Consider the following 57,253-nt stretch of genomic DNA (forward strand, 5'->3'; position numbering starts at 1 on the left):
CATTGAGTTCATTGAGTTAGCGAATCGTTTTTAAGTGCATCGACCACTTCATTTCGAGGGTGTCCCTCTTCCCAATAACCAGCATTTATTCTGGGAGGTATGAGAGGTTTGCAACCCTTGTTTTGCAATACTTCATGGCACTTTTTTGTGTCGTAAGCACCATCTGCTGATACGGAATGAACTTTCCTACGCAGCGGATTCAATAATGTTGGGAGAGCTTCGCTATCACCAACATTGACGAGGCTGACTTCTGCACTAATCACATCATGGGTATCGACATCAACGGCCAGGTGCAGTTTACGCCAAGTTCTACRCTTCTCGGCTCCATGCTTCTTAACTTTCCATTCGCCTTCACCGAAGACTTTCAGRCCTGTTGAATCAATGGCGATATGGCGAACTGAGCCTTTAGATTTGTTCTTGTATTTTACCTGAACAGTCTTTGAACGCTTGCTAATACTGGTGTAGTTAGGAGAGCGCAAAGGGACGTTCATCAAAGCAAATATAGAATCGATAAAGCCTTGAAGCGCACGTAACGGGAGAGAGAATATCCCTTTAACCATCAAAGCTGTTTCAATAGCAGTATCAGAAAATTGAAAGCCTCTACCTCGTTTACCATGGTGACTTTTACATTGCCATGCTTCAACGGCTGAGTCGTCAATCCAAAACGTTACTGAGCCTCGCTTGCACAAGGCTTCATTATACTCACTCCAGTTCGCTATCTTCTTCTTCGACTTACCCATAACAACACCATGCTTCTACTACATGGGATCAGATCGCAGGATCTGAGAAAAGGTTCCAACTGATTTAGTCAACAACGCCCTAAAGAGACCTCTTATAAACCAATACAAATAAATTTAATGGAGAGTATTCGCGCGCTATTGGAAAGAGAAGTACATACTGCGGAACGAGTGCGGAAATTGAAGTATACGTCTAATCACGACGAATTGACTCAAGTATTTAATCGTAGAGCGATATTAAGCGAGTCACCCAAATTCATCGATAACACTATAGAAAATGGCGTCAGTATTGGAGCTGTTTATTTTGATATCGACGGGCTTAAGTATGTTAATGATAACTTCGGACATAATATTGGCGACCAATATATAAAGTCCTTCTCTCATTCACTTCAACGTAACACTCGTAAGGATGATATTTGTGGAAGGCTTGGAGGAGATGAGTTTCTCTTATTGTGTAGAGACATCACAAAAGATTCCCTAAACAAAATAATAAGCCGAGTACAATCTGACTTTAATAAACACTCCCAAAAGCTGGGAATAGATTGCCATGCCACTTTTAGCCATGGTTCACTTATTTACTCGTCAAATATTCCACCTATCGAAGAGTTAATTCGACTAACGGATGAGCAAATGTACGAAAACAAAATGAGTAAACGTTACGCCCAACTAAAATAAAAAAAGCGAGCACTATGCTCGCTTTTCTACCACTTAAAATTCGTTTCAGTTACGCTCGGTTACCGATTTTCACCGTACCATTAGTCGCAAACCAAAGCGCTTCAGAGCGACGACGACCTAATAGAATTGGACCATCATCGTAGAACAAAAAGTTCTTCCAATGCTTCTTAAAAACGGCCCATTTGGTTTCAAGAACATTATATTTTTCATAACAAAAATAAACAGTTACGTCATCTTGCCAATCAATAAAGTTAAGAATCTCTCCTGGCATTTCCGGCTCATCGGCTTCCCAATGTGCCATCCAGCTGATCTCTTCTTTCCAGTTCGATGCTTTGCTAGGCCAGTCTTGCGAGCTTAATCGCTCAGCATCTGGGCTTTGAGGGCTCACGTTCTCTTTCCAAAACTGAGACGCTCTTGCCTGTGTCATTGGCTTAATTTTTTCCAAATCCTCAGCCGGAAGTGGCATCGACTGGTGAGTAAAAATCCATTTTCTTTGGTATTCGTCCAAAGTTGTGTATGACATCAAAATTCCTCAAATATCTTCTCAGGCCGATGGTTCAACCATGGCTCTATGTTCTTTTAGTAAAGACAGCAACGCTACACCGCTTAATATTCGCTGCCTTTTTTAATCGCTGCTCGTTTGTGAGCCTATAGACTGCGTTGTCTAAATGTTGCGTCTATCTTCCCAATTAGGATTGACGAGCGCTGTCAGTATGTGGTCTTCCCATTTACCGTTAATTTGTAGGTAATCTTTGGCAAAACCTTCACGTACAAAACCGAGGTGCTCAAGTACACCCGCACTTCGTTCATTGTGAGGCATATAACCCGCCATTAGGCGATGCATGTTCTGCACGTCAAACATGTAGTCTTTCGCCATGCCGAGGCCTCTGCGCATGTAGCCATGGCCCTGGGCTTGCTCTGCGAGTGAATAACCTACGTTGCACGCATAGAACGGGAAACGAGACAAATTACTGAACGAGATAGTCCCTAACATTTCGTTAGTATCGGCATTAATCAATAAACAGTAGTAGCCGAGCCCCATTTTATGAAGCTCGTTTAACTTAATTAGGCGCTGTGCCCAGCCTGTTCTCTCAAAAAATGCATCTTCACGAATCGGTTCCCAAGGCTTGAGATACTCTCGATTCACTTGGAAGTACTCACTGATCATAGTCGCATCGTCTATCTCAGCGGTACGTAGAATCAGATTTCCATCTCGCTTGTAAATGCGTTCTGGTGTGCTCAAATCTTCCATAATTTAGGTCTTATTCGATCAGTTCTTTCTAATACCGTAATCACGAAGTTTATTCGCAATAGAGGTATGAGACACGTTCAAACGCTTGGCTAACTTGCGACTTGATGGGAATGACTGGTAAAGCTTCTCCAAAATCTGAGACTCATAGTCTTTCATGATCTCATCCAGAGAGCCATCTAAGCTCAAGTTCGCCATGCCTGTTGTCATGGTTTCTAACTGAGGTAAGTGGAACTGCTCAACCGTTAGCGTATCTGAATCCAGTTCAGTAAGCGCACGTAATACCATGTTGTCTAGTTGACGAATGTTGCCCGGCCATTGGTAGCTACCAAGTTGGTCGATTAGCTCTTGAGTAAGCTTAGGCTTAAGCATACCAAGCTGTTGTGCGTATTTAGCTACGAACAGTTCCAGTAATGGCGCAACGTCGTTAGAACGTTCACGCAATGCTGGAATAGAGAGAGTCAGTACATTCAAGCGGTAGAACAAGTCTTCACGGAACGAGCCTGAATCAGCAAGTTCAGAAAGACGGTGACGCGTTGACGCAATAATACGAACATCAGCGTGCATCTCTTCCTCTTCACCCACACGACGGAATGAACCATCTTGTAGGAAGCGAAGCAGTTTGATTTGTAGATGCGGGCTCATTTCGCCAATCTCATCTAAAAATACGGTACCGCCATTTGCTTGTTCGAAAATGCCTTTATGACCTTGTTCATGGTTGAATGAACCCGGGGCGTGACCAAACAGCTCAGTTTCTGCTACGTCATCAGGCATCGATGCACAGCTCAGAATCAAGAATGGGAAAGATGAGCGGTTCGAGCGGTTATGACACGCTTTCGCCAACATCTCTTTACCTGTACCTGTATCACCTTCAATCAGCAGAGGCTGATCTAGCATCGCCAGTTTTTTTGCTTGGCTGATTAACGCTTTATGACGATTAGAAACACCAACAAAATGCTCAAAGCCTAAGTTGTTCTGTTCAGGAATCGCATCAGGGGTATTCATCTCTTGGTTGCAAGAACGAATCGTCATAACCGCGCTCGCAAGCACAGGTTCGTTGACGTCACCACCCAGATAGATAGGTAGGATTTCAATAGAGAAGTCTAAACCGTCCAACACAACAACTTCACGATGGCGTGTGACTTCACCTTCGATCCAACGACCAAAGTTAAAGCTAGGTACGAAGGATGCGAGTGGTTCGCCAATCACTTCGTCTTCTTGTTTGCCAAATAGGTTGAGTGCAGCGTGGTTTGCCATATCGACTGAACCTTTAAGGTCAATCGCAATCACGGGATCAGGTAGGTTAGCCAACAAAGCGATCAGCTCAGTGTTGTGCCTTTCGCTCGGCATGAATTGTATTTTTCGTACATCCTTTACACCTGAAATTCGACGAATTTCAGCCATAAGTTCACTAAAAGCATCAAAATCAATATCAGGGCAGTTCAGGTAAATAATGCCTTTAACATCGATTTCAATTCCTCGTAAATCAATGCTTTTTGAGGCCAAGATATCGAGCAACTCACGCGTTAAGCCGAGTCGGTCTTCACACAATACTTCAAGACGCACAAATAGTCCTATTATAGGTGTCAGGATAAGTTGACAGTAGTGTGAATTAAGGTCTGAGTTCAGTCAAGAAGAAGAGTAAACATATGTTTACTCTTCGCTCGCAAACCACTCAATGTCATACATTTTGTTTCAAAGACGTACGTTTTATTTGAGGGTGATACGCTTTATTTCAGAAAGGACAGCTTTGCGCATGTCGGCCAGTTTTACTTTACGTTCATTATACCAAGGCATAGGGCGAAGTAATGTCATGGCTTTTAGACCCAATCGTGCAGTCAGGATACCAACACCCAAGCCCTGCCCCGCTCTCGCTGAGACTTTACCAGCCAGATCCATGGAAACTAAATCCATACTTGCATCAATCGCGAGTTCACTGGCACCCGCTGCTGCCATGTTGATTAATACCAACTTGAAAAGCTTAATGCGAGACCAGTATCCAAGTTCAATGCCGTACACATCAGCTAGCTTGTCTATCATGGTGAAATTACGCCACGCCACCAGCAACATGTCTGCCGCTGCTAATGGACTCACCGCAACCAAGGCTGCCGATTCAGTCGAAAACTTAGTAACGATTTGAGTCGCCACTTTGTCTTGCTGAGCAACAACTAATGCATCGTACATATCCAACACTTCGGCATCACTATGTGCAGGGTTGATGCTGTTTCTCCACTTATCGAACGCCGGAGACTCCGCAATAATGCCGCCCTGCTTAGCGATGTTTTCACAGAACGCTTTGCCTTTACCGACACTTTGGCTCTGTAGTAGCCCTTCACTCTGCTCTTGTACGCTAAAGTGATCTTTCAATGAGCGTAGCTTCCACAGCTCTTTGCCAATTGCACCTAAGCCCAATGAAGCGATTGCCGCGATAAAACCAGCCCAACCGAGCGCGAGCCAATCTGCTGATTGAACCGCCGTGACGACAGAATCAATCGCTTGCCAGCCCACTAAGCCTGCGAAAGCAACCATTAAGCCAGAGCCCAACCACTTTCTCTTTTTACTTGGACGAATGATCTGTTCCAGTTGTTGCTCGGCTTCGCCATCTAGCTCGCTCTCAACCTGTGGTGCAACGGGTACAAATTTCTCTTGTTCGGTAAACAACTGCTGAGCGCCTAATTCTGGGGTCGCTTCGCCCACGCCTTGTTTTCCAAAAGCATTATCATTGTCATCAAAAGAGGTCTTCAGCGGCTCATTAAAGACCTGCTTTGTTTTTAATTCACTCATCTTTTATTGCCTCAATTACTTCAACTTATCGCCAATGAGATACTCTAAAACCTTATCAATTCTTAGGTGTTGGCAAGGTTCATCCGAATGTTGCTCCATTGGCCTAAAGCTCGTGAAATCAAACTGGTTAGTTTCCCAGTACTGCTTGTTTGGCAGCTTGCGTGGCACCTCACCCGGATACATAGTCTGGGGAACGTTATCCAAAGTAACACCTTGCAGTGCTGGCACATTGTCCGAGCCCGATGAGATATAACCTGCACTGGTCGCTTGAATAGAAGCGATGCTCATGCAGCTCATATCGATATGCTCAAACGCCGCCTGTTGCCACGCTGGGTGTACCATCTGTTGCAGCAGTGACACCAAGTTTGGATGCTGATCTGGTGTTACATGGTCTGCCTTAGTCGCTGCAAACAGGATCTTGTCGATCTTCGGAGCAAACAAACGTCTCAGGATATTGCTTCGGCCATATTTAAAGCTCTTCAATAACTGTTCAAGTGCACCACGCATATCCATGAAAGAGTCGTAACCTGCATTGAGTGGCTGCAAACAATCCACCAGCACAATTTGTCTGTCGAAGGTTGAGAAATGATTCTTGTAGAACGCTTTAACAACCTTCTGTTGATACTCTTCATAGCGAGCTTTCAGCACCGCATAGTTACTTGTTTTCGAGAATTTACCTCCTGGTGCTGCGCATGGGAAAAACTGCAACACAGGCGCGCCTTCAAGCTCACCAGGTAATACAAATCGCCCCGGTTGCACCCAATGTAGTCCATTGCTCTTACAAGTGTGGAGATACTGAGTGTAGCTATCCGCAATGTTAACCAGTTTCTTCTCATCAGCTTCAGCCAACAGGTCAACGTCGCCAAGCATTGCGCTCCACTCTTGCGAATAGGTTTCTCGGTCACCTTTTAATGCGGCAAACTGAGATTGGCTCCACGTTTCAAAGTCCATATCCAATAACGGTAAATCAAGTAACCATTCACCCGGATAGTCAACAATGTCGAGATAAAGCGTACTGTTTTTACTCAGTAGCTTCTTCGCGCCTTTTGCCGGCTTGTATTTAATGGCCAAGCGAATTTCACTGACATCGCGCGTCGGTACTGGCCATTCTGGTGGCTGACCATTTAATGATTCCATCGCTTCGTCATAAGAGAACCGCGGAATCATCATGTTGTGTTGTGGGATGCGCTTTGCACCAATAATTCTTCCGTCTCGCGCTGATGCAAGAAGCGGTAAATTCTTATGAGTAGAGGTATGAAGAAGTTGGTTAACCAACGAGGTAATGAATGCTGTTTTACCTGCACGAGACAGACCCGTGACCGCTACTCTAATGTGAGAATCCGTTCCTCTGCTTATAAAGTCACTCATTTCTTGAGTTAGGTGTTTCATTTGAACGACTCCGTGATATTTAGGCAAGCTGGTTATGATGATAGAGAGGCAAGCCTATGTTCTTTCCCTATAGGGATAGTTTGTATGCTGTTACTTGTTCTTTTACTAATAGTGATTAGTATGCAATACACATTCTTAATGCTAGATGAATAAAAGCCCCTGACTACATTCATAATCAGGGGCTTTAAAATTTTTGCACGATATCCGACGTTTAATCGTCTTCAATCAACTTGTAGATAACAAACAGTGCAATCTCTGCAATTAGCCAAAGCGCACAAGTAATCGTCACGTATTTATTATCAAAGATACTAATCCCTTTCAAGATCAGGTCGTAGCCAACAAAAGCACCAATCACCACTGCCAAGATAATCTGTAGGATCTGAATAAAACGAGGCATTCCTCTCTCCTATGTTCTTATATCAAACTATGTGTTTATCACTATATCATTGATAATATGACAAAAGTGCAGATAATGCTGCACTTTTGTCTTCAACTTTCTGTCAAAAATTGCAATTCAAACGCTGAAGTTAGCGACAATTACGATTTTTGGGCTTCGGTTAATTACGCTTTCTCAGCTTCAGCAATCTTCACTTTCCACGTGTCAGGGCCGATCTGGTGTGCGTTCACGCCGTTAGAATCAACTGCTACCGTTACTGGCATATCTTCAACTTCAAACTCGTAAATCGCTTCCATACCGAGATCTTCAAACGCAACTACGCGTGCTTTTTTAATTGCTTTCGCGACTAAATAAGCTGCACCACCAACCGCCATTAGGTACACCGCTTTGTGTTCTTTGATTGATTCAACCGTTGCAGGACCACGTTCCGCTTTACCGATCATACCCATAATGCCAGTTTCGTTCAGCATCATGTCGGTAAACTTATCCATACGAGTAGACGTTGTTGGGCCAGCAGGACCTACCGCTTCATTACCTACAGCATCAACAGGACCCACGTAGTAAATGAACTTGCCTTTGAAATCAACGCCAGCAGGTAAGCCTTCGCCGCTTTCTAGCATGCCTTGAATACGTTTATGAGCAGCATCACGGCCCGTTAGGATTTTGCCTGATAGAAGAACTGTTTCACCAGTCTTCCACTCTTGAACATCTTCTTTGGTTACTTCATCAAGGTTAACACGGCGTGTGTTTGCACCCGCTTCCCAAGTGATGTCTGGCCACTCTTCCAGTTTAGGTGGCGTTAGCTCTGCTGGGCCGCTGCCGTCTAGTGTGAAGTGAACGTGACGTGTTGCTGCACAGTTCGGAATTAGGCAAACAGGCTTAGACGCTGCGTGTGTTGGTGCTGTTTTGATTTTCACATCAACAACGGTAGTTAGACCACCAAGACCTTGTGCGCCAATACCTAGCTTATTTACGCGGTTGAAGATGTCTAGACGAAGCTCTTCTTCTGCGTTCTCAGGACCTTTCTCGATAAGCTCTTGGATATCGATGTGTTCCATCAGAGACTCTTTCGCCAGTACCGCTGCTTTCTCAGCAGTACCGCCGATGCCTATACCTAGCATACCCGGTGGACACCAGCCCGCGCCCATCGTTGGTAGCGTCTTCTCTACCCACTCTGCAATGTCATCAGAAGGGTTAAGCATAACCATCTTAGTTTTGTTCTCTGAACCACCGCCTTTCGCCGCGATTTGAATTTCAACTTTGTTGCCTGGAACCATATTAACATGAACAACCGCAGGTGTGTTGTCTTTAGTATTAATACGCTTACCTGCAGGGTCCATTAGGACAGATGCACGCAGTGGGTTATCTGGGTTGTTGTAAGCTTGACGAACGCCTTCATCAACCATTTGTTGTACTGTTAGATCCGTTTCCCACTTCACATCCATACCGATGTTCACGAAACAAGTAACGATACCTGTATCCTGACAGATAGGACGGTGACCTTCCGCAGACATACGTGAGTTAATCAGAATCTGAGCGATCGCATCTTTAGCTGCTTGGCTCTCTTCTTTCTCGTACGCTTTTTCTAGGGCTTGGACAAAGTCTAAAGGGTGATAATAAGAAATGTACTGAAGTGCGTCAGCGACACTGCTGATCACATCTTGCTTACGAATAACCGTCATTGCATGCCTCTTTATTGTTCTGGTTCCATGTGGGTTCACAGCTTGGCTATATATGCCAAATCGAATTAGGTGGTTTAGCTTTTTATTGTGTTGAGCTGTATTTAGTTGCTTTAGCAATCGCTTGCATAGCTTTAAACTAAACCACTTGGATTACTCCGTTCTAATCAAGAACCCATTTTATTTTCAATTTATGATACTCTTGCTTCCTCTCACAAGCCATGCAGTGATCGAACTCTTTGTCACAAATTAAACAAATGAATAACAACGAATTTCGCGCCATCCATATCAAGCCGCTTGAATATCAATCAACTTTAGCTAAACAGCTGTTTTCTCATATCGAAAACCTGCCGTGGGCAATGCTATTACGCTCTGCTTCAGAAAGCCACGTTGATAGTCGATACGACATTTTAGTTGCTCAACCCATCGCCACCTTCGAAACAATCGGTGCAAAAACCACCATTAATGTTAAAGAGACGTGCGAGGTTTCAGATTCCGATCCTTTCGAACTGCTAAACCACTATCAGCAGCAATTGTTACCAGCCACGAATGAGCACTCTGAGTTGCCGTTCATCGGCGGTGCATTAGGCTACTTTAGCTACGATTTGGGTCGAAGAGTGGAAACACTTCCGGCTACTTCTACACGTGATATTGATGCACCCGATATGGCGGTAGGCCTTTACGAATGGGCGATTGTGGTTGACCACAAGTTGAAAACAGCTTGTGTGGTTGGGCAAAACATCGAAGCGCACTGGGATTGGTTATCTCAACAAGAAGCTCAACCTACGGTTGAAGAGTTTAGCCTAACAACACCGTGGCAATCGAACATGAGCGAGCAGAGCTACGCAGATAAGTTTGATAGCGTTCAAGAATATCTACTGTCCGGTGACTGCTATCAAATCAACTTGGCTCAGCGCTTCAATGCAAAATACCAAGGCAGCGAATGGTTGGCCTACGAAAAACTAGAGCAGTATAACTCGGCTCCGTTTTCTGGTTTCATCCGTCTGGCCAACAGTGCCATTATTAGTGTCTCACCAGAACGCTTCCTAGAGCTAAAAGATAACGTTATTGAAACGAAACCCATCAAAGGCACTCGTCCTCGTTCTGATGACCATGTGATTGATGACTCGAATGCACAAGAACTAGCAAGCGCGGATAAAGATCAGGCTGAAAACCTGATGATTGTAGATTTACTTCGTAACGATATCGGGCGAGTAGCAAAGCCAGGAACGGTTCATGTCCCTAAATTATTCGATATTGAAAGCTTTCCTGCGGTGCATCACTTGGTGAGCACCATCAGAGCTGACCTTGATTACCAATATTCTGCAACGGACCTGTTAAGAGCTTGTTTCCCGGGCGGCTCTATTACCGGCGCCCCTAAAGTTCGTGCGATGCAGATCATCGAGGAGCTGGAGCCACATCGACGCTCGGCTTATTGTGGCAGTATCGGTTACATCAGCAGAAATGGCAGAATGGACACCAGCATTACCATCCGAACTTTAGTGGCGGAGAACAATACGCTTTATGCTTGGGCTGGCGGTGGTGTGGTATTCGATAGTGATTGTGCGTCTGAATACCAAGAAACGCTGGATAAACTAAGTCGAATCCTCCCTGTACTGGAAGAGTGCTAAGTAACACCAGTTTACTGACCGCTTAGTACAAGTTCTAAGCCAAAACGAAAAGCAGAAAAAGCCGAAGTCATCGCGATGATCACTTCGGCTTTTTATTCCCAAACTTTTGCTATAGCTGTTATGCAGTCATCAACTATGACGTAGTGATAGGTCCAACACCCCACTTCTTAAGCATTTCTTTTAGGTCATTAGCCGTATATGGCTTACTCAGGATGTCGTTCATCCCACATTGAATACAGCGCTCGCGCTCCTCCAACGTAGTCCCTGCCGTCAGCGCGACAATAGACTTAGAATAACCTTTCTCTCTAAGTGTCTCAGTTGCTTCAAAGCCATCCATGAGTGGCATCCGGCAATCCATAAACACAATGTCATATTCTGTGTCTGACGCGAGCTCTACCCCTTCAACACCATTGCTGGCAATCGCAGGCTCTATCTCATGTTTACGTAGCATCTGCTGAATGATGATCTGGTTCATCTTAATATCATCAACCACCAACACTTTCAGCAGTGAAAGTTCAACTTCAGATTCAAACCCTTTAGAAATCGTATCGCTACCATCAGGAACATCGACAACTTGGAGGGGGACTGAAATGGTAAATGTCGTCCCTGAACCAACAATGCTGGTTACACCTATATCGCCATCCATCAGGCCGACTAGCTTACGGCAAATCGCTAAACCTAACCCAGTACCTTCATAATTACGGCTACTTGAGTTATCCGCTTGAGTAAAGGGTTCAAACAGCGTTTTATAAGCGGACTCAGCAATACCGACTCCGGTATCTTCTACAGAGAAAACGAAGTGCTGATCACGCCATTCGATATCAACGTTTACATGCCCTTCCTCGGTAAACTTAATCGCATTACCGATCAGGTTTACAAATAACTGAGTGATTCGCTCTAAATCACCTTTGAAGTGTGACGGGACGTCTGAAGCTACGCTAATGTTAAAGTCGAGTTGTTTCTCAATTGCTCGATTGGTAAAGATACTCTCAATAGTATTTCTTAAGTCATGCAAAGAGAACTTTTTAGGGATCAACTCCAGCATACCCGCATTAATTTTGCTGTAGTCCAATAAGTCATTGATAATGGTTCTTAAAAACTCACCTGATTGACTTAAGTTATTCAAGATTTCTCGTTGGGAACTATTGAGCTCGGTATCACTGATTAATTCCGCACTTCCCAATAAACCGTTGAGCGGCGTTCTTAGCTCATGGTTAATCATCGCGACAAAATCGCGCGTGGCTCGCTCAGATTCCTCTGCTCGCTTACGAGACTCAATATTTCGATTGATGGCTAACTGGTGAGTAATGGCACTACAGATAAGATCTGTAACCAGTAAGAGTTGGCTCTCGATAAAGTCGACATCTTGTTCAGATAGGTTGACCTTGACGATCAATGCTCCAACGATAACCTTCTCAACTTCAAGTGGTACTGTGAGCAGATCACCTTCCCATTGGGTTTCAACGATTTCTTGGTCAAAATCACCAACCGATGCATCACCATAATCGTAGGATTGAAGTTGTGGGAGCAGCTTCGATGGCAATATTAAGCGGCTAGCTTCAATAAGGTAACTGTTTGTCACGTTAGTGGTCAGTTGAGACAGCATCACATCATCTACGTCGCTTCGAAGAAACGCGCGACCAAAATCTATCAATAGATTATCGATTTGTTCTTGAAACTCGATACGACGAATGTTCGCATTAGAACGCTTTTCCAACTGGCGCAGGGCAAGCTCCAGCTGTTGGTTGGCTTCGAACAGTTCAAGACTTTTTTGCTCCAACAGAGCTTCAGCGGCTTTGCGGGCGGCTATTTGGCGCTTTAGTTTCTTCTCTAAGGCAGAGGCCGGATCCATATTACTTTTCTACTTTGAGATTAAACCTAACCACACTTTGGTCATCATTCTGAGGCGTCATTTCCACTGTGATCGATTCTCCATGGTATTCCGCACAGCCTTCAATTAGCCCTAAACAGACATGCGACATGCATCGTGCGCTTTTATAATCAAAAACAAGCTGTGCTTCGGTCGTGGTGATAAAACTGAATTCAGGAGGCTCAGCATCCGGGTAGAGCTTTTTCACTTCTACGTGAATGTAGCGCTCTACGTACTGAATAAATTGGAAGGTGGTATTGCTATGAGCAAGGCTCGCTTTATTCGGTAAAGAGGCCAGTAAGTTCTTAAATACTGACTGTCCAAAGACGCGTTGTAAGCTGGCCGCATCAATATCGGTTTTCTTACTCAAATTGATAATCAACCTGACAAGATCTTTGTGGTCGTAACTACCAACCGATGTATAGATCCCTTCATCTTCCGACATTTCTAAAACTTCTTCCAAAAGCTCTAAACCGAACTTATCTTCAACAAGCTCTAAGAATTCGGTGAATATGATTCCTTTCATTTCATACCTTATCTTTTGTTTCTTTTTAGAATAGTCTACTAAGTCTTTGTTATCAAATTCTTAATCAAAAAAGTAGGGATTCGTAGCTAATTTTATGACATTGATAACGGATATTCATCTAGATGCTCACTTCAAATATAGCAAAAACCCACAATATTGAGTGCTCTAGCTCACCGATAGCCTCTATGGTACTTACCTCTTAGGTTGGCATTACGCGAAAGGTTGTGCCTATACTTAAAGGCATAATAATCAATAAATTGGCAAGCTATGAACCGAGATAACTTCCTACAACAGTTTCAACTAAACCCACCTGTTGGCTATCACCCAGAGTCCGTTGAACGCGTTTCTCATATCAGTGGTGAGGAATTGCGAAAAGCGGCAGTGGTAGTTGGTTTAGTAGAAAGGGAAGATGGTTTACACGTCATTTTTACTAAAAGAGCAGCCCATTTAAAACATCACCCAGGACAAGTTAGCTTTCCAGGAGGTAAACATGAGCTCTCTGACCCATCTATGCAATTTACTGCACTTAGAGAGCTTCATGAAGAGGTAGGAATTCGATCGGATCAGGTTAAAATTGTTGGGCAATTACCTGCCTTGAGTACTATTAGTAAATTTTCTGTTACGCCGATTGTCGCATTAGTTGATCCCGACTATAAACCCATCATTGATCAGAACGAAGTCGCTTCCATTTTTGAGGTTCCGGCTACCTATGTTTTAGACCAAGCGAAATTGCACAGCCACACTGTTAACTTCAAGAAAATCAAACATCGTGTTTTCGCGATGCCCTTCGAAGAGCACCTTATATGGGGCGTCACGGCACAAATCATCCAATCTATGCAGCAACATGTAGTGCAACGAATTACATAGAAACTACGTTTTGTTTAATCTCTGTTAACAAACAACACGCTTTGTATGGAACAGATTTATTAATGCAATTTTACGCAATCGTTTACTTGGTATAATTCTGTACAAGCGCCCCTTTCAGATAAGAAAAACTAATATCAGACATGAACATAAATCACATGTAGCACGCCATTTTCGTGATCAAAAATCCGTTTTTCGCATATCATGTGACACGCCGTTTCATTACATGATTTAGATCTATTTTTTGCCGACGAAAATTCTGCAAAATTAGCCCCGACTTATTTCCTGTTCCCAAAAAATGAGTAATTTAACATGAACACAACAACTTCTTCGGCAAATGCCGTAAAAGACTCGAGCAAGTTTAACTATAAAGATTTTACCTGGTGTTTATCACTATTCGGTACAGCAGTTGGTGCTGGTGTACTATTCCTTCCAATTAAAGCTGGTGCGGGTGGTTTTTGGCCATTAGTTATCCTAGCTCTTATTGCTGCACCAATGACTTGGTTCGCACACAAATCTCTAGCACGTTTCGTACTGTCTGCAAAAAATCCTGAAGCTGACATTACAGATACAGTAGAAGAACACTTCGGTAAGACTGGCGCAAACCTTATTACTTTCGCTTACTTTTTCGCTATCTACCCAATCGTTCTAATTTACGGTGTTGGTATCACAAACACTGTTGATTCTTTCCTAGTAAACCAAATGGGTATGGAATCTATTCCTCGTCCTCTTCTTTCTGGTGCACTTATCCTTGCAATGACAGCGGGTGTTGTATTCGGTAAAGATCTAATGTTGAAAGCAACTTCAGCAATGGTTTACCCACTAGTGTTCATCCTACTAGCACTGTCTTTCTACCTAGTTCCTGATTGGAACACTTCAATGATGGAAGTAACGCCTGAATGGTCAACAATGCCTTCTGTTATCTGGCTTGCAATTCCAATCATCGTGTTCTCTTTCAACCACAGCCCAATCATCTCTCAGTTCTCTAAAGAGCAACGTCGTGTATACGGTGAAAACGCAGTTAAGAAAACTGACGCTATCACTGGCGGCGCAGCAATGATGCTAATGGGTTTTGTAATGTTCTTCGTATTCTCTGTTGTACTTTCTCTATCTCCAGAGCAACTAGCGAATGCACAAGCACAGAACATCTCTGTACTTTCTTACCTAGCTAACGTTCACGAGTCTCCACTTATCTCTTACATGGGTCCTCTAGTAGCGTTCGCAGCAATCACATCTAGCTACTTCGGTCACTTCCTAGGTGCTCACGAAGGTCTTGTTGGTCTAATCAAGTCTCGCTCTGGTTCTTCAGTAAGCACTATCGAAAAAGTATCTCTAGCGTTCATCGTTGTGACTACTTGGATTGTTGCAGTAGTTAACCCAAGCATCCTAGGCATGATTGAAACAATGGGTGCTCCAATGATTGCAGCTATCCTGTTCCTAATGCCTGTATTCGCGATGAACAAAGTACCGGCAATGGCTAAGTACAAAACTTCAGCACCTGTACAAATCTTTACAGCTTTATGTGGTCTAGCGGCTATTAGTTCTGTAATCTACGGCGCTCTTTAATCTATAAGCAGCTTTTATAAGATGCCTTTCATCTTATATCGCGAGATTAGACACAAAATATAATGATAATAAATGAGCCTCCCTACTCCCCTTGGGAGGCTCTCTTTTTGAGGTAATCGCTATGATTAGTGTATTTGATATCTATAAAATCGGTGTTGGTCCATCGAGCTCGCACACAGTTGGACCAATGAAAGCGGGTAAAGAATTTATTGATGACCTACGTTCAATGGGAAAATTGTGCGACATCACTAAAATCACCGTGGACGTATATGGATCACTATCACTGACAGGGAAAGGTCACCACACAGATATCGCAATCATCATGGGTCTTGCTGGCAATACTCCTGAGCGTGTTGATATCGATTCTATCCCGGGCTTTATTGCTCGCGTAGAAGAAACTGAACGCCTTCCTGTTGGCATGCACTGTCACACAGTTTCGTTCCCTCGCGATGGTGGTATGAACTTCCATACTAGCAACCTTTCTCTGCACGAGAACGGCATGAGCATCCACGCGTGGATTGGTGACGAAGTTGCATACTCAAAAACTTACTACTCAATTGGTGGCGGTTTCATCGTTGACGAAGAGAACTTCGGCAAAGAAGAAGAAAACCCAATCAAAGCACCTTACGAATTCACAACAGCTGAAGAGCTAGTTAACCAGTGTAAAGACAGCGGTCTTTCTATCAGCACACTGGTTATGAAAAACCAAGCGGCTTTCCACTCTGACGAAGAGTCTCGTACTTACTTCGCAAACATTTGGAAAACAATGCGTGAGTGTATGGATCGCGGTATGAATACTGAAGGTATCCTGCCTGGTCCACTACGTGTACCTCGCCGTGCTGCTGCACTTCGCCAACAGCTAATGACTTCAGAAAAAACAACAAACGATCCAATGTCTGTTGTTGACTGGGTAAACATGTTCGCATTCGCAGTAAACGAAGAGAACGCAGCTGGCGGTCGTGTAGTGACTGCACCAACAAACGGCGCATGTGGCATCATCCCTGCAGTTCTGGCTTACTACGATAAGTTCATCCAAACTGTGACTGAAAAAGACTACATCCGTTACTTCGCAGCTTCTGGCGCTATCGGTGGTCTATACAAGCGTAACGCTTCTATCTCTGGTGCAGAAGTTGGCTGTCAGGGTGAAGTTGGCGTGGCATGTTCTATGGCTGCTGCTGGCCTTGCTGAGCTTATGGGTGGTAGCCCTGAGCAAGTATGTATGGCTGCAGAAATCGCAATGGAGCACAACCTAGGTCTAACATGTGACCCAGTTGCTGGCCAAGTACAAGTTCCATGTATCGAGCGTAACGGTATTGCTGCTGTAAAAGCAATCAACTCAACTCGTATGGCACTTCGTCGTTCTTCTGCTCCTACTGTTTCTCTAGATAAAGTTATCGAAACAATGCTAGAAACAGGTAAAGACATGAACGCTAAATACCGTGAGACATCTCAAGGTGGTTTGGCTGTTAAGGTTGTTTGTTAATCGACTCTCGCTAACAAACAAGCAATAAAAAAGGAACGCATATGCGTTCCTTTTTTATATCTCAGTATCTGTTACTGCGAATCACAGCAACTAAAGCGATTGGTTAAATCACTTGAGAGATAAGTAAGAAGCAACCAAACAGCAATGAGAAAAGTAGCATTGGCTTGCCACCTTCAGCACTGTATCTATCTTCTGCTACTTTCATAAAGCGTTGCTTGTGAACCATTACCAGAGGAACGAATACGGCCAAGAACACAAGGATGATGCCAGCGTAGTTCAGCACTTGTAGAAACTTGTCCGCTGCCAACAATGAACCCGCTAATGGCAAGATAAAGCTAATGCAGTAAGTCACCGCCGTATTTTGGTTGAACATGTCTCGGTTTTGGTTGAATAGCGACATAGCCACACCAAAGAACGAAGTCAGCAGAGCCAAACCTGTGAAGATAGATAACACGGTACCCACCCATGGCGACTGAGCTTCAAATGCCGCCATCAAGTCAGAGACATTGTGGAAGCTTCTAAACTGCTCTTCACTCAAATTACCTACCACAGCAAACAACCAACATAGGTAGCACACTAGAGGAATAAGAGAGCCTACGATTACCATATTACGAAGCTGCTTATCGGTCGCTTCATGGTTGTAAGAAACCAAAGTTGGAATCACGACCATAAAGCCAAAACTGGTGAACAAGATTGCACTCGTTTTGATTAGGTCAACATGATTGTGACTCGTTACCTGCATTAGGTTATCTTGCGTCATGCTTGGCGCTAAAAACGCCATCGTTGCAAACAAGCTTGCCAGCATCACGAAGAACAGTGCACGGTTGAGCTTATCAATTACGCCTGTGCCACTTGCCACAACAGCACCGGCAAGCAAGGTAAACGTGATTTGGCTAGACGTTGCGGTAATGTCTATACCGAAATTAGACAGCAACTTACTCAGCAAGTCGCCCGCGCCTAAGATGTAAGCCATTAGCAAGCAAATCAGCAATGCGTAAAGCAGACCATTGGTGATTAGTTGCCCTTGTTTGCCTAGTGTCTTTCTAGCGATAGAGTTTAATCCTAAGCCACCACCCGCTTTGATGGTTGCTTCTAGAAGTAGTAATGCCGCGTAAGTGGTACCGAAACAGATCAGAACCATTAGCATTGTGCCGTAAAGCAATCCGAATTGAGCTAATACCATTGGGATTGCAAGCATACCAGCACCGAGAGCGGTACCAGCGATAATTAGGGAGCTACCCATCATTTTAATATTCATTGTCTTTAACTTATTTATTTAGTTTTTAATAGGTGTAGTTCTCTGTCATCAACCAAGATGCAAAGAAAATTCGAAAGAAGTTAAGCTTTAAAACGAATATCGATAGGAGCGATAAGCGGAGTTAAATCGCGAAAAGGCAGTAGAAAACGAGTAATACAAGCGAGAGTATAGAGAGGTGTGTTCAGATGAAGAAGCCATGTTCTGATGTGGTGACCCTTCTGTGGGTTCGATGATCGGTGATGTAATCTTGAATTTCATGTATGTGTCCAATATCAATAAGTCACATTCCATATTATTTAAAGCAGCGTATCCATTGCAGCCCTTCCTCTATCATTAGAGGTGACTTCATATTATCGAATGAACTCTGAAACACAACGCTATAACCACATTTTTTGCTATTAAATTGAACAAAACAAGCATTTGGATATTAATTAACCACCAAACATCAAAAAACAATAATCATTATTAATAAAAGACTTGTTAACTAATACAACTCGAGCATCCAAAATAGTACTTTTATTCGCACCAGCTTCGACTCACTTGCTAGGTGAAACTATCAAAACCGGATCCTTACTCTTTAGAGGTTCCTAATAGACCTCAGTGAGCATACAAACTCGCTACATCACAGAAACAAAACCACAACCGGAGTGTGGTCACACTATTCGATATACCCCATAGGTGGTAAGGACTCTTGCCAGTACAGTATCCGCGTCATCAGAACTAATAAAAACACCTATGCGCTCAACAATAACCTTCAAGATCTTGGTTGCTCTTGCCATTGTATTCACCTTTTTACTGGCAATATCCACCTACTTTCAATATTCCCAACAAAAACAACTGGTTAATTCCGTTCTAAGTGAACAACTTCACGATAAAGCGAGCAACTACTTCGATAGCCTTAATATGATGATGCTAACAGGCACTATGGCGCAGAAAGAAACACTGCGTCAGAAAGCATTAGCGCAAGAAGGCATTGAAGACGTTCGAGTATTACGTGCCGAAGCCGTAAGTAAGTTGTATGGTCCAGGCAATGACAACCAAACACCTGTTGACGAGATTGATAAAAGAGCCTTGTCAGGCGAAACGGTTATCGAGCCATTTTCTGCCGATTGGGGTAAAGGGTTAGTAATCGCCCTGCCAATGAAATCGAGCGAAAACTATCGTGGTACCAATTGTGTCGCGTGTCATATGGCACCAGAAGGCGAAGTATTGGGCGCAATACGACTGGAGTACAATCTGAGTCATGTTAATTCTCTAATTAACACTCAAACCATGGCTGCGATTGGTATTATGGCGGTGATCTCTTTTGCCGGTTTTGTACTGACGATGGGACTGATTCGTAAAATCATTGTCCGCCCACTTCAGCAAACCTCGCGCTTTATGACTCAAGTCAGCAGCGATAAAAACCTTTCAAACCGCTTACCTGAACAGAGCCAAGATGAAATTGGCACTTTAGCCAAATCAATCAACTCGTTCATGGGCACCGTGTCAAACAGCTTGGAGCAAGTACAAGACACCTCTCATAAGCTGAACGCGTCCGCCAATCAACTGACGAGCGTTGCTCAAATTACTGAGCAAGCCGCTAGCGACCAGCAAAATGAAACGGCGGAAGTTCAAAGTAATATTGAAGGCATACAGGCTCAACAAATTAATGTGGAGCAAGCAACGCTAACCGCATCCGACCTTATCAATCACACTTCGGACGTTGCCTGTAACAGTGCGAACCAAGCCCATGAGGCAAGCAGCGAGATAAAGAACCTTGTTAGTAGTATCGAAGAGGTCAAACTCAAGATCACCACACTCAATGAGCAGACTGGCGAAGTGTCTTCGATATTGAGTGTGATTCGTGGCATTGCCGATCAAACCAACCTTTTGGCACTCAATGCGGCGATAGAAGCAGCAAGAGCGGGAGAGCAAGGCCGAGGGTTTGCTGTCGTTGCTGACGAAGTTCGCCATCTCGCCTCTCGAACCGCAGAAGCCACAGGCAGTATTGAATCGATCATCCACCAATTCCAACAAGGCAGCGAAGAATCACTAACTTCCGCTGACCGCGTATGTGAGCAAGCGCATCGAAGCTCAAGTGACATCGACGCACTCGCTGCTGAGATGAATGGTGTTGTCGAAGAGATGAAACAGGTGCTTGCCCATGCGCAGAATATTCAGCAACAAACACAATCCACGACCCAAGCTACCAAAGATGTTCAGCAGAAAGTCGAAACCATCACTTCACATGCTAATGACACATCACTATCGGCTGGTGAGACGCGCAATATCAGTAACGATTTAGAAGAGCTGTCAGACCATCTAGAATCCCTGATTAATCAGTTCACCTTGTCTTGTACAAGAGACAAGGCCTAAATCGAGAGCAATACCTAACTGCAATCCAACAAAAAAGCGCTCAATCATGAGCGCTTCACCTTTCTATGTTGCCACGATTTAGGCTGTGAACTCTGAGTTCAAACAGCCGCTAGTGCGTAATCGACACCGCTGATAAGTCTTTATGCTTGTGGTACATCGCATGCTTGTAAATGAGCTTCGCGCTGACCTCATCCATACCTGCGACCTCAACATAAGCGCCTTTCTTGCGAAACTTAAACACCACCTTATCGAGCGCTTCGACTGAGGTGTTATCTAAGAAGGAGGCTTCAGAAATATCGATTGTAACCAGTGAGGTCGCCTTATCGTAATCGAACAAATCCACAAAGGCATCAGAAGAAGCAAAGAACACATTCCCCTTAACTCTATGAGTTGTGTGCAGTTGATTGGCCACAACCTCATCAGAGATAAAGACCATAGACTTACTCGCGTGTGCATAAAATAGGGCCGAAAGTACTACGCCAACCGCAACACCAATCGCGAGGTTATGAGTAAAGACGACCACAACAACTGTCGCCAACATGGTGACATTTGTCGGTAAAGTATGGTCTTTAAGTTCAACGATAGAACGCCAAGAAAAAGTACCGATTGATACCATAATCATCACAGAGACTAACGCCGCCATTGGAATCAACTTTAACCAATCAGAAGCGAACACTACCATTAGTAAAAGAAGTACGCCTGCGATCATGCTGGATAGCCTAGTTAAACCACCTGATTTAATATTGATGATTGACTGACCTATCATGGCGCAACCTGCCATACCACCAAACAGTGACGCAACAATGTTCGCGACCCCCTGCCCTTTACACTCATTGTTCTTGTTGCTTTCTGTATCCGTCAGATCATCAACAATGGTCGCTGTCATCAAGGATTCCAAGATGCCAACAACTGACAAAGCAATGGAGTATGGAAGTATGATTTCGAAGGTTTCTAATGAGAATGGAATGTTAGGAATTAAGAAGATTGGGAGTGAATCAGGTAGTTTTCCCATGTCACCAATGGTTCTCACATCTAAGCCAAACATCAAACTGATAATAGTGAGCGCGATAATAGCCACCAAAGGTGACGGTATTGCAGTTCCAAATTTGGGTAAGTAAGGCAACAAATAGATAATCGCCAGCCCCAAAACAACCAACAGATAAACGCTTGAGGGTACATTAATCAGTTCAGGTAATTGGGCCATAAAGATCAGAATAGCAAGTGCGTTTACAAATCCGGTAATCACAGATTTCGACACGAAGTTCATCAAATTACCTAGCTTCAAATAACCTGCAACAATCTGAATAACACCAGCTAAAAATGATGCTGCTAGTAGATAATCAAGCCCGTGCTCTTTAACTAATGTGACCATCAAAAGCGCCATTGCGCCTGTCGCACCAGATATCATCCCCGGGCGGCTGCCCACTAAGGCGGTGACAACACAGATACAAAATGAAGCGTACAAACCCACCTTAGGGTCGACGCCTGCGATAATGGAAAATGCGATAGCTTCAGGGATCAATGCAAGTGCAACCACAATCCCAGATAATGAATCTCCTTTGATATTTGATAACCAGTTTGTTTTTAAATAATTAAGCATGTAATTCTCTTTTACTTGTACAGCCAGTCCTGCCTTGTTCAGACATCATGTGATCGACTGTTTTTCATGAATGAGCGAGCGCTCGAAAAGTGCGGGTGTAGAGAGAATACAGGGGCTAAGGCGGCGTAATTAACACGTGAATATTAAACTCCTCTGGTAACTCTTTAGTTTGCAGCGACATGAGTTCGTGCCAAACAAAGAAGGTAAATGGTCTCCTAGATAGGAGAAGCCGCGACAATATAGTGTGAGGTTCGATGCAATCACACAATCATTATTGGAAACAAAGATTGCGACGGTTCAGTCAATGTAAGCCACGCGCAAGGTGAATCGAACTAAAGAAAAGTTAACAAGCAACCACAGTGAAAGTTAAACCCATGGCGAGATCGAACAAAAAACCAACCCTTTGTGAGTTTTATAGCGGACATACACAATATTTCTTTCGACAAGCAAGAATAAAGGTTGAAGCTCTCTGTATGACAGGTAATATGTTCCATTGATTTAAAAAGTTTATACAACTCAATGTTTCGATTGTTTTTTGTTCAAAACTTAGCGAACTATAGACAATCACTTGCAAACATTGCGTTGAATTTGTCCCTCAATGGAGAATGAAACCAACATGACTTACGCGCCTGTAAAAGACGTACTTGGCGGCAAGCTAGCGGTAGACAGTGAAGTAACTGTTCGCGGCTGGATCCGTTCACGTCGTGATTCCAAAGCTGGAATCTCTTTCCTTGCCATTTATGACGGCTCTTGTTTCGACCCGATTCAGGCCGTGGTCCCTAATAATCTTAATAATTACGAAAACGAAGTGCTAAAGCTAACTACTGGCTGCTCTGTTGAAGTAACAGGTAAGATTGTTGAGTCTCCAGCGAAAGGTCAAGATTTTGAGCTTGCTGCAACTGACGTTAAAGTTGTTGGTTGGGTTGAAGACGCAGAAACATACCCAATGGCGAAAACTCGCCACTCTATCGAATACCTTCGTGAAGTAGCTCACCTACGTCCACGTACAAACGTAATCGGTGCAGTAGCGCGTGTTCGTAACTGTCTATCTCAAGCGATTCACCGCTTCTACCACGAGCAAGGTTTCTTCTGGGTATCTGCTCCACTAATCACTGCTTCTGATGCTGAAGGTGCTGGTGAAATGTTCCGCGTTTCTACGCTAGACATGGAAAACCTACCTCGCACAGAAAAAGGCGATGTTGATTACAACGAAGATTTCTTCGGTAAAGAAACATTCCTAACAGTATCTGGCCAACTAAACGGTGAAGCTTACGCTTGTGCACTAAGCAAAGTTTACACGTTCGGTCCTACGTTCCGTGCTGAAAACTCAAACACAAGCCGCCACCTAGCTGAATTCTGGATGGTTGAACCTGAAGTAGCTTTCGCGGATCTAGAAGACATCGCTAAGCTATCTGAAGACATGCTTAAGTTTGTATTCAAAGCCGTACTAGAAGAGTGTCGTGACGACCTTGAGTTCTTCGCTCAACGTATCGACAAAGAAGCAATTACTCGTCTAGAGCAGTTCGTAACTTCTGACTTCGCACAAGTAGACTACACTGACGCAATCCAGATCCTTCTAGATTCAGGTCGTGAGTTCGAATTCCCAGTTGAATGGGGTATCGATATGTCTTCTGAGCACGAGCGTTACCTAGCTGAAGAACACTTCAAAGCGCCTGTAATCGTTAAGAACTACCCGAAAGACATCAAAGCATTCTACATGCGTGCTAACGATGACGGTAAGACTGTAGCGGCAATGGACGTACTAGCACCTGGTATCGGTGAAATCATCGGTGGCTCTCAGCGTGAAGAGCGTCTAGACATCCTAGACGAGCGCATGCGTGAAGTAGGTATCGACCCAGAGCACATGAACTGGTACCGCGACCTACGTAAATACGGCACTGTTCCTCACTCTGGCTTCGGTCTAGGTTTCGAGCGTCTAGTATCTTACGTAACAGGCATGGGCAACGTACGTGACGTTATCCCATTCCCACGTACTCCTCGCTCTGCGAACTTCTAATTCCGCGTTAAGCTCGAATTAAAAGAAAGAAAACAAAAACCTCCGCAGTGCGGAGGTTTTTTTATATTCAGAACAGAACGAAAACATCATTAGGAGTCATGCAAAACCAAGCTCCTTGATAAGTGCGCTAGTCAACGTCCTGATTACTTGCATACTTTATCGCGAGACCACATATCGCCATCATTACAAATGGAATCGCAGCGGTGGTGTATTCCGCCCAAGCCATATCAGCGAATGCTTTTGCCAACAATACATGGCCAAGAATAAGTAGAAGCGCACACACAATCGCGACGACAATCAGCTTCACTTCATTTCCCATAGTCATTTTCAACATAACGGTATCTCCAATATTTGGTCTAACGCTATTGAACCACAACTGTTCGGTAAATAAGGCGTACAGTTTCCCCACAATAAATCCGTACAGTTAGCATTATGTTGTTTTTTATGAGTCAGTTAGCGTTTATATTTGCACTTAATGCGCCAACTGATGGGCGAGTTTGCCGAGTAATACGAGGGCATCTTCTCTCTCTTGAGTGAGTTCGTAAGAGAAGTTCAGACGAATTGCATTGTCAGCTCTCCCCTGCTCACTAAACAAGTCACCTGATGCGACACTTATTCCCTGCGTAATCGCAAGTTGATGAAGCTGCTGGCTATCAAAGTCAGAATTGAAGCGGATCCAGATGAAGTAACCACCAGCGGGATCTTCAATTTTGATAGAGTGTGGAAAGTACTGCTTGATGACTTCTATAAACCGCGCTTTTCGCTCCAAAAGGCTCTTACGCAACTTACGTAGGTGATTATCGTAGCTTTCATGAGTTAAGAAGTGTGCAACACCAAGCTGAACTGGCGCGCTACTAGAGAGGGTGGAAAGCAGTTGTAGTTTCTGAATCGCATCATTGAAGCGAGCATTCACCACCCACCCCACTCGATAGCCTGGACAGAGACTTTTCGAATAGGAACCACACAGTAAAACCGAATCCGTTTTATCAAAAGCCTTCAGAGGCTTAGGTTTATGTCCTTCATGGTAAAGGTCACCGTACACATCATCTTCAATAATGTAGGTATTGTGCTGCTCTGCTATCTCGACTACTCGGCGTTTGGCTTCATCCGATAAACTTGTACCTGTTGGGTTTTGAAAAGTCGTCATCAGCCAACATGCTTTCACATTGTGGTTCTTCAGTACGCTTTCAAACTGTTCAATATCCAACCCGTTGACTGGGCAAACGTCCACTTCGATAGGCTTAAGCCCCAGCCTCTCAACGGCTTGCAAAGCGCCATAAAACGCCGGCGATTCAATCACAACATGGTCGCCAGATTGAGTCACGGTTTGCAGGCTTAAGTTCAGAGCTTCCATCGCACCCGAAGTAATCACGATATCTTGATGGTTAACGCTAATACCTTGTTGTAAGTAGCGCTGTGCGATCTGCCTTCTTAATGACTCGCTGCCTGGCGGCAAGTTGTTAATCACGCTCGCACCCGTCATTTTTCTGCCTGCACTGGCTAGGTTTCGAGTTAAGGTGGGTAAAGGAAAAAGATCTGGGTCAGGAAAGGCGGAGCCAAAAGGAACAATACCCTCAGCAGAACTGGACTTTAGAAAATCAAATAAGCGATCGTTAATCGCCTTCTTCTCTCGAGCTACTGGCGGCTGATAATCCACACCGTCGACTTTAGGAGCAACAAAGTAGCCAGACTGAGGCTTGGCAATGATCCAACCTTCGCTTTCTAGCAACTGATAGGCTTGTAACACAGTACTATTACTGACGTTGTAGTTACGACAGCTCATGCGCACAGAGGGGATCTTCTCTCCTGAACGCCATGTGTTATTAGCGATCTGAGTTCGAATATCCTTTGCAAGCTCTTCATAACGCGCCATCTAATTGTACTACCTAGATAAATTCCTGTGGACGTGTGATCTTATCATTAACGTGATCAACTATTGCTTCTATCCATATGATTGCACCTAATTTCTATAATTGTGTGAATTGGTTCACAGATAACTTTGTAAGCTTTGCTAAGTTTGTATCCAAGGTATGAGCTAAATTCGCTTTACGCCTCAATAATTTGATGTAACCCAAAAACATGCGAGATAACAATGAAAAAAATAGAAGCAGATCAGTTAAGTTATAAAGGAGAGTCAAACGGTGTTCATAGTTGGACAACACCGAGTGGCCAGCCATACTACTGGCACCCAGATTGGCTCCATATTGCTGAAGATGCGACAGGCTCACATCCAAAGCAGAAGCTAGATGTAGACCAAGATCAAGCACCTACTGAAAAGCACGCGGTATCTGCAATTCTTAAGCACATCAACCAATGGGCAGCAGACAAACTGGCGTCACACCCAGAAATTGAAACTGGCTCAATTGAAGCTGAAATCAATCTTAAAAAGTAGTCAGCTTTTTATCATCGTTAGGTCGCGTTGCAGCTAGTCTTCTCACTCCTCATCGCAACCTCATCGACGTAATAGCCTCGAGACTCAACCGAGGCTATTCAAACCTCTTCATAATAACGCTGTAATATTCCCCACCTAGCTAACAAAAATTCAACACTAACCACTTTCTTGTATCAATCCGCGAAAGCTATCGATAGAATTTCCGGTCTCATTCATGTCATCTATGTTAATCATACATGTGCCTTTATCCGTCAATTAATCTAAGGCTCATGTAAATCAACAAGAACAAAGGCTTATCGATGGATACTTCTAACTATAATAAATCGCTAACGACCCAGTTATACGCTATCGCCGGTGTGCTCTTTGGCACTTATGGTAGCCGAGTGTGCCCGATGCTTGAGAGCCTATCCACACTGGAGATTTTCACTCACGTCAGCATCGTCTTTGTCTTAGTTTGGCTTGTTCGTCACTTTTTATTCGCTAATCACGCTTTGGTTAAGCAAGGCAGGTTTGCTCAGCTTGATACCTTTCTGTTCTTCGCCGCGAGTATCCCATTCGCACTGTATTACAACCTTAGCTACGAGTTCACGATAGACAGCAATCTAAAAGTCTTGTTTGGAATGACCTTATTCGGTTTCTTCACTGGCACTATCCTCCAGTTACACGCCAAGTTAGCTCAAATCGACAACATGGAAGCAACTGGTCAATTTGATTTCCAACTGATTGGTGAACGAAGCTCACTAATAAAGCAGATGATTGGCTTGGTGATGGTACTTCTGGTAACGCTGACGACCATGCTGACCATGATTGCAGTCAAAGACATCTTCTGGCTAGAACACAACCCTGACCGCTTACTTGATGGCACTGGCAAGATCAGCGTAATTAAAGAATTCATCTATTTAGCACTGGTGTTAGGCGGCTATGCCATTGTCATCATGACACTTTGGAGCAAGCTGATTAAGCGTATTCTCCTTAGCCAAGAGTGTGCATTAAATAAGGTGACCAATGGAGAGCAAGGTGTACGCCTGCCTATTTTTGGTTACAACGAACTTGGCTCAATGGCAGCCATGACCAACACCATGCTGGATAGCTTAGAAACGGCTCAGAACGAAGTGAAAACGACTCGTGACGTGGCCATTGTTAGCCTATCAGCACTTGCAGAATCTCGAGACAACGAGACTGGCGCGCACATTCTAAGGACTCAAGAGTATGTAAAGGTTTTGGCACAACAACTCAGTAAATCTCAAGAACACGCCGCATTATTAACGCCAAGCTATATCGAGTTACTTTATAAGTCTGCTCCTCTACATGACGTAGGAAAGGTCGGAGTGCCAGATAGCGTGCTCCTTAAACCGGGCAAATTAACCGATGAAGAGTTCGAAATAATGAAGGGTCACCCGGCGATTGGCGCTGAAGCCTTATCTATTGCAGAAAAGCAGCTCGGAAGCAGTTCTTTTTTAAGGGTGGCAAAAGAGATCTCTCTCACTCACCATGAAAAGTGGAACGGCAGTGGCTACCCAAATCAATTGGCTGGTGAAGACATCCCTTTGTCGGGTCGCTTAATGGCCTTAGCCGATGTTTATGACGCATTAATATCTAAACGCGTCTATAAACCGGCATTTACACATCAACAAGCCAAAGAGATCATTTTAGAAGGTGAAGGTTCTCATTTCGATCCGCAAGTTGTTCAAGCCTTTTTAGCCGTCGAAGACCTTTTTGTTGAAATCGCAGCCACTAACAAAGATGGAAAAAGCGTAGAAAACGAACTCGAGAGAGAAAGCCTTATTGCTTCCACTGCATAATCTTTTCAAAAACCACTAACTTCTTACACCCTATAGGTTAATCCGTAGGGTGTTTTGTTATCAAATACCCTCTTTAGTCAATAAATCTGATTGAAATGGATTTTTTTTGGTCTTTCTGTTCACTTCGTATTGTCTTAAAAATTCCATACAGGTATAACTACCCATAGATACTATCCCCTCTCAATTGACATGGATGAAGATTATGTTTGAAAAAGTGTTAGCTGCGCCTGCCGACCCTATCCTCGGCCTTACTGAAGAGTTTAAAAACGACTCTCGTGCAGAGAAAATCAGCCTTGGTGTTGGCATCTACAAAAATGAAGATGGTCAAACGCCAGTACTTAAAACAGTAAAGAAAGCAGAAGCTGCACTTCTTGAAAACGAAAAAACCAAATCTTACCTAACGATTGAAGGTACAGCTGAATACGGTCTTGCCGTTCAGAAGCTACTTTTCGGTTCAGATGCTGAAATCGTAACTTCTCAACGCGCTAAAACAGCACAAGCTCCGGGTGGTACTGGTGCTTTACGTGTTGCAGGTGAATTCATTAAGCGTCAACTTGGCGATGTGAAGATCTGGATCAGTAACCCAACTTGGGCTAACCACAACGGTGTTTTCGCTGCTGCGGGTATCGAAACAGCTCAATACAGCTACTACAACGCTGAAACAAAAGACAAAGACTTCGCTGGTATGGTTGCTGACCTAGAGAAAGCATCTGAAGGTGATATCGTTCTTCTTCACGGCTGCTGTCACAACCCAACAGGTATTGACCCAACAGCTGAAGAGTGGGAAGTACTGGCTAAACTCGTTGCTGAGAAGAAACTTCTTCCACTATTCGACTTTGCTTACCAAGGTTTTGCAAAAGGCGTTGAAGAAGATGCTGCTGGCCTTCGTACTTTCGCTAAGTACAACAAAGAGATTCTAGTTGCGAGCTCATTCTCTAAGAACTTCGGTCTGTACAACGAGCGTGTTGGTGCATTCACTTTAGTTGCTGAATCTGCAGACGTAGCAACAACAGCATTCTCTCAAGTTAAGAGCATCATCCGCTCTATCTACTCTAACCCACCAGCGCACGGTAGTGCTGTCGTAACTCACATCCTTGGCGATGCTGGTCTACGTGCTGAATGGGAAGCGGAAGTCGCTGAGATGCGCGACCGTATTCAAGAGATGCGTGAGCTATTCGTTGCAACACTGAAGTCTGAAGGTGTGGATGCAGACTTCACGTTCATCGAGCGTCAAAACGGTATGTTCTCTTTCTCAGGTTTGAGCAAAGAGCAAGTAAACCGCCTAAAAGAAGAATTCGCAATCTACATTGTTGGCTCTGGCCGTATCAGCGTAGCGGGCATGACTAAGTCAAACATGGGCCCTCTATGTAAAGGTATCGCTGCGGTTCTTTAATCGTAACAATACCCAGTCTGATTTTGCAGACAGATAGATATGCAAAAGCCAGCGATTAAGCTGGCTTTTTTGTAACTGTCGTAACGTGTGAGGTTTAATTCAATTAGTACTCTAGGAAGAACTCGACACCTAACTCATTGGTCCTCTCACTTACTCCTGTGCTCCCCTCACCATCTCTATGCTGGTATGAGCCACCAATCGCAAACTTGTTGGTCACTAGATAACGTAAACCTAGGTGGTAAATTTCTTCATCGAATAAATCACTTCGATTGAGCTGTACACTACCGTTCGCAATCCAACGCTTAGCAAAGCCATAGTTAAGCTCGGCTTTAACACCTTGGATGAACTCGGTGTCAGAAGATTGAGTTCTGTTGGTATCATTATCTTCAACCTCGCCTTTAGTCACACCGAGCAGGTAGTACGCCACTATATCTAAATCTTTCTTAATACTGTAACGGTAGCCAACACCTGGCATAAGCGTATCAATTCGAGTTGTAGTGTCATCAGGGTGGATAAAACGCGCGGTATAATCACCAAGCAATAACCAATCATCGGTCATGGTGTAGCTCACACCCAAGCCAAACGCCGATGCATTATTATTGCCCCCAGCATCTTCGTTTAAACTGCCTGAATGCGCCTTAGCATAAACGTGGTCGTAATCAAGAATATCCACACTGTGAGTGTCTGCCCACAAACTTGGAGAAAACATAAAAACTGCAGATACAAAACTAAGCTTCCACTTCGACATTCCCATCATCCTTAAACTGTCACTCCATTATTTGAAAGGTTAGTCTATCCCTAAGACTTTAAAAAGGTTTTAGCTCACAGATTGATTTGTGACGGCAAATTATTATCAAATGTTGTACCATGAAATCATACAAACCAATGGATGATTACTATGGATGCTGAGTTATTAGAGATTCAAAACTTTCTGGCACAATACCCCCCTTTCAATGAGCTCCCTGAGGAGATGTTGACGAAAGTGACCAGCAGCGTGGAAATTTCTTATTACCGCCAAGACACACCTATCATTCACTTTGGTGATCAAATTCATGATCTGTATATGGTTCGAAGCGGCGAAGTTGAAGTCTATCGTCGTAAAGGCGAACTGTATAACCGCCTTGATGAAGGCCACCTGTTTGGTCAAATGGGCCTGCTTACCAACAACAAGGTGCGCTTCCCAGTAAAAGCGACCGAAGATACCCTGCTCTATTGTATTCCTGAGCCTATTTTCCAAGAGCTCTACGATAAGTACGACTCTTTTGCTGATTTCGTAGAGGTTGAAGATAACGCGCGCCTTCGTCAGGCAAACTCAAGTAATAACGATGCCAACGACCTCACGACGTCTAAAGTGAAAACGCTGCTGACCAGTGAAGCGCCGATGATCGAAAAAACGCGCACCATTCAACAAGCGGCCACCATGATGGCGGAAGAGAATGTCTCTTCCTTGCTGATCATCGACCCAGACATCGTGGAAGATGATGAAGACGATTCGACGCCCGTTATCGGTATCATCACCGACCGAGACTTATGTACTCGCGTACTGGCAGAAGGCCTCGATCCATCCGATGAAGTCTCTAGCGTGATGACACCTGAGGTTATCTCTCTTGACCACAATGCCTATGTATACGAAGCCATGATGACCATGCTTCGTTACAACGTGCACCACTTACCTGTCTTGAAAGATAAGAAGCCAATCGGTATTATCGAAGCGACCGACATCGTCCGTTACGAATCTCAAAACTCGCTACTATTAGTAAGTAGTATCTTCCAGCAACAAAGTATCGAAGATCTCAAAGTGCTTTCTGAGCAAGTGAAAGACAGCTTTGTCCGTCTCGTTAACGAAGATGCCAATGCTCACATGGTTGGCACCGCAATGTCGGTAATTGGTCGTAGCTTCAAGCAACGTATTATCGAACTCGCGGAAGAGCAGTTAGGTAAATCGCCAATTCCATACTGTTTCTTAGCATTAGGCTCAATGGGGCGTGATGAACAATTGCTGGTCACAGACCAAGATAACGCCATCATTCTTGACGACACCTACGATGAAGCAAAACACGGCAAGTACTTTGAAGCGCTTTCAAAGTTCATTTGTGACGGCTTAGACCAATGTGGTTACGTATATTGCACAGGCGACATCATGGCAACTAACCCGACGTGGCGAATGACCCGCAGAGAATGGGAAGAGTGCTTCGCTGACTGGATTGATGATCCAAACCCGAAAGCACTGCTGAACGCGTCGATCTTCTTCGACCTAGATGGTGTATATGGTCGCCTGAAATGGGCAGAGCAACTAAACAGCTTTATCGTAAGACGTGCACGCAAGAACAACCGTTTCCTAGCGTGTCTGGCACGCAACGCACTCAACCGTACTCCACCGCTTGGTTTCTTTAAAGACTTCGTTATGGAGAAAGATGGTCGTCATAACAACTCCATCAACCTCAAACGACGTGGTACGGCTCCTCTAGCAGACTTGATTCGTGTCCATGCGCTAGCGGTAGGCTCTCGCTCTAAAAACTCATTTGAACGCTTAGATGACATTATCGACGCGGGTATTCTGCCAAAAGGTAGAGCACAGGATCTTAAAGATGCGATGGAATTTATCTCTCTGGTGCGTATTCGCCACCAAGCGCACGATGTTGATAATAATGTCGAGCCGGATAACAACATTGAACCAGAGAACTTGTCCGATTTCGAACGTCGTAACCTGAAGGATGCATTCCAAATCTTAAGTAATGCACAAAACTTCCTTAAGTTCCGTTACCAAGCCAGTAACAAGTTTAAGTAGGGCCTATGAACAAACTATTCAGATCACCTGCGGTCGATTGGCCATTTAAGTTTGCTCAAAAGCTTGAACGTGCCCAGGATGGACGCTTAAAGCAGTTCTACAGCCAACCCCTTCCAGCGCCTGACACACCGCTTTCAGAAGTGATGTTCTTAGCGTTGGATTTCGAAACTACCGGTTTGAACCCTTCCAAAGACGGGATCATCACCATAGGTTTAGTGCCATTTACTCTTAACCGAATCTACCTTCGACAAGCAAGGCACTGGACACTGCGTCCGAGGCAGAAGCTAGAGGAAGAGTCAGTGGTAATCCACGGCATTACCCACAATGACATCATCGATGCGCCAGATCTTGATGAAGTGTTGGATGAAGTATTACAAGCGATGGCTGGCCATATTCCCGTTGTTCACTATCGCCGTATCGAGCGAGATTTCTTAAACAACGCATTGAAAGTGCGATTGAATGAAGGCATCGAATTTCCGGTGCTGGACACGTTAGAGATTGAATCTCAGATCCAGAACAAACTGGCTGGCGGCTTATGGAATAAATTAAAAGGTAAGAAGCCAGGTTCGGTTCGACTAGGGCAAAGCCGTCGTCGATACCACCTACCCGACTACACGCCACATCATGCGCTTACGGATGCCATTGCAACCGCAGAGTTGCTTCAAGCACAGGTTGCTCATCACTTTTCACCTGATATGCCACTGAAGAGTTTCTGGTTGTAACGGCACTTACAAAGTTCATCACTATTAAAAAGCCCGCTATATCTCAATAGCGGGCTTTCTCTATCTGACTACTGGTTTATACCGCTGTAGGTCCAACCAAGCGCATTTCCCAATCTTCGACTTTACCCGTTTCGAGGCGACGAGCAACAAGCGCTCCCCAAGACTCAACTAAAGGCAATTCCATCATTTGGCTTAATAAGTCTTTATCTAAGCTACCGGTAAAAACGGCACCCATGATACGAGCAAGTGACCAGTCAGGATAAGGACGTTCGCACAGTATGATCTCATCGCCCGCACCTATTTCGCCCTCTTCTAACACTCGGAAGTACCAACCAGTTCTGAGTGTGTCTTGCAGCCTTTGCGCCATATCGTGTTGGTCAAAGCGCACATTGAGCTTCCAACAAGGCATGCGCCCTTGCGATACCTCCAACAAAGTAGAGCCAATACGGATTTTATCTTTTAAGCAAATCGATTGTTCGGTCACACCACTTGAGCTGATGTTTTCTCCAAAAGCGCCTGCTGATTGGAAGACGCCTTTGTCGCCCAACTCCTGCTGCCAAACTTGATAGTGTTCACTTGGATAGATATGAAGGGCTTTCTGAATGCCGCCATGAAAACGCGGATCACCTTGCTCATCATTGGTAAAACCCAGCTCCGTTGCGTGTTGACGCTCCAACAAGACTTTTTTGTTGATGGCACTTTTTGCACCATGTGCGAAAGCGACCGTTTTGCCTGCCAATACATTGTTAACCACACCTAACTTCTTCATATCTCTCCCTTCTTGTCTAAATCTTATTATTATTTCTTGCGAGAATATTGCCTTTTACGAACAGCACTAACGCTCGCCTAATGATCTAAATATCGGAATCGCCGCCAACACTTCAATATTTTGGTCGGTGCTTTTGAGGTAGCGAGTCTCACTATCAGAAACCAACACATGACGCTGATAGCCCTCTTCGATTGGAAACTTAGCTAATACGGTATCGAGTGATGTTTCACACTTGCTGCGGTCGATATTCTCTATATCAACTTTAAACAAAAGCTGGTTCTGTTTGGATATCTCTACTTGAAAGCGCATGCGTATATTCTCTCGGCTTCATTCTATTTGCCGAGCATGATAGCCTAGGGTCGCCGCGTCAGAATAGGGACATAAGGACACTTAACCATGCTAACCCGCCAAATCGATTCTCGTACTGGAGTTGTCACCTCCAACAAGATGATGGCCGCCAATCCAAATTCGCCCGCGCTCGTTAAGACTATCGACATGCCGAAAGGTTACATCGATGCGATGCACCAACACACATGGCATCAAGTGATCTTTCCACTCAAAGGTTTACTACAAACTCAAACAGAACACTATCAACACCTGGTGCCGCACACATCGGCTTTGTTTGTCCCTGCCGGTATTTCACATGAATCTATCGCATTGAGCCATACCACGTTTGTTGGTATTTACCTTAACCCAGCCTTTGGAACGAAGTATGAGCCAGAGGTTCGAACCATTGCACTGACTCCCTTTCTAAACGAGTTATTGCAAGAAGTTCGCAGACAGTGTGAGGGATTGGCGAGCGATGAAGAAGTGTCTCGCCTACTGTCCGTATTGCACGACCAAATAATGAAAGACAACGTGCAGACCTTTCAGTTGTTATTGCCACAAGACAGACGTTTGAAGTTGATATTTGAAGCCCTCACCGATGAGCCAAATTTGGATTTGTCGCTCAAAGCGTGGGGAGAAAAAGTAGGTGCATCCGAGCGAACCTTGTCGCGATTATTCGCGAAAGAATTCAACACCTCGTTTCAGCTGTGGCGCCAACAAATACGACTCATTTACTCACTGTCTCTGCTAGACGAAGATGACTCAATACAAAGCATTGCTGATCAAGTGGGTTATCAAAACGACTCCTCTTACATTAAAGCTTTCAAAGCGACATTTGATGTCACACCACAGCAGTTTCGTTTGAACAGTAAAAGAAGATAGTCAGGGTTACAGATAAGTGTTTGCGAAACTAAAAAGAAAAAGAGGAGCCGTTAGCTCCTCTTTTAAATGTTTAATCTCGGGTAGACAGATTAAGCGTATTTCTCTTCGAAATCTTTCATGAAGCTTACAAGTGCTTGTACACCTTCTAAAGACATCGCATTGTAAAGTGACGCTCTCATACCACCTACAGCTCGGTGACCTTTCAGTGACTTAAGACCAGCCGCGTCAGCCAACTCTAGGAACTTCGCATCTAGCTCAGGTTTCGCAAGTTGGAACGGTACGTTCATTCTTGAACGGTTTGTTGCGTGTACTTCGTTCTTGTAGAAATCAGAATCGTCAATCGCATTGTAAAGTAGTGCTGCTTTTTCTTGGTTCACACGCTCCATCGCTTCCACACCGCCTTGAGCCTTCAACCATTTGAAAACAAGACCAGACAAGTACCAAGCGTAAGTTGGTGGCGTGTTGAACATAGAGTCTTTTTCAGCCAGTACTTTGTAGTTAAGAATGCTTGGCAATACGTCATTTGCAAGATCCAGCAGATCATCACGTACGATAGCGATACAGATACCCGCAGGGCCGATGTTCTTCTGCGCACCGGCATAAATAACACCATATTGAGACACATCGATCTTGCGAGACAAGATGTTAGATGACATATCAGCAACAATAGGTTTATCGGTTTGTGGTAGCTCGCTGATCTCAATGCCATCGATAGTTTCATTCGGGCAGAAGTGAACATACGCTGCTTCAGGATCGATTTTCCAGTCTTTTGCTGGAACCACAGCGGCTTTACCATCGACTGTTGTTTTTGCATTGAACACATCGATTTCACAGTACTTACTTGCTTCAGCAACTGCGCTTTCAGCCCAGTAGCCCGCATCAATGTAAGTTGCTTTTGTTGCGTCACCAAGAAGGTTTAAAGGCACAGCGGCGAATTGAGCACGAGCGCCCCCCTGACAGAACAGAACTTTGTAGTTATCTGGGATGTTCAGAAGATCACGTAGGTCTTGCTCAGACTCATCAGCAACTTTAATAAATTCTTTGCTGCGATGGCTGATTTCCATAACAGAAGTGCCTAAACCGTTCCAATCAATGAAGTCAGCTTGTGCTTGTTTCATTACTGGCTTAGGCAGAGCCGCTGGGCCAGCACTAAAATTGAATACGTTATCTAATGTAAGTTCCATGGGGATGATTGCTCCTGCTAAATAATAACTATGCAAGTAATACCATGTTTTACTCAACATAAAAACAACAAAAGAGGTCTTATGACCTCTTTTGTTTCGTACAGTACAAAATCTTTAACTTAATGCGCTAAATTGCCCTATGAGTATTCTTGCCTACTCAGTTTTATTGAACAAAAGCCGGCATAAGTAGTGCAATTAGTGGAATTTCTTGTCCATTTTCAAACACTAGGTTTCCATTTTTTAGGTCAGCGCTGATTTCGTAACCCTTGTCTGTTTCTTTGATCATTTCCATCACGATCAACTCATCAATACCTTCGCGAATAAACGGGTACTCTTCTACCAATCCGTTCGAGAAGCTCGAGTGGAGGTTACCCGTTAGTGCAGGCATGATCATTGAAGGGTTACTGCTGATGTTTTCTGTACCTTCAGGAACACTCACTAACCACTTCGATTCAAACTGGCCTTTGCCTAACTCTAATGACATGTTGTTCATTGAAAGGTCGAAGCCCTTAGCAAACAGAATGTCGATGAATGGGATGATCTCAGCAACGTCTTCTTGTGTAAGAACAGGATTAGACTGGTAAATCTCAAAGATTTTCTCGAACGACTCACTGTCGAGTTTAGACATTTCGAAATCAACGTTTAAGTTGTTCACTTGCCCTTCGCTCGTCTCGATATTAGCGATATCCAGTTTAAGGTTGCTACGCAGACGCTTAGTCGCTTCATCTAGGTGAGATTCAAAGTCATAGGTTGAGTTCTCGATAGTCATGAATGGCTGCATTGCCGAATCTGAAATCAAGAAACTATCAATCGTGAAGTTCTGCGTGCCTAGCCAGTAACCTTTAGCTTGTTGACCAGAACCCGTGCCTTTTAGGTTTGACAGTGTCACCTCTTCACCCGTCTCAAAATCGATTTGAACAGAAGGGACAGAAAGCTGGTAATCCACTTGGCCTAAGACAGTCGCATGGCCTGTCAGGTTCGATTTAGTGATAGATACCGAGGTGCCATTCTCATCAGTACCTTGATGATTGAATTGGCTTAGCTCGAAGTCGAAATCCGTATTGCCGTTCAGCTCTGTGCTCGTCGTTAAGGTCAGTGGCAGGATGTCTGCATTGTCTAACGTCGAAACAGCGTTAAGGCTAACCAAACCATGGCTAACCGCACTGTTAATGACAAACTTACTTGGTAAGCCATCAATCGCAAGCTGTTCTTTTAGATTTTCATCCGTCACAGTGATGCGAGTGGTTACATTAGAAGAAAGGTAACCTCTATCGTACTCAACGATCTCAGCTTGAATGCTCGAATTGTTAAGTTTTGCAACGCCATCAGTAATCGCATTTTGTCCAATTTGCCCAACCGCTAGAGGCCAACAAAGAGCCAATGAGATTGCGCCGCCAATTGCGCCAATTTTTCTTAACTGTTCCATGAGTTCTCTTTCTACATGTGTTTGTTTTTTTTCAGTCTAACCCATCAGTCGCAAACAAGAAACATTGAGTTAAATCAGTCTATTGCTCGATACTCCAAATCACTCAGCAAATTAACGGCTAGCTCTCATCCTTAATCAGCTGTTCTTGCTAGGCTATAAGCGTTGCGACTACTAAGGGTAAACTGTGAATCAATACGCTGTTATCTGTTTGGACAATAATCCAGTTAGCATCGAACGAATACGTACGGAATTAGCTCCGTTATCTTGTGTGTTCGATATCTACACTGCCGAGAACATTGAAGATGCGCACCACGCATTGGAAGACATCCACGACAATCATCAAACTGTTGCTTTGGTGATCACTCACCATCACTCTCAGTTTAATGGTGTGCAGTTTCTTATTGAACTCGAACAATTACCTCATAGTAATACGGCGAGAACCATACTCGTCAGTGCATCGTCAGATATTCAATCCATACTAACTGCGGTAAACGAAGGCAGGCTTAATCACTGCTTAACCAAACCGGTTCAAGATCAGGTTCTGTTCAAGTCAGCACAAAAGGAACTGACCTCTTTCGTTATCCAGTACGATGCTGAAAACCTACTGTCCTACAGTGATGCGTTAGATCAACACCGCCTACTAAGAGCCCACATAGAGCAAAAGATTCAATCTTTTCAATCAGGCTTTATTCACGATTACCACCAGCTTTCAGACAATGCGCTCGCTGAACGTGTCTTCAATGCCTTGCAAGAGGTCTTCTCCAAAGATGATAAAAACAAAGCAATTCGCGATTACTCTCCAGAGCACTTGTTAACGGTTGAAGGAGAAGACAATCGCTTCTTATGGTTGATCATTGAGGGTGAAGTCGCCCTCTATAAGAAAGATGAACTAGGACAGCAGCGAGAAGTGGTACGTCACTCTAAAGGCAACATCGTTGGTGGAATGTCATTTGTGACAGGCGAGCCTTCATTCTCTACAGGGATCACTTTGACACCAACTCGAGTCATTAAGCTAGATAAAGAGAGTTTTGCTCAGGTGATGCATTCCAATAATACTTTGCTGCCTTTGTTTACTAACCTACTGCTCCGTCATTTTAATCGCCGCTTACAACGTAGTATCACCAACAAAATCAAGCTGCAACAAACACTTGAATCATTAGAGTCCGCACACCAGCAGTTAATTGAAAAAGAGAAAATGGCCATGCTTGGACAACTTGTCGCAGGTGTCGCGCATGAGCTTAATAACCCCATAGCGGCAATTATGAGAAGTATTGAAACGCTATCAGAGCATCTAGACCAGATACTGGAGCAGCTATCGGTTCCTCATTCTAATAAGGGAACGGAGGTATTGGCGTGTTCAAAATTAGCTAAACCGCTCTCCACTTCTCAGGAGAGAGAACTGGTAAAACATTTAGCATCAACCATAGATGATCGTGCCCTCGCAAAAAAAGCCGTGAGATTGAATTTAAGCCAAGATGCTAAGGTTTTAGAGACCTTAAAAGACTCCCCTGTCGCAGGCAAAGAGTTACTCAACGACTTGGAGCATTACCATTACGTCGGCAACTCTATCCGCTCCATTCAAGTGTGTAGCAAGCGCATTGCCGACATGGTTAAAAGCCTAAAAAGCTATGCTCGTGAAGACGATGAGCTTCGCCATTACACAGACATACACGAAGGCATCGAAGACACTTTGGTGATCTTTGAAAACCGCTTGAAGCATCATCAACTTGAAAAGCACTACGACACCAACTTGCCGCCTTTGCTTTGCCAATCACTGGCGCTGCAACAAGTCTGGACCAACCTTCTTTCTAACGCACTCGATGCCATTCCAGAGCGAGGCAAGGTTTCTATCTCTACTTCACAACGGACTAAAGACAATCAAACGTTTCTAGTGGTGCAGATATCAGACACTGGCATTGGAATCGCTAAAGAAGACATTCATTCTATTTTCAATCCTAATTTCACAACCAAAAAAGAAGGTAACTTTGGTTTAGGGATTGGGTTATCTATTTCTCAACAGATCGTTTCGGCCCATCAAGGATTTATTTTGGTGGAGTCTGAGGTTGGAAGCCACACTCACATGCAAGTATGGCTGCCGTTCAAACAAGAAGGAGCACCTCATGAATAAGTACTTAATTTTATGTGTCGATGATGAACCAGAAGTGCTCAATAGTGTGCTTCAAGATTTAACGATGTTTGAAGATAATTTTGTTGTTGAGGGCGCAGAATCGGTCGATGAAGCCAAACAAGTCATCAAAGAGATGGAGCAAGACGGCATTAAGCTCGCTTTGATCTTATGCGACCACATCATGCCGAAAAAAACAGGTATCGATTTTCTTATCGAACTTAACCAACACGACTCTACAAAGCCTACGCGCAAGCTGCTGCTCACCGGGCAAGCCGGGCTTGAAGATACGGTAACGGCCATTAATAACGCGGCTCTCGATTTCTATATATCCAAACCTTGGCAAGGCGACCAACTCAGAGACACCATCACTCAGCAGCTGACCGACTATGTGATTGCCAATGATAAACAACTACTGAATTGGACTTCGATTCTAGATACAGAGCGCATCCTAACCTCGATGGCAAATAAGCGCACAAGCTTTGGAGAGTAACGCTTTCGATTAACGTTTGAAGGGCAATGAGATAAATAGCAGTCAATATAAGACACGAACAGACACATATAAAATCTGGATGATTCACTTGTCCAACTTTCTCATTTGCCCCAAAACATGAGATCTCTGTAGCAGACTGGCTCTTAATTTGTTTATTTTTTAACCAAATGATTAAGGATTTACATTTTAATGGATTACTTTTCCGTGAGTTAGATTAAACTGTCTCGATGTTTATGGTTTGCCGATTTATCTCAAACCAAAGGAATTAACACTAATAAAGGTTTACGGTCGTTATGCGCAAAATACTACTTACTACCGCTATGCTGTTGGCTTCGAGCCAAGCGCTAGCTGTCGAAGAACAACCACAAGTAATGAGCAACTTCAGCTACGATTACTTCGAAGCACGTATTGGTGCTAGTCCTGTTACATTTGGTGGCGCGTTCAGTAAGTCAATCCACCCGAATGCTCACGCAATTGCGCGCATTGATTCAGAATTTGAAAGTGATTTCGACTCTGCTGTTGGTCTTGGTTTCCACGCTCCAATTAACAACTGGGCAGACCTAACAGGTGAAATGCTAGCGCGCATCGTTCAGCCTGAACACACAAGCTCTACTGACATTGGTATGGAAGTTAACATTGGTGTTCGCCAATGGCTTGGTCCACAACTAGAAGTTGGTGGTAAAGGTGGTTACGTTTCTATCGATGACAACGATGATTGGATCGGTTCTGTTTACGCACGTTTCCACTCTACAGAGCTATTCTCTATCGGCGCTGAAGCTCGTATCAACGACTTCTACGGTGATCAGCTAATGTTCACAGCTCGCTTCAAGTACTAATACTTAGCTGACGAGTTCGAACCTTTGGGTTCCAAGAGAATACTTAGCCTCTTTCGTTGAGGCAGAAACAAAAAAACCGAGGATTTATTCCTCGGTTTTTATTTATAAACTGTAACTTCAAGCATATAAGGACGACTTCTTTAGTGGCAGCTCTTTAGTAATTGCTGCTTGCGTGGTTCTTGTAATAGTTTCCAGTGGATACCATCAATCGCACCCGCAAATTTCCAAAGTAGTTTTAGGTCAACATCGTTTCCGTACGCTTTGCGAACCTTATTAAATACTTCTGGTGCGCCTAACTGCATAAACATAGAAACATCGTCGACACCCGCCTTTTTCACCATGCGCTCTAACGTAAGCTGCATGTTAGGAAGATCTCTTAATCTACGGCTAGCAGATGACTTCTTGAAGCTGCGCTGCTGAATTGAATTATCGATAGAAGTACGAATAATGCTATCCAATTCAGGATGTTCGCATGTGAACAGATCAGTAATATCGTAGTAGTTTACGGTTGCTGTTGTCTGCTTTTTCACATGGCGATACTTTTCACAATCAAGATCTGCCAGTTTTTTATCTAATGACTTGCCACCTCTAATGAATAAACAACCTTCACTCAATAAGGCAAACATAGCGTCATTTTGAAAGAGGCCAATACCTCCGAACATAGAACGTTTTTGATGCTCACCAAATTGATTCACGTAATTAATAAATGCTGTCTCGGTCATATCCGTTGATCCTTAATCAAATTACCCCGATTAGGTTGATCACCAGACAAGCAGCTTTTTATGCGAAAAATTTTGAATCTAATTTTTATTGTTGTTTAGGTGAATATTATAGTTGCGTTTTTCACCTTTAAATAAATGATACTTCGAAAAGAAAAATAAGTCTGGACTTAGTTCACATCAATCAATTGTGTATTCCGCTTTTTCATGATTAACATCACACAAAGCTATCATTCCGTGATTGAATTTTGACGTTTGATGATACACCGGTTCAATATTTAAAAGCTCGTGTGAACCGATCAGTATTGCCTCGCAGCATTGTGGCTTGTAAAATGGTAGGACATACATGTTTTTACTTTTTATATGAATCATTTATCGTTTTTCTGGCTACCACAAAACAAGGCACTTCTTCTTAAGGGCCTAGAATCAGAATTTGCCCAACTTGTTGGACATTCCATTTCAGCGGGAAAAATAACCCTTCCTCCTATCCCTAACGTTGTACTTAAAATCCAAAAACTTTGTACCCTTGAATCGACTGGGATAGCCGAAGTTGCCGAGTGCTTACTTGAAGACCCAGGCCTTACAGCCATCGTCATTCGAGTTGCAAACTCGGTTGTTTTCAACAGACGCAACATTACCTGTGTCGACATTATGACGGCCGTTTCACGCCTGGGCATGTTGCGTGTTCGTGACATCGTGACAGCGCAAGCGATCGAGCAACTCAAACATTCAGTTGATTTAAGTAAAGAGTGTAACCAGCTATTGATTCAAAGCGCTTCTGTATCAAAAGAGTTAGGCGCAACCATGGTACTTGTGACCAATGGCTTTAAAGAGATCGCTCCTGCTGAATATCGCTACCTTGAACATGAGAAGTCTTTGCTGGTTGGATTGTTAGCCGATATTGGGCTGTTCTGCCTAGTAAGCGAATACCACCTGTACCTTGATAACGGTAATTACCTCGACCACGATATCGCGCTGCAGATTTTCCAAGGCCAATGTTCAGCCACCAGCAAGCTAGTACTCAAGCGTTGGGGCTTCGACAGCGACTTCATTGACGTGTGTAGCAACACCATCAACAAACAAGAAGAACGTGAAGTTTCTTACTTAGATATCGCACGCATTGCTAACCACCTACTGATGTTCAGAAACAAGGATGAGAACATCGATGATCACGAAGTTGAGCTCAACGTGACAGGTGCAGAAGTGCTTTATAATCTAAGCAACTTGAGTAAACATGATTTTAATGCAAAGCTAAACGACGTGATCAACGCCAGTGGCTTCTAAGTCATAGAAAAAGTTGAAGTAATTGCAATAGAGGAAAGCATGTTTACAGGGATGATCTTCATATTTGCTCCACTTGTTGTGGGGTATCTATTTTCAATTTCAAACACCCAAACGCTAGAATTCATTAACCGCTCTACATCGCGTTTGATCTATGTAATTCTAGCGCTGATGGGATTAAGCCTTGCCGCGCTTGATAATCTTGGTAGCAACCTACAGACAATCCTTCTTTACACAGTCACTTTCTTTGTCTGCTTGAGTGTTTGTAACCTGATGGCATTGCCCGCAATAGACAAAGTACTGCCACTCAAAACAGACAGCAGTCAAAAGAAGCTGCCTCTTTCTTCGATGGCAATGGAGTCCGCCAAACTCATTTTGGTAGTCGGCTCAGGCCTTATCGCAGGACTCGTTCTGCCTATTGGCCTTCATTGGGTCGATACAGCAAGTGAATGGATTCTATTCGTTCTTCTATTCTTCATTGGCATCCAGCTGCGAAACAGCGGGCTGACCTTAAGACAAATCTTGCTCAACAAGCATGGCATGGTCATCGCTGTCACGATAATTATCACCTCTATGTTAGGTGGTGTTATCGCTGCTTACTTGCTGGATATTCCTCTGTTTAAAGCGCTAGCCATGTCTTCTGGTTTTGGCTGGTACTCCTTGGCTGGAATCCTAATGGGTGATGCATTTGGTCCGGTCTACGGTGGAGCGTCATTCATGCTTGAGCTATTGAGAGAGCTTGTCGCGTTAGTCCTGATTCCAGTGCTTATTCGTAGCTATCCATGTACGTCTATTGGTTATGCAGGAGCTACCGCCATGGACTTCACTTTGCCGGTCATTCAAACAACAGGCGGCGTTCGCTGTGTACCTATCGCGATTGTTAGTGGATTTATATTGAGTCTACTCGTGCCCATTTTGATGCTGTTCTTTGTATCTCTTGCTAACTAGATCGCAGGAATAGCGATCGATTTAGATTAGAATGCATCTCGAATACTATCGCCCAAGACACCGATACAGTTACCCAAATAAAAAGACACTAAGTGTCATTGCTCAACAAAGAATGATCACGGTAACCTGTAACGACAAAGTAATAACAAGAATAAACTTACAAAAGGACCCGCTATGAAACGCCTTTGCGTCGCATTACTGCTAGCTTCAACTTCTACTTTCTCTTTTGCAGCAGATTCAATGTCTGAAACAAACCAGTGCCAAGCGAAAAAATACGATGCTTACATCGACGCTTCTCTAAATTGGTACGCCGATCTTGCTGAACTCACCTCAGAGCAATACCCAGAGCTAACAGAAGTAAGTGAATGGTTCCTTGAAGGCCGTAAGCACCACTTCGAGCTAAATCGTGCTGCGGTACACTACTACCTAGTGAATGACTCAAGCAAAGTAGCAACAGAACAACCGGTTGAAGGCTGGCTGCAACTTGAGCAGCATGACATCAAGACCCTATCACAGCGTGATGATGAGCTAGGCAAAGTCGCTAAAACGACGTTCGACGACCGTCAATCAAAGCCTCATGAACAAAATTACGAGCTGCGTTCGGCATTCGCAGAGCTGCTTAGCCACCCTAAACAAATCGACACTGCACTTCAGCGCTACAACAGCTCGATCGCTGAACTTGAAGCGATTAAATGTAAGTAACCCCTCATTTAATAAGCTTTTGCGAGAAGTTGGATTTCATAATTAAGACGGGACATTGTTCCCGTTTTCGTTTAGATTGTCCCGCTCGCGTCAATATTAAAAAAATAACTCGCTTGCTATGGTTACGGAACAAAAAACAGCAGATGTTAGCTTCGACAGTCTTCTACGTATCTTCACGGTACCTGAAGGCCCAGATTCAACACTCACTCAAATTGAAGACAAACTTTCACGAAACCTGAATCAATTCTTACGTGAACACATCGTGGCTGAAGAAAAGCCGCTGCGTGAAATTGAAAAAGATTTTTCAAACGCTCAGATCCCAGAGCAACCTGAGTTTGTTTCTGAACATACTGAGCATCTCCTCGATTCTCTTGTATCGCACTCGGTTCATACTTCATCGCCAAGCTTCATTGGTCACATGACGTCTGCCCTGCCTTACTTTTTGATGCCGCTTTCAAAAATCATGATTGCGCTCAATCAGAACCTAGTAAAGATCGAGACTTCCAAAGCTTTCACCCCCCTAGAGCGTCAAGTTCTGGGTATGCTACATCGCTTGATCTATCAAGACGATGACGCGTTCTATTCTCGTTGGATGCACAGTGCAAATCACTCATTAGGGGCGTTTTGTTCTGGTGGCACTATCGCGAACATTACTGCGCTTTGGGTCGCACGTAACAATGCACTAAAAGCACAGGGCTCGTTCAAAGGTGTCGAGAAAGAAGGTTTATTCAAAGCCATGAAACACTACGACTACGAAGGCCTAGCCATCTTAGTCTCTGAACGTGGTCACTACTCTTTGAAAAAAGCTGCTGACGTGCTGGGTATTGGTCAGGAAGGTCTTGTATCAGTTAAAACGGATAACGATAACCGTATTTGTACTGACGACCTACGACTGAAGATCGAGCAGCTCAAGCAGAACAAGATTAAGCCTTTCGCCGTTATCGGTGTCGCTGGTACAACTGAAACCGGTAATATCGATCCGCTAAGAGATATTGCAGAGGTATGTGCTGAGTCTGACTGCCACTTCCACGTGGATGCAGCTTGGGGCGGCGCGACTTTGATGTCCAACAATCATCGCCACCTACTTGATGGTATTGAACTAGCTGACTCTGTCACTATCGATGCTCACAAGCAGCTTTACATCCCTATGGGTGCAGGTATGGTTCTGTTTAAGAAACCAGACGCGATGACTGCGATTGAGCACCACGCTCAATATATCTTACGTAAGGGTTCTAAAGACTTAGGTAGCCATACGTTGGAAGGCTCTCGCTCAGGTATGGCGATGCTGGTTTATGCTGCAATGCACATCATAAGTCGTCCAGGCTATGAACTGCTGATCGATCAAAGCATCAACAAAGCACGTTACTTTGCCGACCTGATTAAAGAACAAGATGATTTCGAGTTAGTCTCTGAACCAGAGCTTTGTCTACTGACGTACCGCTACGTTCCTGAAGCAGTAAAAGCGGCCCTGCTTAAAGCCGATCCTGAACAGCGTGTGGAGTTGAACGAACTGCTGAATGAACTTACTAAGTTTATCCAGAAGAAGCAGCGTGAAACCGGTAAGTCATTTGTCTCTCGTACTCGCCTAAACCCTGAAGCGTGGACTCATCAGCCAATCATCGTTTTCCGCGTGGTATTGGCTAACCCGTTAACGGGCAATGAGATTCTTTCTTCTGTGCTTGAAGAGCAGCGTGAAATCTCTAAACTTGCTCCTAACTTGATGGGTAAAATCACCAAACTGGTTACGCAAATCAACGCATAGCCATTCAATTTTAGTTGCATCAAATTGAAAATTTATTTCTTTTTGATGTAACTTAGCTGTCAGTTCATACTCAAATCGCATTCTTTTTGCTCAAAGCCTCTTCCAATTCTGTAGTTTTCTAAAATTTTGTTGAGGCTTGTCATATTCCTAAGCATTCATCCCGTGTTTTTGTATTAGTGAATAGTATGTTAGGTTTATACTGACTCTATGGTGCTAGTTAGCTTGATATCTATTTGATACAGCAGTAATTACAACATCCAATAAAACCTTGGTATTGTGCTTACTGATATTTGTTTCAGCCATACCCCCTGGTAATAAGATATTAACTGGCAAGTTGTTCTCTATACCCTTGTGAACACTATGAATACATTAGAAAAAATACAAAAAAACCTGGAAAATTTCAGCAAGTCTGAGCGTAAGGTAGCCGAAGTAATTATGGCTTCCCCTCAAACTGCAATCCATTCTAGCATTGCTACCTTAGCTAAAATGGCTGACGTAAGTGAGCCTACAGTTAACCGCTTCTGTCGTCGTTTAGACACAAAGGGCTTCCCTGACTTTAAACTTCACCTTGCTCAAAGCTTGGCGAATGGTACACCTTATGTGAACCGTAATGTCGAAGAAGATGATGGCCCAGATGCTTACACGCACAAAATCTTCGAATCAACAATGGCATGCCTAGACGTTGCAAAAAACAGTCTAGATGCGATGCAAGTGAACCGCGCGGTTGACTTGCTGACTCAAGCAAAACGCATTTCATTCTTCGGACTCGGTGCTTCTTCTGCCGTAGCGAAAGATGCTCAAAACAAGTTTATTCGTTTTAATATTCCAATCACGTGTTTTGAAGACATCGTGATGCAACGAATGAGCTGCATTAACTGCAGTGATAACGACGTTATCGTGCTTATCTCTCACACAGGTCGTACGAAGAGCCAAGTTGAGATTGCCAACCTAGCTCGTGAAAACGGCGCAACGGTTATCGCTATCACAGCGAAAGACTCTCCACTTGATAAGGCAAGCTCGCTGTCTATCTCATTGGATGTGCCAGAAGACACTGACGTTTACATGCCAATGGCAAGCCGTGTCGTTCAGATGACTGTTATCGATGTATTAGCAACAGGCTTTACACTGCGTCGTGGCTCAGGTTTCAGAGAGAATCTTAAGCGTGTCAAAGAGTCACTTCGTGATTCACGCTACGAGAAATACTCTCAGTTCTAATCCCAAAGATATGAATTAAAAAACGGAGCCTAGTGCTCCGTTTTTATTTATCTGCATCTTCAATAGTGTCATAGCCATTAACCAATACTATTAAATAGTCCAGCTGTTCCCCTTCTCCACCACACTATTCTCTGAGGCATAAGAGTTGATGATCGTGAAACTCGACTCCACTATTTGAGAGTCATCATCGTTATGACTAAACGTAACTTCACTCTGAGCTTCACCACAATGACACTTCTCACAAACCTGCTGCAAGATATGTATCAAACGCTCTTGATTCAATGGCAATGGATTCCCTTTAATAGCAACCGACTTAAGTGCATCAGCCGATACCTCTTCGAATTGGGCTTCACAAACACCAAACTCTAATAGACTTGGTAGCTTGAGCGTATCGAGCACTTCTGATAACCAAGAAATTGCATCTTCTGCGGAGGCTTGCGCTTTACCCGTCACAATTTGAGCAATCCTTTGGTAGCGTTCTAAAATGTCACTTCGCTGCTGCTCTCTTGCAACCTCAATATTCTCTAGCATCACAAATGGCGCTAATCGAGCCGATATAACACTGTGCGGAGCTGAAATCTTTCCACCCAACGCAGAAGCTAATCCGTGTGCAGCACCTAGCTTGGCATTGGTAATAGCCATACCACCAAGCATGGAAGCAAACGCTAGATCTGAGCGTGCTTGAGGCTCATCATAAACGCATGCTTGTACCACGGAGCCACTCAGCTTACGTAACCCTTCTTCGCAGATCATATCCGTCAATGGGTTTGGATCTCCGCACACATAAGCCTCCATCAGGTGAGTGAACGCATCCATCGCGCCCCTGCCCGACAAATACAGATTGGTACCATGAGTCAGAGTCGGGTCGACAATCGCTACATCAGCCAGCATGTCTGGGCTTCGTAAGCTGATCTTCACTTGGTCTTGCCCTGATTTGAGTACCGCATTTTTAGTCACCTCTGCGCCGGTGCTCGCGGTTGTGGGAATAGCAATAAATGGCAGTGGTTGAGTTTTTAGAGGGACATTGCGCCCAACCACTTCAACGTAGTCATAGAGGTTACCTTGGTTAGGCAATACGGCAGCCAACGCTTTGCCCATGTCTATCGCACTGCCACCGCCCATAGCGACAACCATATCGGGCTTAAATCGTCGAGCGGATATTGCCGCCTCCTCGACCATTTTGATATTAGGCTCACCAGAAACCGCGATGTGTTGGTAGCGCATGCTTTGCGCATCTAGATAATCAGTGACTATTGAAGTGCGCTGGAGTGTATTCCCGGTCACTAATAACACGCTGTAACCATATTGGTTGAAGAGAGACAATGAAGCGGAGAGTGCTCCATCACCAAAGATGATCTTTGTAGATGTCATAAATTGAAACATGGTGCCTCCTGCGCCTATGACCAAACAAAACTGCGAACTCTTGGTTGTTGGAATGTTGCCTTTGTACCCTGTGCCTGTTTTAAAAAGGCCCATTAAGAAAACAACTCTTGTTGCCAACCCACACGTCTAAAGGCAACGCTTCGTGGGTTGTGTATGAGCGATCTAACCTTTATCGTTTAATTTTCGTCAATCAGTCATAAGATGCCTCGTTCTGAAGACAATTTTTTTGACGAAGTGCAACTTGTCACACTAAAGGTGCATTAAAGTCGCTTTCTTAGGGGTAATTCACACTCTGATAATAAGGGTACTTAGACTTGATACTGACCAAAAATTCGAGCGGATCGCTTTTGTGAACATTATTTGCTCTGATAGGCAAAACCTATTGTATTAAGAGGTAATTCCATCTTTATTTCCCTAAAGCATTAGGGCATAGTTGGATTCAAGAATTTTTGAGTCTTGTTCAATTAAGAATAGTTGACGTATTTTAGGTTAACGAGCCTCATCCCGTATTTAGGAGAAATGAAATGTTTGTAGTTATTTTTGGTCGCCCTGCTTGCCCATTCTGTGTTCGTGCAAAAGAGCATGCTGAAACTCTTAAAGCAAAACGCGATGACTTCAACTACCGCTATGTTGACATCCACGCTGAAGGCATCAGCAAAGCAGACCTAGAGAAGACAGTTGGTAAACCAGTTGAAACGGTTCCACAAATCTTCATCGACCAAGACCACATCGGCGGCTGCACAGAATTTGAAGCATACGCAAAAGAAAACCTAGGTCTTTTCGACTAATCTAGTGTTTGAATCTTGGGCTAAGCCCTTAATCAGCTGAACATTTTTAGTATCAGACTGTAAGATTTCTATTAAGCCCGCTTATTGAAGCGGGCTTTTTTTATAGCCAGTTTTCATACGATATAAGAATCTGGTCAAAATCAAGTAAAAAGGGAAAATATCACTTATAATTTATTTATATTTAGATACAATCCACATTTCAAACTTACCCTGTTTTTCACGCCTATTATTGAGCGACCACTGTGAATATCGACGTTGTTTTTTTGCTAGAACAAAACCCCATTCTCCTCATCTTTGTTGTTTTATCGATTGGTTTAGCCATTGGTAAAATTCGCTTTGGTAGCCTGCAACTTGGTAATTCAATCGGTGTTCTGATTACTTCCCTTGTAATGGGTCACCTTGGTTTCTCATTTAACGCAGACGCCCTAACTATCGGCTTTATGCTGTTCATCTACTGTGTCGGTATTGAAGCGGGGCCGAACTTCTTTGGTATCTTTTTCCGAGATGGCAAACACTACCTGATTTTAAGTTTAGTGGTGCTCTCTACCGCTATAGCGCTTACTTACTTCTGTAGCGAATACTTAGGCCTTGGTTTCGGACTTTCTGCCGGCATGATGGCTGGTGCACTGACTGCGACACCAATCTTGGTAGGTGCGCAGGACGCACTCAACTCAGGGCTTGCTGAAGTGCCAAGAAACATGGATTTAAGCCTTATTATCGAAAACCTATCGGTCGGTTACGCGATGGCTTATCTGGTTGGCCTTATCAGTATGATTATGTTTGCCCGTCTGATCCCAAAACTTCAGAAAGTGAACCTACATGACTCAGCTGAACAAATTGCTCAGGAACGTGGCTTAGGTGCATCAGGACAGCGCAAGGTTTACCTGCCAATTATTCGTGCTTATCGTGTGGGGCCAGAGCTTATCTCTTGGACAGATGGTAAGAACCTGCGTGAGCTGGGTATCTATCGCCAAACAGGCTGTTACATCGAACGTATTCGCCGTAATGGCATTCTTGCCCACCCAGATGGTGATGCCATTCTGCAAGAAGGCGACGAGATCGCATTGGTTGGTTTCCCGGATAGCCACGCGCGCCTGGACCCAAGCTTCCGTAACGGCAAAGAGGTGTTCGACCGTAACCTTCTCGACCTACGTATTGTGGAAGAAGAGATCGTCGTTAAAAGTGACAGCATCGCAGGTAAACGCCTTTCAGACCTAAATCTATCTGAATACGGCTGTTTCCTTAACCGCGTAGTACGTGCTCAAATTGAAATGCCGATGGACTTAAACATCGTGCTTTCTAAAGGTGATGTACTGCAGGTGAGTGGTGAAAAGAGTCGTGTTCACGGCCTAGCAGAGAAAATTGGTTTCATCTCGATCCACAGCCAAATGGCGGATCTAATGGCGTTCTGTAGCTTCTTCATCTTGGGCATTCTATTTGGTTTGATCACCATGACATTTGGCCAGGTTTCATTTGGCTTAGGTAACGCCGTTGGTCTACTGCTATCAGGCATCATGCTTGGCTTCTTACGAGCGAACCACCCTACTTTTGGTTATGTACCTCAAGGGGCACTGAACATGGTCAAAGACCTCGGTTTGATGTTCTTTATGGTGGGTATCGGTTTAAGCGCTGGTGGAAAAATATTCGAGCACCTGACCCAAGTTGGCCCTCAGGTCATTGGTATTGCTCTGATCGTCAGTGTGATCCCGGTATTCTTCGCTTACTTAGTGGGCGCTTACGTACTTAAGATGAACCGTGCGCTGCTGTTTGGTGCGATCATCGGTGCACGAACCTGTGCTCCCGCGATGGACATCGTGAATGATCACGCTCGCTCAACAATCCCAGCTTTGGGTTATGCGGGCACCTACGCGATAGCAAACATCTTGATGACCTTAGCCGGTACCTTCATCATCATTATCAGCTAGCCACACATCGCCAAGCGATTCATTTCTAATGCACTAATTCATGTTTGGGTTAGTGCATTTTTTATGGCTTATTGTAAGCCTTTCTGCCTGCTTCCCCACTCCTGCTCTAAACTCACTTTGTATCTCGAGCCTCTTCACTCGTATCTGCTCTTAAATCTTTTCGTATCTCGAATCTCGTCACTCGCAACTGCTCTTAATCTTTTCGCATCTCGAATCTCGTCACTCGCAACTGCTCTTATTCTTTTCGCATCCCGCCACTCGCATCCCGAATCCGCTCTTAATCTTTTCTTATCCCGTACCTGCTTTTGAGACAAAAAAATAGGCGCTCAATGAGCGCCTATTCGTTTAGATTCGATAATTTGAATAGATGTCAGCTACATCAAATTCAACAGCTGGGTTAACGTCAGCTTCGTAATCAACACCTTCAACACCGAAACCGAATAGCTTCAAGAACTCTTCTTTGTACTCAACGTAGTCAGTAAGTTCTTTTAGATTTTCAGTTGTGATTTGAGGCCATAGGTTGCGACAATGTTCTTGGATGTCGTCACGCAGTTCTAGGTCATCCAGACGTAGGCGATTTACATCATCAACTTCTGGAGCGCTGCCGTCTTCTTTGTATAGACGCTGGCTGAACATACGGAAGATCTGTTCCATACAACCTTCGTGAATACCTTCTTCACGCATCTTCTTGAACACCATAGCGATGTAAAGAGGCATAACAGGGATTGCAGAGCTCGCTTGAGTCACAACAGACTTAAGAACAGCAACGTTAGCAGTACCGCCAGTTTGGCCTAGTTTCTCGTTTAGCGCTGCCGCTGCACGATCTAGGTCCATCTTAGCTTTACCTAGCGCGCCATCCCAGTAGATTGGCCACGTTAGTTCAGTACCGATGTAGCTGTAAGCAACCGTCTTACAACCGTCAGCTAGAACACCAGCTTCAGAAAGAGCATTGATCCAAAGTTCCCAATCTTCACCGCCCATTACGGTAACAGTGTCTTTGATCTCTTCTTCAGTTGCAGGCTCGACGCTTGCTTCGATGATTGTGTCTTTGTTTGTATCAACCGCAGTTGACGTGTACGTTTCACCGATAGGCTTTAGAGATGAACGAATGACTTCGCCAGTCTCTGGCATTTTACGCACTGGAGACGCCAGTGAGTATACAACCATATCGATTTGGCCTAGATCTTCTTTGATCAGGTCAATAGTTTTCTGTTTAGCTTCGTTAGAGAAAGCATCGCCATTCAGGCTTTTTGAATATAGGCCTTCTTCTTTAGCAAACTTGTCGAACGCTGCTGAGTTGTAGAAACCAGCTGTGCCTGGCTTTTTCTCAGTACCGGCTTTCTCAAAGAAAACACCGATAGTTGAAGCGCCGCCACCAAATGCAGCCGCAATACGTGAAGACAAGCCGTAGCCACTTGAAGAGCCAACAACTAGTACACGTTTAGGTGCGTTTGCGATTGGGCCTTGAGCTTTTGTGTAAGCAATTTGTTCTTTTACATTAGCTTCACAACCGACTGGATGTGTTGTAGTACAGATGAATCCGCGAATTCGAGGTTTGATGATCATATTCAACTTCCTTAAAAAATCAGGTTAAGGATAAAAGTTTCGTACGCAAATGGCATCTAATTTCTGTAAAAATGTGGTGAAAATGCAAGTGGTTGGAGCACTCAGTGAATATTTGCTGACTAAGTCACCATTTGTTAACGCGTCTATTGCGACTTCTATGACAAAAACAAAAAAAGGCACCTTTTAAGGTGCCTTTTTTCATTTCTTAATCTAAGCAACGCTATTTAGCTTAGGTTTTAACTCTTTTCGCGTCAAAGTTTCACTGTAATCGTGACTGAAGTGGTCAACTTGAATTGCAGCGTAGCGTAGTTTGTCTGCCGCAACGATTTGGTCAACTTCGTCTTGAGTCAGTACATCAGCCGCAAGTGCTTGAGCAAGTTTGTCTTGCAGTAGACCTTTACGAGCAACCTTGCCCTCTTTAACCGCTTTGAAGATCTTACGCTCAAGTGGTTTGATGCTGTACATCGCATTAAACGCGTTTTCCATCAAGCCAACACTATCGTCCTCTTCCTGACCAATGTAGCAAAGGTGGGTCAGGCGTTCACGGTGTGCACCAGGAGTCATCAAGCTTTCAGCCAATTGAACGGTCAGATCATCACTTGGTTTTTCGAAGTGGTTACCTACAGGGAATATTAGCCCCTTAAGTACCTTACCAACGACCTTATTCGGGAAGTTGCGGTACGCTTCTTGTAGTGACTTCGCAGCGTGGTGGAAACAGTGTTGAACCGCGTAGTGTGCATAGTCTAGGTCTGCTTGTTGACGACCTTCGTCTTCATACTTCTTAAGCGCAGCTGAAGCCATGTATAGGTAACTTAGACCATCACCTAAACGTGCAGAGATAAGCTCTTTACGTTTCAGTTCACCACCTAGAGTTAGCATCGCGAAGTCTGCACTTACCGCTAATGCACGGCTCAGACGAGTCAAGTCTTGGTAGTAAGGCTTAGTTGGACCACTCATGTCCGCTTTAATGAACTTAGAGCCAGTCAGTGCTGCACCGAACGCACCAAACGTGTTTTTAGTTGCGTGACCAATATGCTTGAACAACAAGTCATCGAAGTCTTTCGCACCTTGCTTCTCATCTGGGTTAGCTGCCGCTTCCATCTCGCTTAATACGTATGGGTGACAACGTGTCGCACCTTGACCAAAAATCATCAGGTTACGAGTCAGGATGTTTGCCCCTTCTACTGTGATTGCAACTGGAATACCTAGGTAAGGTGCAGCCAAGTAGTTCATTGGACCATCTTGAATTGCACGACCAGAGTGAATATCCATTGAATCATTCAGAATAGTACGAGCCATCTCTGTCATGTGGTATTTCGCGATAGCCGTTACGATGCCCGGCTTCTCTTTCATATCAAGCGATGTCGTCGTCAGCGTTCGTGTCGCTTCTAGTAGATACGTTAAACCACCGATACGACCTAAGCTCTCTGCAACGCCCTCAAACTTACCAATCGACATACCAAACTGCTTACGAACGTATGCGTATGCACCTGTTGTTCTTGCCGTTAGATGGCCCATCGCCGTACCTAGTGCTGGTAATGAGATACCACGACCCGCAGATAGACATTCCACTAGCATACGCCAGCCTTTACCTGCGTAATCCGCGCCACCGATTAACCACTCCATTGGAATGAATACATCATGACCACGTGTTGGACCGTTCATGAAAGCAAGACCTAGTGGGTCATGACGCTCACCAATCACAACGCCTTCATGGTCTGCTGGAATAAGCGCACACGTGATGCCGATATCTTCTTTATCACCCAATAGTTTTTCTGGATCGTGCAGTTTGAATGCAAGACCAAGTACTGTTGCTACTGGTGCTAGCGTGATGTAACGCTTGTTCCAGTTAAGCTTGATACCCAGTGTCTCTTTACCTTCGTGCATTCCCATACATACGGTACCAACATCAGGAATACCGCCTGCATCAGAACCCGCTTCTGGGCCTGTTAGTGCGAAACATGGGATATCAGTACCATCAGCAAGACGTGGCAGCCAGTAATCTTTCTGTTCTTGTGTACCATAGTGAGATAGAAGCTCACCTGGACCCAGTGAGTTAGGAACCATTACAGAAACTGCGGCACTGATACTGCGAGTTGCGATCTTAGTAACAATCGTTGAGTTTGCGTGTGCCGAAAATTCGCGACCACCGTACTCTTTAGAAATGATCAACGAGAAGAAGCGTTCTTTTCGTAAGAAGTTCCAAACTTCCTTCGGAAGATCTCGATCTTCTTTCACAATCTGATGGTCATCAAGCATAGAAAGCAAGGTTTCTAGCTCATTGTCCATAAAAGACTGCTCTTCTGACGAAAGTTGAGGCTTTGGATATTGGTGCAGCTTAGTGAAATCTGGTTTACCAGAGAACAGCTCTCCGTCCCACCACACGCTACCCGCTTCCATCGCTTCTTTCTCAGTGCTAGATAGTGGTGGTAGTACTTTTTTAAAGAGTTTAAAAGCTGGGTCACTTACCCATTTTTGTCTTAGAGAGCTCATAGTTCAGATCCTTTTGTTCACTATATTGGTTGTGAATTTATTCGCTTTTTATTGTTTTATTCTTCTGCTGACATGCCAGCGGCCAAGTATGGAATTAAAATATCGACCACTGCTTTGGCATCCATTTTCTTTCCGTAATCATTCTCTGCAATTTCTACGAGAGCCTGACTCGAAGCCATGGTGAATACACAAGTCCCGAGGGTGAAGTGCAAACGCCAAAATAACTGTTCTTTAGTTAGGTCCGGGTTAGCTTTCATTACTGAGCTAGTAAACAAAGTCAGCACTTCGCTATAACGAGTCGTAATGAACCAACGCAAATGCCCTTGTACGTCCGTGTAGCCTCTGCCGATAAGTAACATGAATCGGCTGGTACCATTTGGCCTTACATCATTCAGTGCTCGTAGTGGCTGTCTTAAAGACTCAAACACGTCATTCATAGAATACGTTTCGTTCAAGTTTAAGTTCACTAGTGCATCTTGCAGTGCAGGCATAAATGCTTCCAAGTAGCGATTGAGTACTGCACGAACCAGAGTTTTCTTGTCACCAAAGTGGTAGTTCACCGAAGCTAGATTAACATTCGCTTTACCCGTAATAGTGCGTAAAGAGGTGTCATTAAAACCATGCTCAGCAAACAAGCCTTCAGCTACGTCTAAGATTTTGTCTTTGGTTGTACTTCTTGGTGCCATTTCAATCACTCGTATTAAACAACTGTTTGAAATATACGACGAGAACATTTATTTAACAAGCAAGCAACATCACACTTTCACAAATTGGTCGTACCAGTTAAAAAATATCGCCACTAACCGATTGAATCGCGGGAGATTTAAGAAAAAAGTAAAATTTAATGAATTTTCTGGGAACTGATTCAGAAATGGAGAGTCATAAATTACGTAGAAAACAGAGTATTTAGAAATTTAACAGGCCGTCAAACTTGTTTTTCTCCCTGCTTTCTTAATTACTGCATTTTCCTTATTAACTCCTATACTTGTATCCGCCCAAACCACGTTGGTTTGGGCTTTTTTTTGGTTCATCGCGGATTAGCGGGAACTAAAAACAAAAACGGTAGTAAGTGATATGGTTTAGTCGCCAAACAAAAATCATACACAAACTACCGTTTTCATGCCGAATCATACTTTCCTATCTTCATTCTGGGAAGGCTTTAAAATAGTAAAGTCTCACCAGACAGCATCACTTATTACACTGACTCTTAAACCTAACTCTGAGGCTAAATGCCTTTGCGGTCTTGAAG

46 protein-coding genes and 1 pseudogene are annotated in these 57,253 nt (G+C 44.0%); 23 read left to right on the forward strand and 24 right to left on the reverse strand.

Going from position 1 to position 57,253, the window contains the following annotated elements; translation table 11 throughout:
* Positions 1-17: 17 nt before the first annotated feature.
* A pseudogene (locus L1D55_RS17340) lies at positions 18-740 on the reverse strand (IS5 family transposase); the annotation flags it as partial.
* Positions 741-857: 117 nt separating this feature from the next.
* Here L1D55_RS17340 and L1D55_RS17345 point away from each other — a divergent pair.
* On the forward strand, positions 858-1,412 hold the full coding sequence (locus tag L1D55_RS17345; RefSeq protein WP_239918249.1) for a GGDEF domain-containing protein: 555 nt from the start codon (positions 858-860) through the stop codon (positions 1,410-1,412).
* Between the two features lie 49 nt (positions 1,413-1,461).
* On the opposite strand, the gene L1D55_RS17350 is transcribed toward L1D55_RS17345, so the two are convergent.
* The 7 genes from L1D55_RS17350 to L1D55_RS17380 form a co-directional block, all read right to left on the reverse strand.
* Positions 1,462-1,935, reverse strand: coding sequence for a DUF2947 domain-containing protein (locus L1D55_RS17350; RefSeq protein ID WP_239918250.1), 474 nt, complete (start codon positions 1,933-1,935; stop codon positions 1,462-1,464).
* 141 nt (positions 1,936-2,076) lie between these two features.
* A complete protein-coding gene (gene rimJ, locus L1D55_RS17355) occupies positions 2,077-2,664 on the reverse strand; it encodes a ribosomal protein S5-alanine N-acetyltransferase (RefSeq protein WP_239918251.1) in 588 nt (195 codons plus the stop codon).
* Between the two features lie 18 nt (positions 2,665-2,682).
* The gene (tyrR, locus tag L1D55_RS17360; protein ID WP_239918252.1) at positions 2,683-4,227 is read right to left on the reverse strand and encodes a transcriptional regulator TyrR; all 1,545 of its coding nucleotides are present in this window, start codon (positions 4,225-4,227) and stop codon (positions 2,683-2,685) included.
* Positions 4,228-4,371: 144 nt separating this feature from the next.
* The gene (locus tag L1D55_RS17365; protein ID WP_239918253.1) at positions 4,372-5,445 is read right to left on the reverse strand and encodes a TIGR01620 family protein; all 1,074 of its coding nucleotides are present in this window, start codon (positions 5,443-5,445) and stop codon (positions 4,372-4,374) included.
* 15 nt (positions 5,446-5,460) lie between these two features.
* The gene (locus L1D55_RS17370; protein WP_239918254.1) at positions 5,461-6,834 is read right to left on the reverse strand and encodes a YcjX family protein; all 1,374 of its coding nucleotides are present in this window, start codon (positions 6,832-6,834) and stop codon (positions 5,461-5,463) included.
* 211 nt (positions 6,835-7,045) lie between these two features.
* The gene (locus tag L1D55_RS17375) at positions 7,046-7,231 is read right to left on the reverse strand and encodes a hypothetical protein (protein WP_004734731.1); all 186 of its coding nucleotides are present in this window, start codon (positions 7,229-7,231) and stop codon (positions 7,046-7,048) included.
* Positions 7,232-7,395: 164 nt separating this feature from the next.
* Positions 7,396-8,913, reverse strand: coding sequence for a fumarate hydratase (locus L1D55_RS17380; protein ID WP_239918255.1), 1,518 nt, complete (start codon positions 8,911-8,913; stop codon positions 7,396-7,398).
* Positions 8,914-9,167: 254 nt separating this feature from the next.
* On the opposite strand from L1D55_RS17380, the gene pabB reads away from it, so the two are divergent.
* On the forward strand, positions 9,168-10,541 hold the full coding sequence (pabB, locus tag L1D55_RS17385) for an aminodeoxychorismate synthase component I (RefSeq protein ID WP_239918256.1): 1,374 nt from the start codon (positions 9,168-9,170) through the stop codon (positions 10,539-10,541).
* Between the two features lie 133 nt (positions 10,542-10,674).
* On the opposite strand, the gene L1D55_RS17390 is transcribed toward pabB, so the two are convergent.
* Positions 10,675-12,393, reverse strand: coding sequence for an ATP-binding protein (locus tag L1D55_RS17390; RefSeq protein ID WP_239918257.1), 1,719 nt, complete (start codon positions 12,391-12,393; stop codon positions 10,675-10,677).
* Position 12,394: 1 nt separating this feature from the next.
* On the reverse strand, positions 12,395-12,937 hold the full coding sequence (locus L1D55_RS17395; protein WP_239918258.1) for a heme NO-binding domain-containing protein: 543 nt from the start codon (positions 12,935-12,937) through the stop codon (positions 12,395-12,397).
* Positions 12,938-13,204: 267 nt separating this feature from the next.
* Here L1D55_RS17395 and L1D55_RS17400 point away from each other — a divergent pair, with 267 nt between their 5' ends.
* The 3 genes from L1D55_RS17400 (at position 13,205) to L1D55_RS17410 (ending at position 16,850) form a co-directional block, all read left to right on the forward strand.
* The gene (locus tag L1D55_RS17400) at positions 13,205-13,804 is read left to right on the forward strand and encodes a CoA pyrophosphatase (protein WP_239918259.1); all 600 of its coding nucleotides are present in this window, start codon (positions 13,205-13,207) and stop codon (positions 13,802-13,804) included.
* Between the two features lie 309 nt (positions 13,805-14,113).
* On the forward strand, positions 14,114-15,367 hold the full coding sequence (locus L1D55_RS17405; protein WP_128161080.1) for an aromatic amino acid transport family protein: 1,254 nt from the start codon (positions 14,114-14,116) through the stop codon (positions 15,365-15,367).
* 121 nt (positions 15,368-15,488) lie between these two features.
* Positions 15,489-16,850: an L-serine ammonia-lyase gene (locus L1D55_RS17410; protein WP_239918260.1), complete on the forward strand. Its 1,362-nt coding sequence runs from the start codon at positions 15,489-15,491 to the stop codon at positions 16,848-16,850.
* A 103-nt stretch (positions 16,851-16,953) separates the two neighbouring features.
* On the opposite strand, the gene L1D55_RS17415 is transcribed toward L1D55_RS17410, so the two are convergent.
* Positions 16,954-18,096 carry an aromatic amino acid transport family protein gene (locus tag L1D55_RS17415; RefSeq protein ID WP_239918280.1) on the reverse strand — a complete coding sequence of 381 codons (1,143 nt, stop codon included), beginning with the start codon at positions 18,094-18,096 and terminating at the stop codon, positions 16,954-16,956.
* A gap of 747 nt (positions 18,097-18,843) precedes the next feature.
* Here L1D55_RS17415 and L1D55_RS17420 point away from each other — a divergent pair.
* Positions 18,844-20,466, forward strand: a complete 1,623-nt coding sequence (locus tag L1D55_RS17420; protein ID WP_239918261.1) for a methyl-accepting chemotaxis protein — start codon at positions 18,844-18,846, stop codon at positions 20,464-20,466.
* Positions 20,467-20,575: 109 nt separating this feature from the next.
* Here the strand turns inward: L1D55_RS17420 and L1D55_RS17425 are convergent, their stop codons facing one another.
* The gene (locus L1D55_RS17425; protein ID WP_239918262.1) at positions 20,576-22,066 is read right to left on the reverse strand and encodes a SulP family inorganic anion transporter; all 1,491 of its coding nucleotides are present in this window, start codon (positions 22,064-22,066) and stop codon (positions 20,576-20,578) included.
* A 616-nt stretch (positions 22,067-22,682) separates the two neighbouring features.
* Between L1D55_RS17425 and asnS the strand changes: the two genes are divergently transcribed.
* Complete coding sequence (gene asnS, locus L1D55_RS17430; RefSeq protein ID WP_004741585.1) at positions 22,683-24,083, forward strand: asparagine--tRNA ligase; 1,401 nt, start codon at positions 22,683-22,685, stop codon at positions 24,081-24,083.
* A gap of 127 nt (positions 24,084-24,210) precedes the next feature.
* On the opposite strand, the gene L1D55_RS17435 is transcribed toward asnS, so the two are convergent.
* Together L1D55_RS17435 and L1D55_RS17440 are read right to left on the reverse strand one after the other, a co-directional pair.
* A complete protein-coding gene (locus tag L1D55_RS17435; protein ID WP_004741584.1) occupies positions 24,211-24,417 on the reverse strand; it encodes a hypothetical protein in 207 nt (68 codons plus the stop codon).
* A 138-nt stretch (positions 24,418-24,555) separates the two neighbouring features.
* Positions 24,556-25,956 (reverse strand): PLP-dependent aminotransferase family protein, encoded by a 1,401-nt coding sequence (locus L1D55_RS17440; protein ID WP_239918263.1) that lies wholly within the window; start codon positions 25,954-25,956, stop codon positions 24,556-24,558.
* 219 nt (positions 25,957-26,175) lie between these two features.
* On the opposite strand from L1D55_RS17440, the gene L1D55_RS17445 reads away from it, so the two are divergent.
* The 3 genes from L1D55_RS17445 to L1D55_RS17455 all read left to right on the forward strand — a co-directional run bounded on the left by L1D55_RS17445 (position 26,176) and on the right by L1D55_RS17455 (position 29,670).
* The gene (locus L1D55_RS17445; RefSeq protein ID WP_004741582.1) at positions 26,176-26,475 is read left to right on the forward strand and encodes a hypothetical protein; all 300 of its coding nucleotides are present in this window, start codon (positions 26,176-26,178) and stop codon (positions 26,473-26,475) included.
* Between the two features lie 299 nt (positions 26,476-26,774).
* The gene (locus L1D55_RS17450) at positions 26,775-28,277 is read left to right on the forward strand and encodes an HD domain-containing phosphohydrolase (RefSeq protein WP_239918264.1); all 1,503 of its coding nucleotides are present in this window, start codon (positions 26,775-26,777) and stop codon (positions 28,275-28,277) included.
* Between the two features lie 202 nt (positions 28,278-28,479).
* On the forward strand, positions 28,480-29,670 hold the full coding sequence (locus L1D55_RS17455; protein WP_239918265.1) for an amino acid aminotransferase: 1,191 nt from the start codon (positions 28,480-28,482) through the stop codon (positions 29,668-29,670).
* Positions 29,671-29,773: 103 nt separating this feature from the next.
* Here the strand turns inward: L1D55_RS17455 and L1D55_RS17460 are convergent, their stop codons facing one another.
* On the reverse strand, positions 29,774-30,418 hold the full coding sequence (locus L1D55_RS17460; RefSeq protein ID WP_239918266.1) for an outer membrane beta-barrel protein: 645 nt from the start codon (positions 30,416-30,418) through the stop codon (positions 29,774-29,776).
* A gap of 150 nt (positions 30,419-30,568) precedes the next feature.
* On the opposite strand from L1D55_RS17460, the gene L1D55_RS17465 reads away from it, so the two are divergent.
* Complete coding sequence (locus L1D55_RS17465; RefSeq protein WP_239918267.1) at positions 30,569-32,458, forward strand: DUF294 nucleotidyltransferase-like domain-containing protein; 1,890 nt, start codon at positions 30,569-30,571, stop codon at positions 32,456-32,458.
* Positions 32,459-32,463: 5 nt separating this feature from the next.
* Positions 32,464-33,180: a 3'-5' exonuclease gene (locus tag L1D55_RS17470; RefSeq protein ID WP_239918268.1), complete on the forward strand. Its 717-nt coding sequence runs from the start codon at positions 32,464-32,466 to the stop codon at positions 33,178-33,180.
* A gap of 76 nt (positions 33,181-33,256) precedes the next feature.
* Here L1D55_RS17470 and L1D55_RS17475 read toward each other — a convergent pair whose 3' ends face one another.
* Both L1D55_RS17475 and L1D55_RS17480 read right to left on the reverse strand, forming a co-directional pair.
* Positions 33,257-33,949, reverse strand: coding sequence for an MOSC domain-containing protein (locus L1D55_RS17475; protein WP_239918269.1), 693 nt, complete (start codon positions 33,947-33,949; stop codon positions 33,257-33,259).
* A 66-nt stretch (positions 33,950-34,015) separates the two neighbouring features.
* Positions 34,016-34,258: a hypothetical protein gene (locus L1D55_RS17480; protein WP_004741575.1), complete on the reverse strand. Its 243-nt coding sequence runs from the start codon at positions 34,256-34,258 to the stop codon at positions 34,016-34,018.
* 87 nt (positions 34,259-34,345) lie between these two features.
* Between L1D55_RS17480 and L1D55_RS17485 the strand changes: the two genes are divergently transcribed.
* Positions 34,346-35,158 carry a helix-turn-helix transcriptional regulator gene (locus tag L1D55_RS17485; protein WP_239918270.1) on the forward strand — a complete coding sequence of 271 codons (813 nt, stop codon included), beginning with the start codon at positions 34,346-34,348 and terminating at the stop codon, positions 35,156-35,158.
* Between the two features lie 89 nt (positions 35,159-35,247).
* On the opposite strand, the gene serC is transcribed toward L1D55_RS17485, so the two are convergent.
* Both serC and L1D55_RS17495 read right to left on the reverse strand, forming a co-directional pair.
* Complete coding sequence (gene serC, locus L1D55_RS17490; protein ID WP_128161102.1) at positions 35,248-36,342, reverse strand: 3-phosphoserine/phosphohydroxythreonine transaminase; 1,095 nt, start codon at positions 36,340-36,342, stop codon at positions 35,248-35,250.
* 163 nt (positions 36,343-36,505) lie between these two features.
* Positions 36,506-37,768: a DUF945 family protein gene (locus L1D55_RS17495; protein WP_239918271.1), complete on the reverse strand. Its 1,263-nt coding sequence runs from the start codon at positions 37,766-37,768 to the stop codon at positions 36,506-36,508.
* A 184-nt stretch (positions 37,769-37,952) separates the two neighbouring features.
* Here L1D55_RS17495 and L1D55_RS17500 point away from each other — a divergent pair, with 184 nt between their 5' ends.
* The 3 genes from L1D55_RS17500 (at position 37,953) to L1D55_RS17510 (ending at position 41,222) form a co-directional block, all read left to right on the forward strand.
* The gene (locus L1D55_RS17500; RefSeq protein WP_239918272.1) at positions 37,953-39,896 is read left to right on the forward strand and encodes an ATP-binding protein; all 1,944 of its coding nucleotides are present in this window, start codon (positions 37,953-37,955) and stop codon (positions 39,894-39,896) included.
* A complete protein-coding gene (locus L1D55_RS17505) occupies positions 39,889-40,386 on the forward strand; it encodes a response regulator (protein ID WP_239918273.1) in 498 nt (165 codons plus the stop codon). The genes L1D55_RS17500 and L1D55_RS17505 overlap by 8 nt, the downstream gene beginning before the upstream one ends.
* 293 nt (positions 40,387-40,679) lie before the next feature.
* Positions 40,680-41,222, forward strand: coding sequence for a hypothetical protein (locus tag L1D55_RS17510; protein ID WP_004741569.1), 543 nt, complete (start codon positions 40,680-40,682; stop codon positions 41,220-41,222).
* 140 nt (positions 41,223-41,362) lie between these two features.
* Here L1D55_RS17510 and L1D55_RS17515 read toward each other — a convergent pair whose 3' ends face one another.
* The gene (locus tag L1D55_RS17515) at positions 41,363-41,944 is read right to left on the reverse strand and encodes a TfoX/Sxy family DNA transformation protein (protein ID WP_004741568.1); all 582 of its coding nucleotides are present in this window, start codon (positions 41,942-41,944) and stop codon (positions 41,363-41,365) included.
* A gap of 360 nt (positions 41,945-42,304) precedes the next feature.
* Here L1D55_RS17515 and L1D55_RS17520 point away from each other — a divergent pair, with 360 nt between their 5' ends.
* The 5 genes from L1D55_RS17520 (at position 42,305) to L1D55_RS17540 (ending at position 47,849) form a co-directional block, all read left to right on the forward strand.
* On the forward strand, positions 42,305-43,225 hold the full coding sequence (locus L1D55_RS17520; protein WP_239918274.1) for an HDOD domain-containing protein: 921 nt from the start codon (positions 42,305-42,307) through the stop codon (positions 43,223-43,225).
* Positions 43,226-43,264: 39 nt separating this feature from the next.
* Complete coding sequence (locus tag L1D55_RS17525) at positions 43,265-44,170, forward strand: lysine exporter LysO family protein (protein WP_008224392.1); 906 nt, start codon at positions 43,265-43,267, stop codon at positions 44,168-44,170.
* A 174-nt stretch (positions 44,171-44,344) separates the two neighbouring features.
* Positions 44,345-44,872: a hypothetical protein gene (locus L1D55_RS17530; RefSeq protein ID WP_004741565.1), complete on the forward strand. Its 528-nt coding sequence runs from the start codon at positions 44,345-44,347 to the stop codon at positions 44,870-44,872.
* Positions 44,873-44,990: 118 nt separating this feature from the next.
* Complete coding sequence (panP, locus tag L1D55_RS17535; protein ID WP_239918275.1) at positions 44,991-46,634, forward strand: pyridoxal-dependent aspartate 1-decarboxylase PanP; 1,644 nt, start codon at positions 44,991-44,993, stop codon at positions 46,632-46,634.
* A gap of 360 nt (positions 46,635-46,994) precedes the next feature.
* Positions 46,995-47,849, forward strand: a complete 855-nt coding sequence (locus L1D55_RS17540; protein WP_004734686.1) for a MurR/RpiR family transcriptional regulator — start codon at positions 46,995-46,997, stop codon at positions 47,847-47,849.
* A gap of 90 nt (positions 47,850-47,939) precedes the next feature.
* Here the strand turns inward: L1D55_RS17540 and L1D55_RS17545 are convergent, their stop codons facing one another.
* Positions 47,940-49,232 (reverse strand): iron-containing alcohol dehydrogenase, encoded by a 1,293-nt coding sequence (locus tag L1D55_RS17545; protein WP_239918276.1) that lies wholly within the window; start codon positions 49,230-49,232, stop codon positions 47,940-47,942.
* 524 nt (positions 49,233-49,756) lie between these two features.
* Here L1D55_RS17545 and L1D55_RS17550 point away from each other — a divergent pair.
* The gene (locus tag L1D55_RS17550) at positions 49,757-50,020 is read left to right on the forward strand and encodes a GrxA family glutaredoxin (protein ID WP_004741562.1); all 264 of its coding nucleotides are present in this window, start codon (positions 49,757-49,759) and stop codon (positions 50,018-50,020) included.
* 242 nt (positions 50,021-50,262) lie between these two features.
* Positions 50,263-51,945: an aspartate:alanine antiporter gene (locus L1D55_RS17555; RefSeq protein WP_239918277.1), complete on the forward strand. Its 1,683-nt coding sequence runs from the start codon at positions 50,263-50,265 to the stop codon at positions 51,943-51,945.
* A gap of 345 nt (positions 51,946-52,290) precedes the next feature.
* Here the strand turns inward: L1D55_RS17555 and fabV are convergent, their stop codons facing one another.
* From fabV to L1D55_RS17570, 3 genes are all read right to left on the reverse strand, one after another.
* Positions 52,291-53,511, reverse strand: a complete 1,221-nt coding sequence (fabV, locus tag L1D55_RS17560; RefSeq protein WP_239918278.1) for an enoyl-ACP reductase FabV — start codon at positions 53,509-53,511, stop codon at positions 52,291-52,293.
* A 210-nt stretch (positions 53,512-53,721) separates the two neighbouring features.
* The gene (locus tag L1D55_RS17565) at positions 53,722-56,004 is read right to left on the reverse strand and encodes an acyl-CoA dehydrogenase (protein WP_239918279.1); all 2,283 of its coding nucleotides are present in this window, start codon (positions 56,002-56,004) and stop codon (positions 53,722-53,724) included.
* A gap of 56 nt (positions 56,005-56,060) precedes the next feature.
* Positions 56,061-56,690 (reverse strand): TetR/AcrR family transcriptional regulator, encoded by a 630-nt coding sequence (locus L1D55_RS17570; protein WP_004741299.1) that lies wholly within the window; start codon positions 56,688-56,690, stop codon positions 56,061-56,063.
* Positions 56,691-57,253: the final 563 nt, after the last annotated feature.

Source organism: Vibrio sp. Isolate22 (assembly GCF_022398115.1).
In the GTDB taxonomy this organism is placed as follows: domain Bacteria; phylum Pseudomonadota; class Gammaproteobacteria; order Enterobacterales; family Vibrionaceae; genus Vibrio.

Coding starts and splice junctions, on each gene's coding strand:
- L1D55_RS17345 (WP_239918249.1), top strand. CDS start 858: ATGGAGAGTATTCGCGCGCTATTGGAAAGAGAAGTACATACTGCGGAA.
- L1D55_RS17350 (WP_239918250.1), bottom strand. CDS start 1,935: ATGTCATACACAACTTTGGACGAATACCAAAGAAAATGGATTTTTACT.
- rimJ (WP_239918251.1), bottom strand. CDS start 2,664: ATGGAAGATTTGAGCACACCAGAACGCATTTACAAGCGAGATGGAAAT.
- L1D55_RS17365 (WP_239918253.1), bottom strand. CDS start 5,445: ATGAGTGAATTAAAAACAAAGCAGGTCTTTAATGAGCCGCTGAAGACC.
- L1D55_RS17370 (WP_239918254.1), bottom strand. CDS start 6,834: ATGAAACACCTAACTCAAGAAATGAGTGACTTTATAAGCAGAGGAACG.
- L1D55_RS17375 (WP_004734731.1), bottom strand. CDS start 7,231: ATGCCTCGTTTTATTCAGATCCTACAGATTATCTTGGCAGTGGTGATT.
- L1D55_RS17380 (WP_239918255.1), bottom strand. CDS start 8,913: ATGACGGTTATTCGTAAGCAAGATGTGATCAGCAGTGTCGCTGACGCA.
- pabB (WP_239918256.1), top strand. CDS start 9,168: ATGAATAACAACGAATTTCGCGCCATCCATATCAAGCCGCTTGAATAT.
- L1D55_RS17390 (WP_239918257.1), bottom strand. CDS start 12,393: ATGGATCCGGCCTCTGCCTTAGAGAAGAAACTAAAGCGCCAAATAGCC.
- L1D55_RS17395 (WP_239918258.1), bottom strand. CDS start 12,937: ATGAAAGGAATCATATTCACCGAATTCTTAGAGCTTGTTGAAGATAAG.
- L1D55_RS17400 (WP_239918259.1), top strand. CDS start 13,205: ATGAACCGAGATAACTTCCTACAACAGTTTCAACTAAACCCACCTGTT.
- L1D55_RS17405 (WP_128161080.1), top strand. CDS start 14,114: ATGAACACAACAACTTCTTCGGCAAATGCCGTAAAAGACTCGAGCAAG.
- L1D55_RS17410 (WP_239918260.1), top strand. CDS start 15,489: ATGATTAGTGTATTTGATATCTATAAAATCGGTGTTGGTCCATCGAGC.
- L1D55_RS17415 (WP_239918280.1), bottom strand. CDS start 18,096: ATGATGGGTAGCTCCCTAATTATCGCTGGTACCGCTCTCGGTGCTGGT.
- L1D55_RS17420 (WP_239918261.1), top strand. CDS start 18,844: ATGCGCTCAACAATAACCTTCAAGATCTTGGTTGCTCTTGCCATTGTA.
- L1D55_RS17425 (WP_239918262.1), bottom strand. CDS start 22,066: ATGCTTAATTATTTAAAAACAAACTGGTTATCAAATATCAAAGGAGAT.
- asnS (WP_004741585.1), top strand. CDS start 22,683: ATGACTTACGCGCCTGTAAAAGACGTACTTGGCGGCAAGCTAGCGGTA.
- L1D55_RS17435 (WP_004741584.1), bottom strand. CDS start 24,417: ATGTTGAAAATGACTATGGGAAATGAAGTGAAGCTGATTGTCGTCGCG.
- L1D55_RS17440 (WP_239918263.1), bottom strand. CDS start 25,956: ATGGCGCGTTATGAAGAGCTTGCAAAGGATATTCGAACTCAGATCGCT.
- L1D55_RS17445 (WP_004741582.1), top strand. CDS start 26,176: ATGAAAAAAATAGAAGCAGATCAGTTAAGTTATAAAGGAGAGTCAAAC.
- L1D55_RS17450 (WP_239918264.1), top strand. CDS start 26,775: ATGGATACTTCTAACTATAATAAATCGCTAACGACCCAGTTATACGCT.
- L1D55_RS17455 (WP_239918265.1), top strand. CDS start 28,480: ATGTTTGAAAAAGTGTTAGCTGCGCCTGCCGACCCTATCCTCGGCCTT.
- L1D55_RS17460 (WP_239918266.1), bottom strand. CDS start 30,418: ATGTCGAAGTGGAAGCTTAGTTTTGTATCTGCAGTTTTTATGTTTTCT.
- L1D55_RS17465 (WP_239918267.1), top strand. CDS start 30,569: ATGGATGCTGAGTTATTAGAGATTCAAAACTTTCTGGCACAATACCCC.
- L1D55_RS17470 (WP_239918268.1), top strand. CDS start 32,464: ATGAACAAACTATTCAGATCACCTGCGGTCGATTGGCCATTTAAGTTT.
- L1D55_RS17475 (WP_239918269.1), bottom strand. CDS start 33,949: ATGAAGAAGTTAGGTGTGGTTAACAATGTATTGGCAGGCAAAACGGTC.
- L1D55_RS17480 (WP_004741575.1), bottom strand. CDS start 34,258: ATGCGCTTTCAAGTAGAGATATCCAAACAGAACCAGCTTTTGTTTAAA.
- L1D55_RS17485 (WP_239918270.1), top strand. CDS start 34,346: ATGCTAACCCGCCAAATCGATTCTCGTACTGGAGTTGTCACCTCCAAC.
- serC (WP_128161102.1), bottom strand. CDS start 36,342: ATGGAACTTACATTAGATAACGTATTCAATTTTAGTGCTGGCCCAGCG.
- L1D55_RS17495 (WP_239918271.1), bottom strand. CDS start 37,768: ATGGAACAGTTAAGAAAAATTGGCGCAATTGGCGGCGCAATCTCATTG.
- L1D55_RS17505 (WP_239918273.1), top strand. CDS start 39,889: ATGAATAAGTACTTAATTTTATGTGTCGATGATGAACCAGAAGTGCTC.
- L1D55_RS17510 (WP_004741569.1), top strand. CDS start 40,680: ATGCGCAAAATACTACTTACTACCGCTATGCTGTTGGCTTCGAGCCAA.
- L1D55_RS17515 (WP_004741568.1), bottom strand. CDS start 41,944: ATGACCGAGACAGCATTTATTAATTACGTGAATCAATTTGGTGAGCAT.
- L1D55_RS17520 (WP_239918274.1), top strand. CDS start 42,305: ATGAATCATTTATCGTTTTTCTGGCTACCACAAAACAAGGCACTTCTT.
- L1D55_RS17525 (WP_008224392.1), top strand. CDS start 43,265: ATGTTTACAGGGATGATCTTCATATTTGCTCCACTTGTTGTGGGGTAT.
- L1D55_RS17530 (WP_004741565.1), top strand. CDS start 44,345: ATGAAACGCCTTTGCGTCGCATTACTGCTAGCTTCAACTTCTACTTTC.
- panP (WP_239918275.1), top strand. CDS start 44,991: ATGGTTACGGAACAAAAAACAGCAGATGTTAGCTTCGACAGTCTTCTA.
- L1D55_RS17540 (WP_004734686.1), top strand. CDS start 46,995: ATGAATACATTAGAAAAAATACAAAAAAACCTGGAAAATTTCAGCAAG.
- L1D55_RS17545 (WP_239918276.1), bottom strand. CDS start 49,232: ATGTTTCAATTTATGACATCTACAAAGATCATCTTTGGTGATGGAGCA.
- L1D55_RS17550 (WP_004741562.1), top strand. CDS start 49,757: ATGTTTGTAGTTATTTTTGGTCGCCCTGCTTGCCCATTCTGTGTTCGT.
- fabV (WP_239918278.1), bottom strand. CDS start 53,511: ATGATCATCAAACCTCGAATTCGCGGATTCATCTGTACTACAACACAT.
- L1D55_RS17565 (WP_239918279.1), bottom strand. CDS start 56,004: ATGAGCTCTCTAAGACAAAAATGGGTAAGTGACCCAGCTTTTAAACTC.
- L1D55_RS17570 (WP_004741299.1), bottom strand. CDS start 56,690: ATGGCACCAAGAAGTACAACCAAAGACAAAATCTTAGACGTAGCTGAA.